The organism is Desulfolutivibrio sp., assembly GCF_036584575.1.
GTDB lineage: Bacteria > Desulfobacterota > Desulfovibrionia > Desulfovibrionales > Desulfovibrionaceae > Desulfolutivibrio.
The window spans coordinates 1-53,797 of record NZ_JAZHDB010000154.1; the positions used below are offsets into that span (position 1 = coordinate 1).

Annotated in this window: 39 protein-coding genes and 2 tRNA genes; 15 read left to right on the forward strand and 26 right to left on the reverse strand. The window is 65.7% G+C overall.

What is annotated here, in order from left to right; all coding sequences use genetic code 11:
- A partial coding sequence (locus V3572_RS11370) for a PDC sensor domain-containing protein (RefSeq protein WP_332111113.1) occupies window positions 1–911 on the reverse strand: 911 nt, incomplete at its 3' end.
- A 279-nt stretch (window positions 912–1,190) separates the two neighbouring features.
- Between V3572_RS11370 and V3572_RS11375 the strand changes: the two genes are divergently transcribed.
- The 7 genes from V3572_RS11375 to V3572_RS11405 all read left to right on the forward strand — a co-directional run bounded on the left by V3572_RS11375 (window position 1,191) and on the right by V3572_RS11405 (window position 10,872).
- Complete coding sequence (locus tag V3572_RS11375; RefSeq protein ID WP_332111114.1) at window positions 1,191–2,006, forward strand: hypothetical protein; 816 nt, start codon at window positions 1,191–1,193, stop codon at window positions 2,004–2,006.
- Between the two features lie 21 nt (window positions 2,007–2,027).
- On the forward strand, window positions 2,028–3,173 hold the full coding sequence (locus V3572_RS11380; protein ID WP_332111115.1) for a glycosyltransferase: 1,146 nt from the start codon (window positions 2,028–2,030) through the stop codon (window positions 3,171–3,173).
- 116 nt (window positions 3,174–3,289) lie between these two features.
- The gene (locus V3572_RS11385; RefSeq protein ID WP_332111116.1) at window positions 3,290–4,462 is read left to right on the forward strand and encodes a glycosyltransferase family 4 protein; all 1,173 of its coding nucleotides are present in this window, start codon (window positions 3,290–3,292) and stop codon (window positions 4,460–4,462) included.
- Window positions 4,463–4,578: 116 nt separating this feature from the next.
- Entirely contained in the window at window positions 4,579–6,015 is a 1,437-nt protein-coding gene (locus V3572_RS11390; protein ID WP_332111117.1) for an exopolysaccharide biosynthesis polyprenyl glycosylphosphotransferase, read from the forward strand.
- Window positions 5,970–6,632, forward strand: a complete 663-nt coding sequence (locus V3572_RS11395) for a hypothetical protein (protein WP_332111118.1) — start codon at window positions 5,970–5,972, stop codon at window positions 6,630–6,632. Before V3572_RS11390 ends, V3572_RS11395 begins: the two co-directional genes overlap by 46 nt.
- Window positions 6,625–8,676 carry a WD40/YVTN/BNR-like repeat-containing protein gene (locus tag V3572_RS11400; RefSeq protein WP_332111119.1) on the forward strand — a complete coding sequence of 684 codons (2,052 nt, stop codon included), beginning with the start codon at window positions 6,625–6,627 and terminating at the stop codon, window positions 8,674–8,676. Before V3572_RS11395 ends, V3572_RS11400 begins: the two co-directional genes overlap by 8 nt.
- A 12-nt stretch (window positions 8,677–8,688) precedes the next feature.
- The gene (locus V3572_RS11405; protein ID WP_332111120.1) at window positions 8,689–10,872 is read left to right on the forward strand and encodes a glycosyltransferase; all 2,184 of its coding nucleotides are present in this window, start codon (window positions 8,689–8,691) and stop codon (window positions 10,870–10,872) included.
- Window positions 10,873–10,894: 22 nt separating this feature from the next.
- Here V3572_RS11405 and V3572_RS11410 read toward each other — a convergent pair whose 3' ends face one another.
- The 7 genes from V3572_RS11410 to asnB all read right to left on the reverse strand — a co-directional run bounded on the left by V3572_RS11410 (window position 10,895) and on the right by asnB (window position 21,621).
- Window positions 10,895–12,013, reverse strand: coding sequence for a radical SAM protein (locus V3572_RS11410; RefSeq protein ID WP_332111121.1), 1,119 nt, complete (start codon window positions 12,011–12,013; stop codon window positions 10,895–10,897).
- 190 nt (window positions 12,014–12,203) lie between these two features.
- Entirely contained in the window at window positions 12,204–13,751 is a 1,548-nt protein-coding gene (locus V3572_RS11415) for a lipid II flippase MurJ (protein ID WP_332111122.1), read from the reverse strand.
- An 88-nt stretch (window positions 13,752–13,839) separates the two neighbouring features.
- Window positions 13,840–15,201, reverse strand: a complete 1,362-nt coding sequence (locus V3572_RS11420; protein WP_332111123.1) for an O-antigen ligase family protein — start codon at window positions 15,199–15,201, stop codon at window positions 13,840–13,842.
- Between the two features lie 3 nt (window positions 15,202–15,204).
- Window positions 15,205–16,623 carry a GumC family protein gene (locus V3572_RS11425; RefSeq protein ID WP_332111124.1) on the reverse strand — a complete coding sequence of 473 codons (1,419 nt, stop codon included), beginning with the start codon at window positions 16,621–16,623 and terminating at the stop codon, window positions 15,205–15,207.
- A 17-nt stretch (window positions 16,624–16,640) separates the two neighbouring features.
- Entirely contained in the window at window positions 16,641–17,678 is a 1,038-nt protein-coding gene (locus V3572_RS11430; RefSeq protein ID WP_332111125.1) for a polysaccharide biosynthesis/export family protein, read from the reverse strand.
- 659 nt (window positions 17,679–18,337) lie between these two features.
- Window positions 18,338–19,600 (reverse strand): glycosyltransferase, encoded by a 1,263-nt coding sequence (locus V3572_RS11435; protein WP_332111126.1) that lies wholly within the window; start codon window positions 19,598–19,600, stop codon window positions 18,338–18,340.
- On the reverse strand, window positions 19,597–21,621 hold the full coding sequence (gene asnB / locus V3572_RS11440; RefSeq protein WP_332111127.1) for an asparagine synthase (glutamine-hydrolyzing): 2,025 nt from the start codon (window positions 21,619–21,621) through the stop codon (window positions 19,597–19,599). The genes V3572_RS11435 and asnB overlap by 4 nt, the downstream gene beginning before the upstream one ends.
- Before the next feature lie 459 nt (window positions 21,622–22,080).
- On the opposite strand from asnB, the gene V3572_RS11445 reads away from it, so the two are divergent.
- Window positions 22,081–22,476: a hypothetical protein gene (locus V3572_RS11445; RefSeq protein WP_332111128.1), complete on the forward strand. Its 396-nt coding sequence runs from the start codon at window positions 22,081–22,083 to the stop codon at window positions 22,474–22,476.
- Between the two features lie 213 nt (window positions 22,477–22,689).
- On the opposite strand, the gene V3572_RS11450 is transcribed toward V3572_RS11445, so the two are convergent.
- The 3 genes from V3572_RS11450 to V3572_RS11460 form a co-directional block, all read right to left on the reverse strand.
- Window positions 22,690–23,523, reverse strand: coding sequence for a M48 family metalloprotease (locus tag V3572_RS11450; RefSeq protein WP_332111129.1), 834 nt, complete (start codon window positions 23,521–23,523; stop codon window positions 22,690–22,692).
- Between the two features lie 490 nt (window positions 23,524–24,013).
- Window positions 24,014–24,089: transfer RNA gene (locus tag V3572_RS11455), tRNA-Glu, on the reverse strand.
- 5 nt (window positions 24,090–24,094) lie between these two features.
- Window positions 24,095–24,170: transfer RNA gene (locus tag V3572_RS11460), tRNA-Lys, on the reverse strand.
- 341 nt (window positions 24,171–24,511) lie between these two features.
- Here V3572_RS11460 and V3572_RS11465 point away from each other — a divergent pair.
- Together V3572_RS11465 and sppA are read left to right on the forward strand one after the other, a co-directional pair.
- A complete protein-coding gene (locus V3572_RS11465) occupies window positions 24,512–25,462 on the forward strand; it encodes a hypothetical protein (protein ID WP_332111130.1) in 951 nt (316 codons plus the stop codon).
- A gap of 122 nt (window positions 25,463–25,584) precedes the next feature.
- Window positions 25,585–26,655, forward strand: a complete 1,071-nt coding sequence (sppA, locus tag V3572_RS11470) for a signal peptide peptidase SppA (RefSeq protein ID WP_332111131.1) — start codon at window positions 25,585–25,587, stop codon at window positions 26,653–26,655.
- 54 nt (window positions 26,656–26,709) lie between these two features.
- Here sppA and V3572_RS11475 read toward each other — a convergent pair whose 3' ends face one another.
- Both V3572_RS11475 and V3572_RS11480 read right to left on the reverse strand, forming a co-directional pair.
- Window positions 26,710–26,949: a hypothetical protein gene (locus V3572_RS11475; RefSeq protein WP_332111132.1), complete on the reverse strand. Its 240-nt coding sequence runs from the start codon at window positions 26,947–26,949 to the stop codon at window positions 26,710–26,712.
- 14 nt (window positions 26,950–26,963) lie between these two features.
- Window positions 26,964–28,322 carry an NAD-dependent succinate-semialdehyde dehydrogenase gene (locus tag V3572_RS11480; protein ID WP_332111133.1) on the reverse strand — a complete coding sequence of 453 codons (1,359 nt, stop codon included), beginning with the start codon at window positions 28,320–28,322 and terminating at the stop codon, window positions 26,964–26,966.
- 261 nt (window positions 28,323–28,583) lie between these two features.
- Here V3572_RS11480 and lepA point away from each other — a divergent pair, with 261 nt between their 5' ends.
- The 3 genes from lepA (at window position 28,584) to V3572_RS11495 (ending at window position 32,656) form a co-directional block, all read left to right on the forward strand.
- Window positions 28,584–30,389: a translation elongation factor 4 gene (gene lepA / locus V3572_RS11485; RefSeq protein ID WP_332111134.1), complete on the forward strand. Its 1,806-nt coding sequence runs from the start codon at window positions 28,584–28,586 to the stop codon at window positions 30,387–30,389.
- A 127-nt stretch (window positions 30,390–30,516) separates the two neighbouring features.
- Window positions 30,517–31,116: a signal peptidase I gene (lepB, locus tag V3572_RS11490; protein ID WP_332111135.1), complete on the forward strand. Its 600-nt coding sequence runs from the start codon at window positions 30,517–30,519 to the stop codon at window positions 31,114–31,116.
- A gap of 4 nt (window positions 31,117–31,120) precedes the next feature.
- Window positions 31,121–32,656, forward strand: a complete 1,536-nt coding sequence (locus V3572_RS11495) for a YifB family Mg chelatase-like AAA ATPase (RefSeq protein WP_332111136.1) — start codon at window positions 31,121–31,123, stop codon at window positions 32,654–32,656.
- Between the two features lie 15 nt (window positions 32,657–32,671).
- On the opposite strand, the gene V3572_RS11500 is transcribed toward V3572_RS11495, so the two are convergent.
- Together V3572_RS11500 and V3572_RS11505 are read right to left on the reverse strand one after the other, a co-directional pair.
- Window positions 32,672–36,301 (reverse strand): GAF domain-containing protein, encoded by a 3,630-nt coding sequence (locus V3572_RS11500; protein WP_332111137.1) that lies wholly within the window; start codon window positions 36,299–36,301, stop codon window positions 32,672–32,674.
- 380 nt (window positions 36,302–36,681) lie between these two features.
- Window positions 36,682–37,851, reverse strand: a complete 1,170-nt coding sequence (locus V3572_RS11505) for an AI-2E family transporter (protein ID WP_332111138.1) — start codon at window positions 37,849–37,851, stop codon at window positions 36,682–36,684.
- Between the two features lie 146 nt (window positions 37,852–37,997).
- Between V3572_RS11505 and V3572_RS11510 the strand changes: the two genes are divergently transcribed.
- Both V3572_RS11510 and rarD read left to right on the forward strand, forming a co-directional pair.
- Entirely contained in the window at window positions 37,998–38,147 is a 150-nt protein-coding gene (locus V3572_RS11510; protein WP_170304572.1) for a hypothetical protein, read from the forward strand.
- A 323-nt stretch (window positions 38,148–38,470) separates the two neighbouring features.
- Window positions 38,471–39,370 carry an EamA family transporter RarD gene (gene rarD / locus V3572_RS11515; RefSeq protein WP_332111139.1) on the forward strand — a complete coding sequence of 300 codons (900 nt, stop codon included), beginning with the start codon at window positions 38,471–38,473 and terminating at the stop codon, window positions 39,368–39,370.
- Window positions 39,371–39,378: 8 nt separating this feature from the next.
- Here the strand turns inward: rarD and V3572_RS11520 are convergent, their stop codons facing one another.
- The 11 genes from V3572_RS11520 to V3572_RS11570 form a co-directional block, all read right to left on the reverse strand.
- Window positions 39,379–41,976, reverse strand: a complete 2,598-nt coding sequence (locus V3572_RS11520) for a WD40/YVTN/BNR-like repeat-containing protein (RefSeq protein ID WP_332111140.1) — start codon at window positions 41,974–41,976, stop codon at window positions 39,379–39,381.
- An 83-nt stretch (window positions 41,977–42,059) separates the two neighbouring features.
- A complete protein-coding gene (mscL, locus tag V3572_RS11525) occupies window positions 42,060–42,497 on the reverse strand; it encodes a large-conductance mechanosensitive channel protein MscL (protein ID WP_332111141.1) in 438 nt (145 codons plus the stop codon).
- A 74-nt stretch (window positions 42,498–42,571) separates the two neighbouring features.
- A complete protein-coding gene (locus tag V3572_RS11530; protein WP_332111142.1) occupies window positions 42,572–43,627 on the reverse strand; it encodes a C1 family peptidase in 1,056 nt (351 codons plus the stop codon).
- 253 nt (window positions 43,628–43,880) lie between these two features.
- Window positions 43,881–44,114, reverse strand: coding sequence for a glycine zipper domain-containing protein (locus V3572_RS11535; RefSeq protein ID WP_332111143.1), 234 nt, complete (start codon window positions 44,112–44,114; stop codon window positions 43,881–43,883).
- On the reverse strand, window positions 44,111–44,503 hold the full coding sequence (locus V3572_RS11540; protein ID WP_332111144.1) for a hypothetical protein: 393 nt from the start codon (window positions 44,501–44,503) through the stop codon (window positions 44,111–44,113). The genes V3572_RS11535 and V3572_RS11540 overlap by 4 nt, the downstream gene beginning before the upstream one ends.
- A 438-nt stretch (window positions 44,504–44,941) precedes the next feature.
- The gene (locus V3572_RS11545; protein ID WP_332111145.1) at window positions 44,942–45,310 is read right to left on the reverse strand and encodes a NifB/NifX family molybdenum-iron cluster-binding protein; all 369 of its coding nucleotides are present in this window, start codon (window positions 45,308–45,310) and stop codon (window positions 44,942–44,944) included.
- Window positions 45,311–45,401: 91 nt separating this feature from the next.
- Window positions 45,402–48,392 (reverse strand): PAS domain S-box protein, encoded by a 2,991-nt coding sequence (locus V3572_RS11550; protein WP_332111146.1) that lies wholly within the window; start codon window positions 48,390–48,392, stop codon window positions 45,402–45,404.
- Between the two features lie 79 nt (window positions 48,393–48,471).
- Window positions 48,472–49,335 carry an ectoine/hydroxyectoine ABC transporter substrate-binding protein EhuB gene (ehuB, locus tag V3572_RS11555; protein WP_332111147.1) on the reverse strand — a complete coding sequence of 288 codons (864 nt, stop codon included), beginning with the start codon at window positions 49,333–49,335 and terminating at the stop codon, window positions 48,472–48,474.
- Window positions 49,336–49,752: 417 nt separating this feature from the next.
- Window positions 49,753–51,843: a methyl-accepting chemotaxis protein gene (locus V3572_RS11560; protein ID WP_332111148.1), complete on the reverse strand. Its 2,091-nt coding sequence runs from the start codon at window positions 51,841–51,843 to the stop codon at window positions 49,753–49,755.
- Between the two features lie 283 nt (window positions 51,844–52,126).
- Window positions 52,127–53,020, reverse strand: a complete 894-nt coding sequence (locus V3572_RS11565) for a sirohydrochlorin cobaltochelatase (RefSeq protein ID WP_332111149.1) — start codon at window positions 53,018–53,020, stop codon at window positions 52,127–52,129.
- Window positions 53,021–53,046: 26 nt separating this feature from the next.
- A partial coding sequence (locus tag V3572_RS11570) for a cell division protein FtsX (RefSeq protein ID WP_332111150.1) occupies window positions 53,047–53,797 on the reverse strand: 751 nt, incomplete at its 5' end.

The window sequence follows — 53,797 nt, forward strand, 5'->3', positions numbered from 1 at the left end:
GGCCGCGATCCGGCGGCGGCCAGCAGTTGCCGTTCGCCCTCCGGGGCGTCGGCGGGCGTGACGGCGGTGACCAGAAACGAGGTCAGTTCGTGGGAGATGTGGCCGCCGGGGGTCAGCCCGGCCAGCAGGTCGTCCAGGGGGGTGGTGATGGCCGTGACCCCGAGGGTGTCGCCCGAGGCATCGCGGATGGCCAGGGCTACGGTCAGGACAATGGTGTCCATGGCCGGGGCCACGTAGGGCAGGGTCCACGCGGGATCGTCCGTGGGCCCGGCGGCCATGGCCGTGCGGTACCAAAAGGAATCGCGGGGATCGGACAGTCCGGGATGCCTGCCATCGGCGGTGGTCACGGCGGTCAGGCCGCTGGCCAGGGTCACCACCCGCCACAGGGGCGGGTCGTCCGGTCGGCCGAGGTGCGCGAAATCGTCCGCCAGGGGACTGAGCCGGATCATTTCCGGGCGCAGGGCGCGTAAGGAGGCTCCGGGCGGGGCGGTATAGAGCACCGGGGCGTCCGCGACCTCGGCCGGGGACAGGGCGCCGTCCGGCCCAAACAGCCGGTAAGCGGGGTCGCCGACCCGGTCGTGTCGCGGCATGCCCGGGCTTCGGACCCGGACCAGGAAGGAGGCGTCTTGAGCCGAGTCCGGGACGGGGCCGAGCAGGCGCCTTCGCACCTCGGTCGCCTGAAGCCGCAGGAGCAGGGCCAGGTTGTCGCGTTTGGCGCGCAGAAGCCGGGTGTGATCCTCCACGAGGTCGGCCATGCGGCCTGTTGCCTCGCGCACCAGAAAGGTCGCCACATGGCCGGACAGTTCCTCCCCCAGCCGCTCCATGCCGCGTACGGCGTTGAGGCGCAAGGCCATGAACGGCGCCAGGGAAAAGGCCAAAAGCAAAAGGAAAAGCTTCCAGCCGAGCTTCATGGCCTGACTCCCGGGGAGGGGCGGCGGGCGGGCGGGTTCATCATGCGGATGGTAGCGCCACATGGGAATAACGGCAATGGGTTAGGCAGCCCTTCACGGTAAAGGCGGCGCGTTTGCAAATGGTTGGCGCCAGGCCCCGAAAAAAGAGTGATGAAATGGAAATATACCGGCGCAGATGCGACTTCCTTGGTGCATTTTTTTCTGATTACGGGTATACTGGAATTACAGGTTGATGCTGCAAGGTTCATCGGACCGCACTTTTTTCGGAAAGGTTGGGGCATGTCGAAAACAAATGGTCTGGGATCGACGGAAAGGCTTTTGGGAATTGTCCGCAACGGCGGCAACGGACAGAATCAGCGTCTGTTTCGTATCGTGCGCAACGAAACCGTGGACCCGGAGGCCACGGAACTTGGTCGAGATAACGAACGTTTCTGCGAGGTTTTGTCCCTTGATCGGATTCTTCCCCGCCTCAAGCAGCAGTTCGACGCCATCTGGAGCAACATCCTGCTCACGCGGGGCAAAGCCCCCTACAGCGTGCTCATGACCTCCGCCTCCAACGGGGAGGGCGTGACCTACGTGTCCGAGCGTTTGAGCCTCTACCTGGCCCAGACCTACGGCCACAAGGTTCTCTACGTGAACGTCGCCGATTCCATGGCCGCCCCGGAGGCCCCGGCCGGGCCGTCTCCCGAGGAGGTCATCGAGCGGCTGACCACGGGCCAGGATCTGGACAGTCTGGTCGTGGCCTCCGGCGTTCCGGGGCTTTTCGTCATGAGCCTTAACCTCTCCGGGGGGCAGCATGCCCTGCCCTGGCTTTTGCCCGAGCGCAACGTCATGGAAACGCTTCTGGCCTACGCCCGGGAACGCTGCGACATCGTGATCATTGACGCCCAATCCGTGCTGACCGCCCCGTGGACGGCCACCATGGCCAAGTCCGTGGACGTGAACCTTTTGGTCTGCCGCTTTGCGATCACCCGGCGCGAGGTATTGAACGCCCTGCTCGAGGCCTTCAAGTCTGCGGGCGTCACGCCGCAAGGGGTCATCCTCAACGCCCGGCGCTACAGCGTTCCCCAGTCGCTCTACAAACTCCTGAAATAGTCCCCTGCGGACAAAGGGAACATGGCCGCGCGCGTGGTGTTGCACGTGATTGACGCCCTCAACGTCGGGGGCGCCCAGGAACTGGTTCTGCTTTTGGCGCGGCAGGCGCCGCCCGGGCAGAAGACCGTCGTGTGCGTCCTGCAACCCGATCTGGCCATGCGGGAGCGGTTTTTGGCGGCGGGAGTCGAGGTTGCGGCCTTGAACCGGAAGCGGCCGTCCATCTTCTCACCCGTGCGTTTTCTGGCCTATTTTATGGGCGGGGTGCGTGACGTGGTGCGCCTGTGCCGACGCCTGAAGGCGGACGTGGTGCAGTGCCACCTGGGAGATGCCGAGATCGTCGGCATTTTGGCCGGGAGGCTGGCCGGGGTTCGAAAAACCCTGGTCACCGTGCATAACCCCATCCTGTTTCATGAGCGTGGGGCGGGCGATCCGCGAAACCTCCTGCACCGTATCTCCCTGGCCGTCCTGTACCGCCTGGCCCGGCGGGTGGTGGCCGTGTCCCGGCAGACCGAGCATGTCCTTCGCCGGGAACTGGGCCTTGCGCCGCCCCGGCTGGCCTGCGTGGTCAACGGCGTGGACGTGGCCCGTTTCGAGGCCATGGCCCCGTCCGCCACGGCCCGCCGCGAGTGCGGGGCCGGGCCGGACGATTTCTTGATTTTGAACATCGGCCGCCTGGAAGACCAGAAGCGCCAGGACATCCTGCTTGCGGCCCTGGCGGAGATGGCCGGAAACCAGCCCCGGGCCCGTCTGTGCATCGCCGGGGCGGGCGGCCGGGAAGGCGATCTGGTCCGCATGGCGCAGGAATTGGGCGTTGCCGACCGGGTCCGTTTCCTGGGGGCGCGCAGCGACATCCCCGAGCTGCTCGGTGCGGCGGACATGGTGGCCGTGGCCTCGGTCTGGGAGGGCACCTCCCTGTCGCTCATGGAATCCATGGCGGCGGCCAAGCCTATTGTGGCCACGGACATCCCGGGGAACCGGGAACTCCTCGACCCCGGGCAGGCCCTGCTGGTTCCGGCTGGCGACGCCCGGGCCATGGCCCGGGCCATGGCCGCGCTGGCCGCCGATCCGGCCATGGCCAAGGCCCTGGGGCAGGCCGCCTGGGAAAAGGCCCGGCGGTTTTTCGACATCCGGACGACGGCGGCGGCCTATCAGGCGATGTGGGCCTAGGCCGTGATGGGAACGAATGGTTTGTGCCGCCAGGCAGGCGGGAATCCGGCGGACAGGGGATGGGCCGCCGCCGCATCCGCCGGGCGAGGGGCTGGAGCGCCTGCGAGGAAAACCGCATGAGCCGGGAAACCGAAGCCAAGCGTCTGATCGCCGTGACCGGAACCCGGGGCATCCCGGCCACCTGGGGGGGCGTGGAGCGTCAATGCGAGGAATTGTATACCCGCCTGGCGGCCATGGGTTTCGACATCCTGGTCTACGCCCGTCGGGGGTACGTGGAGGCCGGGGTGACCAGTTGCCGGGGGGTCGACGTCAAGACCCTGCCTGCGCCGCGCTCCACCCATTTCGAGGCCCTGGTGCATACCCTTTTGTCCGTGCTGCACATGGCCTTTGTCTCCAGGCCGCGCATCGTGCATGTCTATTCCCAGGGGCCGTGCCTGCTGTTGCCCCTGGTGCGCCTTTTATTGCCCCGGGCCACGATCTTTTTCACCTGCGGCGGCCTGGACTGGCGGCGGCGAAAATGGACCGGCCCGGCCGCCCTGGCCCTGCGTTTGGGCGAATGGTTTTCGGCCAGGCTGACCGATGTGCGGATCATGGTTTCAAACGACCTGGCCATGTCCTACGGGGATCGTTTTCATTGCGCCTGCGAGGTCATCCACAACGGCGTCACCCTCCCGGAAAGGCTCGACACCGCGCCCCTGGCGGGAATGGGTCTGAGCCCGGGCGGCTATGCCCTGTCCGTGGGACGGCTGACCCCGGAAAAGCGGGTGGAGGACATGGTGGCCGCCGTGCTGGACATGGCGGACCCTATCGCCCTGGCCGTGGTCGGGGACGACGCCTCGGGGGCGGGCTATGCCCAGCGGCTGCGCCGACAGGCCGACGGACGCCCGGAGGTGGTCTTCACCGGCTACCGGTTCGACGCGGAACTGGCCGCCCTGTTCGCCGGGGCCATGGTCTTCGTCACCGCCTCCGAGTTGGAAGGCCTGCCCCTGACGCTGCTTGAGGCCATGTCCTACGGGCTGCCCTGTGTGGCCAGCGACATTCCGCCGCACAAAGAGGTGCTTGGCCCGGACCATCCCTGGTATTTTCCGGTGGGCGACGTGGCGGCCCAGGCGGCCCTTTTGGAAAAGGCGGCCGCCGATCCGGAACTGCGGGCCGGAATCGGCCGCAGGCTGCGCCAACGGGTGGCCGCCCAATTCAGTTGGGACACGGCGGCCGCCGCCCTGGCCGTCCTCTACGGCCGGGCGTTGGGCCGGACGTCCCCGGAACGCGGCAAAACGGAGCGCCCATGAGCGACAACAGACGACTGGTCAAATCCTATGTGATCCTGGCCGCGGTGCTGGTCATCGTGCTGAACCTGATCCTGCTGTTTCATGTTCCCGACTTCCTTAAAGGGCTTTGGTAATCCATGTCATACTCCCTTCTTGAAGAACGGCGCAGGCTGGTGGAACGACTGTCCACATCGGCGGACATCCTCGGGGTGGCCGGGGCCTACCTGGCGGCCCTGGCCCTGTGCCTTCCGGCGGAGTCCGTGGCCTCCTGGGAGAGCGGTTTTTTCATCTCCCTGCGGGTGCTTCTGGCCAACACCCTGGAGTTGCTCATACTGGTGGCGGCCCACTTGAGCCTTCGGCGCAATGGCCATCACACGCTGGCCGGGGTGCATCCCGGCTGGTTGCGTCGGCTGTGGACCGACCGCCGGGAAACGCTCCTGGCCGACATGGGACTGACCCTGCTTTTCTGGCTGATCCTGCGGGCCCAGTCCTCGCCGCTGGTCTTTATTCCCCTGTATCTCCTGTTGTCGCCCCTTTTCGGCGCGCTCTTCCGTTTCCTTTTATCGCTTTTGCTCAGGTCCGGGTTTGTTCGGCGCACCCGCCTCAACCTGATCGTCGTCGGGGCCAACGACCGGGGCCTGGAACTGTACCAGGAGAGCCAGGACTATCCCTTCCTGGGGTTTTCCATCCTGGGCTTCGTGGACAGCGGCAACTACTGCGGCCAGGACATCCCCCTGCTCGGGGGGCTGACGGACCTGGCCGCCATCCTGCGGGAGAAGGTGGTGGATGTCCTGGTCATCTGCCTGCCCATCCGCAGCCATTACGACGCCATTGTGGCCGCCATGCGCGACGGCGAGGACCAGGGGATCCCCAGCGAATGCCCGGGATCGTTTTTTCCGCCCAATTCCTGCAAAACGGGCGAGGATCCCACGGGCCAGCCCATCCTGTCCATCTGCCCGGTGGCGGCCCCGGTCAGTCCCCTGTACAAGCGGGTTTTCGACGTCGTCGGGGCGCTGGTGCTGCTTGTGGTCTTCGCCCCGGTCATGATCCTGGCCGTCATCCGCATCAAACTGGAGGATGGCGGCCCGCTGCTCTACGTCCAGCCCAGGGTGGGCCTGAACAAGCGCATCTTCAGCCTCTACAAGTTCCGCTCCATGACGGTCGACGCCGAGTCGCGCATGCCTTCCCTGGAGGGCGGCAACGAGATGGACGGACCTGTCTTCAAGATTTCCAGCGACCCCCGGGTGACCCGGGTCGGCCGCTGGCTGCGCAAGTACAACATCGACGAGATGCCGCAACTTTTCAACGTGCTGCACGGCGAGATGAGCATTGTCGGCCCACGGCCCATGTCGCTTCGCGACTACACCCGCCTGACCGACGACTGGACGCGCCGCCGCTTCACGGTCAAGCCCGGCCTGACCTGCTACTGGCAGACCATGCCCAATCGCAACGCCATGCGGTTTTCCGAATGGATGACCCTGGACATGCGCTACATCGAAAACTGCAGCCTGTGGGAGGACGTGGTGATATGCCTACGGACCATTCCGGCCTTGTTGCGCGGCTCGGGCGTCTGACGGCGGCGGCCCTGGCCGCCCTCGTCCTGTGGCTTCCGGCCAGGGCCTGCCTGGGGCAGACCGCCCTGGAAGACGTGAACGAAAATTCCAAATACTATCTGCTGACCCTCTCCGGGCTGGCCGGCAAAAAGTCCTTTCAAGGCGTCCGGGGCATGCTCGTCCTGTCCGCCGCGCCGCCGGACTCGAACAACAACTATGTGGTGACCATCAACGGCTGGCCGGAAGACAACGGGGTAAACACCTTCGTCTGGAACTCCAAGGACTCGCAGATGGAGTCCCTCTCCGGGCGGATGACCTGCCGCATCGCCAACTCCTATTCCGTCTCCCCGAACATTTTCTTTTTTCATCTGAGCCCGGCCCTGTTCAAACGTGAGGGCATGCTCACCCAGCGTGAGGGCGAGCGCATCCGCCGGGTGCTCAAGGAGGCCCTGCCCACCAAGGTGCAGGCCGTGGCCGGGGAGCTCACCCTGGACTTCACCGGGCAGCAGGTCACCGGGCAGGTCTGGATGAATGGATACGACTTTGTGGAAAAGGCCAACGTCCGCTACCGGGCGACATTTCAGGGAGAATTGACTGGTGAGCTCAAGTCCTCGCGGCGCGTCCGCAACAATGAATAGGCTGGTGCTGTTCGTCGCCCTGTTTCTGGCCCATTCCCTGGTGGCCTGGGCCGCAGGCCCGGCCCTGATCCCGTCCGGATACGGCGGCGGCGGGCGGTTCACCGCCCTGGCCGTGGACCCGGGCGACCCGAACCGGGTCGTTGCGGGCTCGGACGTGGCCGGTCTGTTCGTGAGCCGCGACGGCGGGGACACCTTCGCGCCGCGCGGGGCGGGCCTGGGCGGTCTGGCCGTGGCCGGGCTGGCCTTCGATCCCGGGCGGCCGGGAACACTGGCCGTGCTGACCGACGAGGGCCTGTATCTCAGCCGGGACGGCGGCGACACCCTGACCCGGCTGGGAGATATGGGCTACGGCGACCGCTTTTTCGGCTCCCATCTGCTGGTCCCCCTGGGCGACGACCTTCTCGTGGCCACCCGGTCCCGGGGCGTCTTCCGCGTGGCCTGGCGACAGGCCGCCCCGGCCGTCACCCCCGTGCCCGGGCTTGAGGGCCGCAAGGTCAACAGCCTGGCCCGGCGAGGCGACGACCTTTTCGCCGCCACCCCGGCCGGGGCCTTTGTGGTGCGCGACGGTCGGTTCGTGGCGGCCAACGCCGGGCTCGGGGCCGGGAGAAATCTCACGGACATGGCCGCCACGCCCGAGTCCGGCCTGTTCGCCGTGGAGGAAAGAAGCGGGCTGTGGCGCTATGACGCCGAAAAAAGCACCTGGGAGCGGCCCGGTCCCCTGCCCGGGCTGCCCCCGGGGGCCAAATCCCCGGCCCGGTTCAAGGCCCTGGGCCTGGACCCGGCCGCCCCGGGCCGGGTGTTTCTGGCCACGCATCCGGACTACTGGCCTTATCTGTTGTTCGTCTCCGACAATGGGGGCCAGCGTTTTTCGCCGGTCACGGCCTTCACCCTGGCCCCGGACGGCCCGCCCAACTATCCCACGGGCCTGGAATCCGTGGAGGCCCTGGCCTTTGGCCCGGACGGCAAAACCGTCTTTGTGGCCGACTGGTGGAACCTGTGGAAAAGTCGCGACGGCGGCAACCGCTTCGAGCAACGGCACAAGGGCCTGCAAAACACGGTGGTCAACGCCCTGGCCCCCGTTCCCGGCCAGCCGGAAGCCATCCTGGCGGCCACGGCCGACAACGGGCTCATGGTCTCGTCGGACGCCGGAACGACCTGGGCCCGGAGCATGGCCGGGGTGGTCGACGGCCACGTCAAGGACATCCGCATAAGCCCCAAAGACCCGGCCAAACGCTATCTCCTGGCCGAACCCTGGAAGTCCGGCGACGCGGCCGGAACACGTACCCTGCACCTGTACCGCACGCTGGATGGCGGCGCGTCCTGGCAGGCCCTGCCGGTCACGGTCCCGGCCCGGACCCTGCCCGGGGCCTTCGCCAGCGGCCGTCCCACGCTTTTGGTCATTGATCCGGCCGACGACGACGCGGTCATGCTCGGCACGGGCGGGCACGGCCTGTTCCGGGTGGACGTCCCGGCCTTGATCCGGGGCGAGGTCGCCGCCGTGGCGGACATCGGGCGAGGCCTGTCCCGGCCCGTTTTTTTCGGTCCCCAGAGCCTTCTGGCCTTTGCGGAAAAGCCGGGCCTTTTGGTGGCGGGCACCGTGTCCGGGGGGATATGGCGCAGCCTGGACGGCGGCCGTACCTGGACGGCCGCTGCGGCCCCGGGGGGCTTCGTGTTCTGCCTGGCCGCCGATCCCTCCCGGCCCGGGCATCTTCTGGCCGGACTGCCGGAAAAGCGCCTGCTGGAAAGCCAGGACTACGGGGCTTCCTGGAAGGAGCGGGCCCTACCCGGGGCGCGTCCGCCGCACATCCCCGTCCAGGCCATGGCCTTTGATCCGGCCCGGCCGGGGCTTGTGGCCGTGGGCACGTCAGCCTACGACAACAAGGCGGCGGATGGGCTGTACGTCAGCCGCGACGGGGGCGCGACCTTCTCCCGGGTCGCAACGGATACGGCCCCGGTGGGCGTGACGGCCATTTCCCCCGGCCCGGGCGGCCTGTGGGTCGGCTTCAACGGCCTGGGGCTGTGGCGTCTGCCGGACGGGCGGTAGCGTGGGGAGCGCATGAAAAAAAGACCTGTGCTTGGCGTGCTCGTCTCCACCCTGGCCATCGGCGGGGCCGAACAACTCCTTTTGGAACTCCTGCGCCGCCTGGACCGGGACCGCTTCGAGCCGCGCCTGTACTGCCTGGGGGAAAAAGGCCCCGTGGGCCTGGAGATCGAGGCGCTTGGCGTCCCGGTCAGGTCCGGCCTGGGAGGCGGTCCCCTGCGGACCATATTCCGCCTGCACCGGGCCTTTCGCCAGGACCGCCTTGACGCCCTTTTGCTCATCAACCACCGCAACTGCCTGTTTTACGGCGTGCCCGCCGCCCGTCTGGCCGGGGTGCGGGCCATCGTCAACTGGCAAAACGAGACCTTCAAGCGCCACCGCCACCACGAGTTGTACATGTTTGTGCGCCGGGGCGTGGTCTGGGGGCTGGACGCCCTGGCGGCGGCCTCCAAGGGCCATGCCGGATACCTCGTTACGGTGGAGGGCGTGCCGGTGCGCAAGGTGCTGGCCATTCCCAACGGCGTGGATGTGGCGGCCTTTCGCTCGGAGTTGTCGCCGCAGGAGGCCCGCAGTCGTCTGCACCTTTCCGAGGCTGGAAAAACCGTCGGGATCATCGCCGCCCTGCGCCCGGACAAGGCCCATGAGGTCTTTTTGCAGGCCGCCGCCCGGGTGGCCGCCGTGGCCCCCGACGTCCGCTTCCTGGTTGTTGGCGACGGGCCGCAGCGCGCCTTCCTGGAGGGGGAGGCCGCCCGGCTGGGCCTTGGCGGCCAGGTGCGGTTTCTGGGTTTCCGGCGCGATGTGCCCGACATCCTGGCCGCTATGGATCTGGTCGTGCTGTCTTCCGACCCCCGGCAGGAGACCCTGTCCGTGGCCGCCCTGGAGGCCCTGTCCGCCGGAGTTCCCATGGTCGCCACCCGGGTGGGATTTATGGACGAGATCGTCCGGGACGGGGTAACCGGCCGTCTGGTCCCGCCCCGCGACCCCGAGGCCCTGGCCGGGGCCATGCTGGACCTCCTTGGCGACGACGCGGCGCGCCGGGAGATGGGCCGCCGGGCCAGGGCCCTGGTAGGCCAGGGGCACACGCTTTCGGGCATGGCCTGCGGCTTCGAGGGACTTTTCACCGAGCTTTTGGCCGGAAGGCCGCCACGGCGAAACCTGTGCCCCCTGTCCCAGCGCCGGGTGAGCCTTGGGCTGTACTGGGCCGAAACGGGGCAGTGGCGGCTTCTGCACCGGCTGCGTCGGGAACTGGCTGCCGTGGAATACGTCCGGTTGGGCGACCGCGCCCGGCGCGTCCTGTCCCGGCTGGGCGGCCTGTCCGGCTGGGCGTCGGCGGCGTGTCTGGCCGTGAAGCAGGTCGCGCGCGCCTGGCGAAGCGACGCGATCCTTTCCTGGGCCCTGCCGCTTGGGGTCTGCACGGGGCTTGTGTTGCGGCTTGTCCCGACCAGGTTTCGGCCGGTCCATATCGTCCGGGACTTCCACTTAAACCTCTCCCGCACGGATGCGGCCTACCGCCTGCGACTGGCCGTGTTACGCCTGGCCCTGCCCGGCATCGACGCCCTGTGGTGCACCTCCGAGGCGGAGCGCGCGATTTACGCCGAGATGTTCGGGCTGCCCGGGGCGGCCGTGTCGTTTTATCCGGACGAACCGCCCAGCCAGTACCTGGATCTGCCGGACGTCCCGTGCGCGGGCTACGTCTTCGCTTACGGCAACAGCGACCGGGATTTCGAGGGGCTTGTGGCGTCGGCCGGGGCGATCGGCCGGGAGATCGTGATCCTGAGCCAGACCTTCGCCTTTCCCGAGCCCCTGCCGCCAAACGTGCGGGCCGTGCGCACCAGGGTGTCCGAGGCGGAGATGGTGGGGCTTTTGCAGGCGGCCGCCGTGGTGGTGGTGCCCACCAGGGACCGCCGTTTGGCCGCCGGGCAAAACGGGTTTTTGGAGTCCATGGCCCTGGGGCGGCCGGTGGTGGCGGCGGCCAATGTGGCGGTGCTGGAATTCGCCGACCACGGGGAGGAGGCGCTTTTCTATGAGCCGGGGGACCGCGAGGGGCTGGTGCGGGCCGTGCGGGCCGTGCTGGACGACCCGGACGAGGCCCGGGAGATGGGGAGGCGGGGCCGGGAGCGGCGCCGCCGGATGCTGGCCGAGCAGCCATTCCGGTTTCTGGCCTTACTCTCCAAGGCGATCCGGCTGGCCGGGAAGTAGCTCGCGGGGCCGGGAAGGCGGCCTACAGGAGCCGCCCCAGCTTCTCGCCGACCAGGGACGCCGCATACCGGCCCAGGTGTCCGACGTTGCGCAGGGGGCTGCGCAGCACGCTGAACTTGTAGTTGATGCTCATCTGGCAGGAGCAGCGGTTGCAGGCCGGGGGGAACTTTCCGTCCCGGATGGCCTCGCGCACCGGGCGCATCTTCTCTATCAGGGCGGACAGCGGCGCCTCCTGCACGTTTCCGGCCGGGGACAGTAGGGCGCAGGGCAGAACCGATCCGTCGGCGTCCACGAAAAGCTTGGTGGCGATCTCCAGGCAGGAAAAATCGTTCAGGCAGCGCCGCATCCACAGGGACGACCCGTCCAGACAGTGCTCGAAATACTGGCGCATCCACGGCGCGACATGGGGGATGTTGGTGCGCACCCCTTCCTTTCGGGCCAAGCCCGCAAGCTCCTGGAAATAGTCCGGCAGATGCTCGATCTGCTCCCTGGTGGGCAGCATGTCGCTTTTATCGTCCGCCGTCACGTCATGGTAGTTGTTCCAGACGTGCAGCGGCTGGAAGTTGATGTAGTCCACGGCGTGGGTCTTGGCGAAGGCGATGACCCCGGGCAGGTCCGCATAGTTCTGGCGGCAGACGGTGGTGTTGATGTTCACCTTCAGGCCGCTTTTTTTCAGGATGCGGATGCCTTCCGTCGTCCGTTTCAAAAATCCCTTGCCGCCGCGCAGGAAGTCGTGGATTTCCGGGCGGTAGGATTCCAGGGAGATGTCGATCCACTGGGCGTTTTTGAGCAGGTCGAGCTGGGCCGGGAGGAAGTTTTCCACCAACAGGCCGTTGGAGACCACGGAAAACCGCAGATCCAGGGCCAGGATCTTTGCGATGAGCTCCCACACGTCGCGGCGGAAAAACGGCTCGCCCCCGGAGAGGTAGATGTGCGGGATGCCCGCCTGCCTGGCCTCCTCGAACAGGGAGAAAAGCCGCGCCTGATCGAGCTCCCGGGCCGCATCGAGCTTGTAGGCCTCACAGTAGCGACACCGGGAGTTGCACCGGCTGGTGATGTTCACAAACAGGCAGCCGTACCCCAATTCGCCCCGGTCATATTGTCTGACCTGATCGATCATGCCCAACAGTTTGCGTAGCATTGGCGAGCGCCTTGCGGATGTGTGCCGCTGTGTTGTGGTGAGCCGTCGGGGCCTGACGCGGCGGGAACGGATGGCGTTTTCGGGTAAGGCCCAGGCCGGACGTCCCGGCGAAGACGGCTAAAAATCTAGCACGGGGCAGGGGGCGAGGCAATGCCCGGGCGGCGAAGACGGGCTACGTCCGGCATCCCGGTTACGGCCTGTCCCGCCCCCAGGGCAGGACCATGCCCAGGCACCAGCGGATCTCCGTGTCCCGGGAAAGGGACAGGCTCCCGAGGAAGGCCGCCCCGAACATCAGGGCCGCCATCGGGAAGGCCCACAGTGCGGGGATGCCCAGGCGGGCCAGCCCGGCCCGGGCGGCGACGGCCAGTCCGGCCGCCAAAAGGGCGCCCCCGGCCACCTGGAGAAAGGGCCACAGGCGCGGCGGATCATGGAAGACGCCCAGGGCCCGCTGGATGATGGCCACAAAGATGGCGCAGGTCAGGGCCACGGTCACGGTGGTGGACATGGCCACGGCCTCCGGGCCGCCGATGGTCCGGATGAACCAGAGGTTGAAGAAGGCGTTGCAGACCATGGTGATCGCGCCCACGATCATAAGCGTCACGTTTTTGCGCAGCGCCGTGAAAAACACCCCGTTGAGCACGGCGTAGGAAGCGAAAACCATGCCCGCCGCGTACCAGGACAAGGTCAGGGCCGTGGACGCCACGGCCTGATCATCGAAGGCCCCGCGCCGAAGCAAAAGTGTGACGATCTCCGTGGAGAAGATCAGGACGAAGGCCGTCATGCCCGCCGAAACCATGCACAAAAACAACACCCCGCGCCAGAACACCCGGCGCATGCCCAAGGCGTCCCGGGCCTCGGCCTGCTCGCTCACAAAGGGAAAGATGGCCTTGGCCGCCGCCACCACGAACAGTTGCAGCGGCAGGTCGTTGATGCGGTAGGCATAGCGCAGGGCGGACACCGACCCGGAGGGCAGCTCGGTGCTCATGACCTGGTCCACCAGGATGTTGGAGTTGACCACCAGGCCGCCGAGCACCAGGGGCCAGGCCAAAAGAAAGAACTCGCGCAGGCAGGGCGTGACCGGGGGCCGGGGCGGGCGCAGGGGAAAACGGGCCCCGCGCAGGACCACGGCCATGACCAGCACTTTGACGCCCGTGCCGATGAGAAACCCCATGGCCAGGGCATGCACGCCCATGTCCCCGAAAAAGGTCAGGGCCGCGATGATGGCCAGATTGATGCAAAGCTGCGCCCCGTACAGGGCGGCAAAGGACTTGTCGGCCTGCAACACCCCGGCCAGCACGGCCGCCCCGCCTTCCAGGAAGATGAGCCAGACCAAAAGGCGCACCAGGGATTCCCCCAGAGCCTTTTCCTCCTCGGGAAACCCGTAGCCGATCACGGCCATGATCGGTTCGGACCAAAAGGCGCAGGCCACGGTCAGGACCAGGAAAAACAGGATCGCCGCCGAGCCCAGATTGGCCAGATTGCGCGTAAGCTCCCCCGGCCCCCGCTCCCGCCAGGTCATGTACAGGGGGACCAGGGCCGATATGACGGCCTGTCCCAGGAGCATGGCCAGGATGGCCGGGAAGGCGTAGGCCACGTTGAAGACGTCCAAGTCCCGGGAGACGCCGAAGCGGTAGGCGAAAAGCATCTCCTTGCCCAGAGCCAGGATCTTGTCCAAAAGCGTCAGCCCAACGATGATCAGGGTGGAGCGGCGGATGCCGTCCATGACCTCCTGGCTCATGGGGTGGCGCTCCCGGCCAGGGGGACGACGGAGGGCCTGCCCGGTGCTGCTGCCGCAGATGCCGCGCGGGGGCAGGACCACGGCCGCATCAGATGACCGCGTCCAGGGTTTCGGGATGCTCCAGCAGGCGGCAGGCCAGCCCGGCGAAGGTGAAGGTGGCCACATTGATGAACGGGCACAGGGAGGCCTCGACAAAGACGTTGTTCACCAGGGTCACCGTGATCCCCAGGGTGAACAGGATGACGGTGTTGGCCCAGGCGTCCCGGTCCACCCGGGGATTTTGGGCCAGGGCGTACAGCCTGCGGAAGATGAGGACGAGCAGGCCAAGGTAGACGGACACCCCGATGACGCCCAGTTCCACGGCCATGCCGATAAGATGGTTGTGCTGGTTGTCCTGGTAGGTCTCGGGCGAATCGGACACGGAAAAATGGGCCAGGCCCACCCCGAGGACGGGATGCTCCCGGATCAGACGCAGGGACTTGGCGATGAGTTGGAAGCGGATGTCCACCTCCTCCATCTGGGCGATGCCCCCGCGCTCGCGGCTGGAGGAGAAAAGCCGCTCGGTATTGGCCACGACGGCAATCAGGCACAGGGTCAGAATCAGGGGGGTCAGCTTCCATCTTTCCCCCCGGTTGCGGAGGAAAAACAGCACGGTCCCAAGGGCCAGCAGGAAGACGAGATAGGCCGACCGGGTGGACGTGAAAAACACCCCGACGAAGAAAAGGGGCAGAAGGATCAGGATCAGGAACCGGCGTCCAGGCGAGACCATGGGCCGCAGGATGAGTCCGGCCACAAAGCAGATGGTCATGGCCAGACCGTTGAAGGCGGCGTTGAGCAGCGGCCCCCGGGAGCGGTCCAGATGCAGCAGGATGGTTTTATCTGTTATGTAGGACGGATAGATCAATGCATCGAGGTGGAATCTTTCCAGGATGGCAATGAGGCAAAGAAGAATTCCAAGGGAAAATAGCGTTCCAAGTAATATTTTTATGCTTCTGTCATCTTGAAAAAAGTATTTTACATAAAAATAGGCAAGAAATGGGGAAAGGTAGCCTGTAAAGAAAATGTACCATGGTTTTGGGGCGTATTGATATAATGAGGTGAATCCATTGATCAACATGGATACAATACAGATAATGAGGAAAAGGATCATTACAAATTCAATGCGCCGGTCACCATGAATATTTACTGTCTTGAAAAGAATTTTTGTGATTGCCGCGACGCCAAGCAGCACGAAGAGGATGCGTTCCACGGAGAGGTCGAAAAGACCGGGTATTTTATACGACCAGAAGTAGGTGTTCCACATGACCACCGAGACGATCCACAGACTGAATAAAATCGGGAAGAGGGTATAGTGCGACGTGCCCGGGGACGCACCCCAGGCGCGACGCAGGATAAGGAGCCCCGTCAGGCCCGCCAGGGCCAGGATGGCGACGCCAAGGGCCGGGAGCATGGATTACGCCCCCGAGTGGGGGAGAGAGCCCAGAAGCGGCACGTCGCTCCAGCGTTCGATATCCTCCGGGGTTTTGATGGTGTGGTCGAAGAAATCCAGGGTGAAGGCTGCGGAAAGGCCCAGAAAAAGCCCCAGGAAAAGGCCCAGGACGGCCAGGCCGATGCGGTTGGGCTTGTACGGCGTCATGGGCTCCACGGCCGGATCGACCAGGGTCACGATCAGGTCGGGCCGGGACAGGGAGTTGGCCTGCCGGGCCTGTTCCAGCTTGGCGCTGGCCTCGGCGTAGGCGGTTTTCGCCAGTTCATAATCGTTTCTGAGGAAGGCGTAGGTGGAGCGCAACTGGGCCGTGGCGCGAAGGGAATCCTCCAACTGGGCAATGGCCAGATCCAGTTCCCCGATCATGCTGGTGATGCTTTCCGCCTGGATCCGTCTCCCCTCCAGATAGCGCCCTGTCTCGTTGCGCAGCAGTTCGACGTTGGCCTCAAGCTCCTGTTTCAGGCGGCGCAGGGGCTCGTACTGGGGGGTGAACTGGGTGTCCATTTCCTGGATCTGCATGCGCAGTTGGGCCACCTTGTACCGGTAGGCGGTGATGGTCTTGCCGCTGCCTTCCATGTCCGGCAGGATGGCCGGTCCCTGGTCGCCGGCCATGCTGGACTCCAGGTCGGCGATGGTCCGCTCCAGCCCCACAAATTCCTCGCGCAGGGCCTGACGCTTGGTCTGGACCGCATTGAGCTGGGTCTTGGCCCCTGTCTCGGCGTTGGCCTTGTTGCCTTCGAGATTGAGGATGTCCACCAGGGCCAGGGCGTTTTCGCTCTCGTAGGCCTTGAGCAGATCCGCCTTCTCGCGCATGGTCACGTAGAGGCTGTCCACCTGCTGCTTGAAGAAATCATAGGAATATTCCGTGCGCTGTTTGGCGATCTCCTCGAAGACCGCCAGATAGGCCTGGGAAACCTCTTTGACCATGTTGTAGGCCATGCGGGGATCGCTGTCGTCGTAGCCCAGGATGAAGTCGCTGGTGGCCTCGAAGCTCTCGCCCTTGGGCGGGCCCACCTCGATGTCCTTGCCCAGTTTCGCCACCAGCTTCTGGTACTCGGCCTCGGTCTTCCCGGGATACAACGCCTGGGCCGCGCGCATGAGCACCCGGTTGGACAGGATGATCTCCTTTTGTCCCGAGAGCACCCGCATATATTGGTTCTTGGAGTCGGTGTAGACGTCCTTTTGCAGGGGGTCGATCTGCTGGCTCATGCTCACCGAGAACTTGGCCCGGCACAGGTACTTCGAGGGCAAAAGGACCGCCAGGGCCAGAAAGAGCAGAAACGTCGCCCCGGCGATCTTGAGGATCAATCTTTTATGGTAAAAGACAATAAAGATGATTTCACGCAGGATGTTGCCCGCTTCGCGGTTGGTGTACTTGTCGGTCATGGTGGTCGCCTTTCCTGCTAATTATTATTATTGACGTTGAGCGACGGGGTGATGTCGTAATTGACGCTGAAGTTGCTGGTGAACGGCACCACGGCGTACAGGCCCTTGGTGAAGATCTTGGCGATGATGTCGTTCATGTCGTCCAGCGTCCCCTTGGGCACATAGACGATGTCTGCGGGCTGCACGTACAGGTCGTCATACATTTTCCCGGTGTCCAGCAGGCGTTGCAGGTCCACCCGGTAGGCCATGGGCTTGAGCAGGCCGTTGTTGCGGAAGACCAGCACGTCGCGCAGGTTGGCGGACTCCTTGAAGCCCCCGGCCTGGCCCAGGGCCTGGGCCAGATTGAGCCGTCCCTGCAATTCGTAGACGCCCGGGGAGTTGACCTCGCCGTAGACGTAGAGCTTGTTGTTGTGGATCTCCAAAAGGATCAGGGTCACCTGGAGGTCGTCGACATATTTGGCGTAGCGTTCGTTGATGATCTTTTCCAACTGGGACACGGTCAGGCCCGAGGCGTCGATGTTGCCGATGATGGGGAACCCCACATGGCCGTCCGGGGTGATGGGCGCGATCTTGCTTTGGCCGCGCGGGGCGGTGGTGATGGCCTTTTTGAGTTCGTCGATGCGCACGTTGAACTCCTCCAGGCTAACATTCACGGAGGGCTGTTTGATGAAGGCCGCGTAGCGCCTGTTTATGTCCGCCGTCACCTCGCTCATGCTCATCCCCGCCACCTTGATTTCGCCGATAAGGGGCAGGGAGACCTTGCCGTCGGCCCGGATCAGGGCGCTGACGTTGAACTGGGGATGGTAGGGGAAGGAAACGCTGATGCGGTCCTGGACATCGAGGCGGTAGTCCTTCACCGTGATCTCGTGCCGGATGTGGTAGACCACCTCCAGCACGTCCCCGGAACCCAGGCGGTAGGTGGGAATGTCCGGGATGGCCTCGCCGTCCAGCACCTTGAATCCGGGGTTGTCCGCAACGCTTTGCGGGGTCAGTTCCAGACTTTTTTGCTGGTCCAAGACCTCCTGCACCCCGGCCTGGTCCTTGACGGTGACCACCGGATCGGAGGAATCCTTGTTCGATCTGACGCACCCCCAGGCAAAGAGGAGACATGCGGCGAGGACCAGAGCCAGCCTTCCCGCGGACGTACGGTCGGCAGGGCGTGAGGAAGGGCCTTTGTGTTGCGCCATCAAGGTGGTCATACGGATGTCTCCTGGGGTCGGCATTCCCTGAACATGGCCGAAGTGTGTTTTGTTTCGTCCGGGCAAGTCGGTGTGGGCAGGCGTGCGAAGCTGGTATCTCCAGGCGGCGATGCAGCACCCGGACCTTCGCCCCCAAGCCCTCCCGGCACACGCGTATCACTTCGCGAAATCAACCTGTTTCACTCGATGAAACTGTGAGCATCCCCCTCGGTTTCCCCTGTCCATCCATCCCGGGGGGAGGGGATGTTCTCACGCGTTTCAACTCGTTGTTTCCGTTACCATCTTTGCAGCCAGTCCGTGTCGGACCCAGGTTTGCGGCCCGTTGTCGCGAGGCCCTTGCCTGGAACTCCATATGGTTCAACTCAAAAATCGTGCCATTGGGAACACCACGAGGGATGCGCCTGCCCACAGGGCCGGGCGGGCAGAACGGGCGAATGGCCGGACGGGCCGGACGGACGGGCCGGGCGAATGGACGAACAGGCAGGTCAGCGGGCGGGGCGATGCCCGGGACGGGTTCAGCAGGGGCCAAGCGAGCGGAACAAGGCGGTGAGTTTCGTTATGTGGTCGTCCAGGGAGCCCTGTCCCAGGGCCCGTTCCCGGGCCGCCTGGCCCATGGCCGCCAGGGCCGACCGGTCGGCCAGCATGCGGCAAAGCTTGTCCGCCAGGTCGGCCGCCGAGGCAGGCGCAAACAGCAGGCCCGTGACCCCGTCCTCGACCAGTTCGGGGATGCCGCCGATGCGCGCGGCCAGGACCGGGACGCCGTGCATGGCGCTTTCCAGCACGGACAGGGGGGCGTTGTCGTACCACAGGCTGGGGGTGACGCTGAGCAGGGCCTTGTCGATCAACCCGGACAGGGCCGGACCCTGCACGAACCCGGCGAAATGGATGCGCTGCGTAAAGCCGGGCCGGACCAGACGCTGCAACTGGTCCTGGTAGCCGCCGACGCCCCGGCCGGCCAGGATCAGGTCCACGTCCGGGGCCAGGTTCTGGTAGGCCTCAAGGAGCAGGTCCAGCCCCTTTTCCGGGCTCAGGCGTCCGAAATACAGGATGAAGTTCCCCTTTTCGCCCGAGGCAGGAGGGACATCGGTCGTGACGCCCTGGCGGATGACATGGATTTTTTTCTCCGGGAAGCCGCCCTGGATCAGTTTTTCGCGCATGAACCCGCAGGGGGCCACGAAGGCGTCCACCATGTCGTAGACGCCAAGCAGGCGGTGGACATACATGGCCGCGCCGCGCACCAGGGAGGCCGGGAGGCTGCCCTTGACGCAGCGCCGGATCACGCCGTTGAAATAGGCCCCGGCCACGCACCGTTCGCAGGGCTGGTTTTTGTAGAGCAGTTGATAGTTCAGGCACAACAAGTGGTAGTCCCCCAGGCGCATGGCCACGGGGATGCCGCGTTCCTTGAAGGCGGCGATGACGCTTGGGGACATGTAGTTGTAGATGTTGAGGATGTAGCCGACATCCACCTCGCCCAGGGCGTCCAGCAGGCGGTGCAGGGCGCGTTTGGCCTCAAAGGACCACACGGCCCGGCCCACCAGCCGGGGCAGTCTGGCCACGGCCCCCACCCCCCGGGACAGGGTGTTGAAGTGGGTCTGGCCGGGGTCGCCCGGCGGCGGCAGGAAATACGGGGCATAGGGCGAGGGGCGGCTTCCGGCGTAGGCCACGGAAAACGGCACGGCCTGGCAGCCGAACTGCGGCAGGCGCTCCAGGATGCGAAACAGGTAGTGCTCGGTTCCGCCATTGAGGAAAAAATATTTGTTGCAACACACGATCCTCATGCCGCTTCCGTCCCGCCACGTGCCGCGTCCTGAAGCCTCCGGCCGACCGGGGGCGACGTTCCGTCCGCCTCACCCCGGCCCAGCCAGCGGGCGGCCCACATCTGGAAATTGAGCAGCAGCCAGACCGGCTGGGTATAGAGCCCCTCCCCGGCGAAAAAGCGGTCCCTGATCCGCCCCGCCTCGTCCGGGTCCAGGACGCCTACGCGCGTGAGGTTCTCCCGGCCAAGGACGTCCCGGACCAGGGGGGCGTGGGGGCCGCGCAGCCAGGCGGCCAGGGGGATCTCGAAACCCTGCTTGGGCTGGTCGGCCAGCCCCCCCGGGACGCGGCGGCGCAGGAGGTCGCGCAGGATGCGCTTGTCCTGCCCGCCCTTGACGAGAAACTCCATGGGCAGGCTGAAGGCCATCTCGGCGATGCGGTGGTCCAAAAGCGGATCGCGGCATTCCAGGGAGGCGGCCATGGAGGCCCGGTCCACCTTGAGCAGGATGTCCTCGGGCAGCCAGAAGGCGAAGTCCCGGCGCATGAGCCAGTCGGCGAGCCCGGCGGCGTCCGTGGGGTCCGGGGGGGCCGCGGGGTCCGGGACATCAAGCGGCGGGAAGGGATCGGCCGCTGGCGGCGGCATGCCGAGCAGGCGGCTCACGGTCTGTTCCGGAAGGCCCCGGGCGGCGTAGAGATCGACCAGGCCCCGGGGATCGCGGATCTCAAGCAGGTCGAGGAACCGCCCCAACCGGGCGGCCCGATCCGGGGACAGGGCCGTGCGGCTGGCCCCCAGCAGGCGGGCGTCGGCCAGGCGTTCCCAGGGCAGGGCGCGCAGGCCCCGGGCCAGGGCCCGGCGCACCAGCCCGGGGATGGGCTGCAAGGCCTGGAAAAGCCGGGGATAGCGCCCGTAGCCGGTATAGCCGCAGAACTGCTCGTCCCCGCCGTCCGCCGACAGCGCCACCTTGACGTGCTCCCGGGCGAAGCGGGACAGGATGGCCGTGGGGATGCCCGAGGCGTCGCCGAAGGGCTCGTCGTAGATCTCGCAGAAGTCGAGCATGGCCTCCCGGGCCGCCTCCGGGGTCAAAACGAGCACCTTGTGGGGCACCCCCAGGCTTTTGGCCAGGGCCTCGGCCTTGGCCGTCTCGTTGTGGCGGCGTTCGGCAAAACCGATGGTGAAGTGGGTGATGTCCGCGCCCACGTCCTTTTTGAGCACGGCCGAGACCAGGGAGGAGTCCACCCCGCCCGAGAGGAACATGCCCACGGGCACGTCGGACACCAGGCGCAGGGCAAAGGCGTCCCGGCACAATTCGGCCAGTTCCTCCCCGGCCTGGGCGTAGCTTCCCCGGTAGGAGCCCCGGACGGCGGCGCCGATGTCGAAATACCGGGTCTCCCGGTAGGATCCGTCGGCCCGGATCGTGGCCAGCACGCCGGGGGGAAGCTTTTTCACGCCGCCAAACACCGTGTCCGGCCCTTCGAAATAGCCGGTGCGGAAATAGCGGAACAGGGCCCGGCGGTCGATGTTCGGGGTGAAATCCCGGCGGGCCATGAAGGCGCGCATTTCCGAGCCGAACAGGCAGGCCCCGGGGCGGCGGCTGACGTACAGGGGTTTGACCCCCACCCGGTCCCGGCAAAGAAAAAGCGTCTTCTCCTGGAAATCCCACAGGGCCAGGGCGAACATGCCCAGAAAGCGGGGCACGGCCAAAAGCGGCCCGAAGACCGCGGCGGCGTTGACCGCCACCTCCGTATCCGAGCCGCCCCGGAAGGCCACGCCCCTGGATTCCAACTCGCGCCGGATGTCCCGGTGATTGTAGATCTCGCCGTTGAAGACGATGGCGAACCGGCCGTCGGCGCTGACCATGGGCTGATGGCCCAGGGGCGAAAGGTCGATGATGGACAGGCGGCGATGCCCCAGGCCGATAGGGCCGTCGATCAGGATTCCGGCGTCGTCCGGGCCGCGATGGCGCAGGGCGTCGCGCATGGCCAGGATGTCGGTTTCCCGGACGTCACGCCCGTCCAGGCGCAGTTCTCCGCAAATGCCGCACATGGCTTTTCCCCTCCGTATGGGCGTCATTGTGTCCTGAATCGGGCCCGAAGCAAATGCCCTGGCGTGAGGAAATCATCCGTCGCCACGAGATTGTCCGCATGCGAAAAACGGCGGGGGAACGCGCCCGCCGCCCCAGGGATCGGCGCGGGGCACGCGCATGAGGCTGCGGCCTCGACGCCGCCCGGGCGGGTCACGGGCCGACCTGTCCGGGAGGCGGTTTTTGGAAGGGCTGGCGTGCGTGTGGGGAACCGTGTCGGGAATGAAAAGGGCCTACAGCCGTTTTTGCTGTAAGCCCTTGAATTTTTATGGCGTCCCCAACCGGGTTTGAACCGGTGTTCCCGGCGTGGGAGCGGGATGCCCCGGTCGAGGTCACCCCAGCATATAGCTTGGTCGAGCGCGCGCCAGAGGGGCTGCCGGGGCGACGGCCGCTCCGTTTTGTGTCCGGACTCATGTCCGGCTTTGCCCGCATCCCCGCGTTCGCCAGTAAGGGGTCGCTCATCGGCGCGCAGCGAGTTCATCGATTGGTTCCTGGAAGTCTGCATCGACCAGATCACCTCTATAACCGGGATGTTCGAACTCGACACCTTCCAGGAAAGGCTTGACGCGTACGTGCGTTTGAAGGGGGTTCGGCCCGAGGCCTTCCGGGTTCTGGCGCAGGTGGCGATGCTCGGCCAGGTCGCCAGGGGAGAAGTCTCGGCGATCACCGGCCTCAGGGAGCGTACTGCGCGTGACCTTCTGGCCGCCTTGCTGGCCGACGGCATTCTGGCCTCAGACACTCCCAACGGGCCGGTATGCCTGCGGGTGTCTCTCTCCTCAGCGGAAACGCGTTTCCCTGCTCTTTTTGCGACGCTTTAGCCGAATAAGGACGCTTCGTACCGAACAGATTTTGGGGAATGGTCAGATGCCTCGCCCGCCAGGGATTGCAGCAAGAGAGCCGTGCGCCGGGGCATATCCGGATGCGTGGCGCGCGATATCCGCCGGGCTCTCCGCCCGAAGGTTGAAGAGGCGGTCGATGCGGGGTGTTCCGACAGTCCGTTTAGCCGCAGGGGATCCCGCCATCCGGTTCTTTTATTCGAAGTGCTGCAGCACGGCGAGAACTTGGCTCCAAAGCGACGTCAGGATGGCCATGGTTTTGTCGAAGAGGGAGGCGTCCGGGTTGTCGCCGGTCGGCATTTCTTCCGGTTCGGCTGATTTCGCGGCGAGCAACCGTCTGGCCCGCGCCTCCGGGTGGGGATGGCTGGAAAGAAACGTATGCTGCCCGGCGAGGGCGGCCAGCTTGTTCAGCGATGACACTGCGGCGGACTTGTCGAGCCCGATGTCTTCGAGAAAGGCCACCCCGTAGCTGTCGGCCTGGCGTTCCTCATGCTGGGAAAACTGGGCGTTGGCCAACTGCTCGGAAAAAGCGCCGATCATGGACGCGGCGACTTGGCCGACCTCATTGTCCTGGGCGGCGAGGCCCTTGCGCAAGGCGCTCGTGGACAAGGCCAGCATCAGCTTTTTCCGCGAATGGTTTTTCACCACATGCCCCATTTCATGGCCGAGGATAAAGAGCAGCTCCTCGTCGGTCATGAGGTCCATCAGGGCGCTGTTGATCCTGATGCTGCCGTCGGCCAGGGCGAAGGCGTTGGGAACCTCGGTCAGGTAGGCCTTGAAGTTGAAATCCCGCCCGTCCCGTGTCGCGTGCCCGGCGACAAGGCGCCGAAGCCGCTGGTCGTAACCGTTTTCGGCCGGTGCGACGCGGTGTTCTCCATCTGCGGCCAGCGCGGCGCGGCGGGATATCTGGTTGACTTGCTCATTGGTCAGGGTGGCGGCTTTGACCGTGTCCAGGGCCGCGTCCGCCATCAATCCGATGTCGGTGTTGTCGCAGCCGAAAAGAAAGAGCGCCAAGAGAAGTGGAAGCATGCGCGCCATGAACACCTCTGCAATCGTGATATGGGGAAGACGAGGATATCAAATAGGCAGCCCGGCCCCCTGCGTCAACACTGCCCGATGGGCGGATGGACCAGGGCTCAATGCGCACGTCGTTCCCACGATCATGCCCCCCGGGGCGCCACGTTTCCCCTGCCGGGGCGTGTCCCATGCCCGTAGCGTCGCGTAACCCGCAGCCCGGGTCGCGGCCCGGGCTGCTTGCCGAGCCAATCCTGCGCTTCGCCGTGAGGCCATGACCCGGCTTGCGGCGTCGGTCACAGGCCTGGATTGCGGGCCGTGCTGTTTTTCGGAGGTTTGTCCGGGTCTTCCGTTGGGAGGCCTGGCCTTTCTTTCGCGGTTTCGCACACGCAACGGTCGCCGCGTGGCGGGCGCTTTTCTGTGCGGAGTGTTCGCGGGGGTGGAAAGGGCGTTGGGAACGAAAAAGGGCCTACAGCCGTTTTTGCTGTAAGCCCTTGAATTTCTATGGCGTCCCCAACCGGGTTTGAACCGGTGTTCCCGGCGTGAGAGGCCGGTGTCCTAGGCCACTAGACGATGGGGACGCATATGGTGGGCCGTGCTGGGATCGAACCAGCGACTCTCTGCTTAAAAGGCAGATACTCTACCGCCTGAGTTAACGGCCCACGCGGAAACAGGCTTCCTAATCCCATGCCCGCCCTCTGTCAAGGGCTCGTTCCGCGCGGCCATCCATCCCGTGCCCGGCCGAGGTGAATGCTTAATCAAATCCATTCTCCACGTCCATTGGAAAATGTGCGGCCGCGCCCGACGCCTCCCGGCCGCCGTCCGCCTCCAGGGCCGAGCACCTGCCCCGGACGCGAACCCGTGGCCGCCGGGAAAAGGGCGCAACCGCCTCAATCTCCGCGATTTTTGCAAACGCGAGGGAGCGTCCGGGGGAAGGGCCTGCCCAACGGCCCCGGCAGATTCCCCTGGCGCGCCGGACGCCGCCGGTATATGAGCCCAGGTCATGGATATGGCCGAACTGTGGCGCACGTTGGTGTGGCCCCTGACCCGTCTGCTGCTGTCGTTGTCCGTGGGCCTTTTGGTGGCCAACCTCATCGAGGCCCTCAACTGGACCCGCTTCATGGCCCGTTTCGCCGCCCCGCTCATCCGCGTGGGGCACATGAAGGACGTGGTGGGGGCCAGCTTCTCCATGGGCTTTTTTTCCGGCATGGCCGCCAACACCATGCTCGCCGAGGCCTATGCCGAAAAGCGCCTCACCCCGCGCGAGCTGGTCCTGGCCAATCTGTTCAACAGCCTGCCCACCTATTTCCTGCACCTGCCCAACATGTTTTTCATCACCGTGCCCTTTCTGGGCTCGGCCGCCTTTCTCTACGTGGGGTTGACCCTTCTGGCCGCCATCCTGCGCACCATCGGCATCCTTTTCGTGGGCCGCCTGCTCCTGCCGCCCCTGCCCGAGGGCTGCCTGGTCTGCCATCTGGGCGAGGACCGGGTGACGCTGCAAAGCGCCCTGAAAAAAAGCTGGGCCCGCTTCAAGCGCCGCATCAAAACCATCGCGCTGTTCACCATCCCCACCTATGTGGGCATTCACTTTTTGAGCACCCACGGCTTTTTCGGCTATCTGGAAAAATTCGTGTCCGAACACCTGGGGGGCATGCCCTGGCTGTCGCCCCAGGCCATAAGCATCGTCATCTTCCACATGGCCGCCGAATTCACGGCCGGGCTGGCCGCCGCCGGGGCCCTGCTCGGCGCGGGCGACCTGGACGTCAAGCAGGTGGTCATGGCCCTTCTCGTGGGCAACGTGCTGTCCACGCCCATGCGCGCCTTCCGCCACCAGTTCCCCTACTATGCGGGCATCTTCAAACCGGCCATGGCCGTCCGGCTCATCGCCTGGAACCAGGCCTTCCGGGCCGCCACCATCATCATCGTGGCCGTGGGCTATTATTATCTGGGATAGGGCCGCCCGACGCCGCGTTTGCCCCGCAGCGCGACACAGGGCGCATTCCGGACGTCTTCATCCTGTAACCGCCAACATGGCCGGGCCTTTCTGGCGCGTCCGGCCCGACAACGAGGTATGCCATGATTCCCGGTTCCCCCGCCCCCGCCCCCCGCACCGTCAAGGTCCGGCTGGTCAGCGGCCCCCTGGACTATCTGCGTCTGGCCCTGCGCGTGCTGTTCTGGGGCCTTGTGCTCTTTGCGGCTTTTGCGGCCTTCGAGACCGACAGCTTCACGGACAAGGGGCATGTGGCTTATCTTGACGCCGACTTCGAGGAGGTGGCCTGGGAGGACATCGGGGCGGACGATTCGGTGGTGGGGCTGGTGGACCTTTCCGGGACCATCGCCAGCTTCGCCGACGCCGACGTGTTGTCGGGCCCGGGCTCGGTGGTGACCCCGGACGTGGTGCGCGACGCCCTGTCGGTCATGCGCGCGGAAGGGGGCCTGTCCGGGCTGGTGATCCGCTTCGAGACCCCGGGCGGCGAGGTGGCGGCCTCGGACGAGATCCGCAACATCCTGGCCACGTTTAAGACCCGGGAAGAGATCCCCCTGTATTTCTATTCCAGCTTCGTCCTGGCCTCTGGCGGCTATTACGCGGCCTGTGCCGCAGACAAGGTGTTCGCGGCCAAAAACGCCGAGGTGGGCAGCATCGGGGTGATCATCGAGCTGCTCAATTTCCGCAAGCTGGCCACGGACACCCTGGGCGTGAACATGAAGGTCTATAAAAGCGGCGAATTCAAGGATATGGGCAACCCCTTTCGGGAGCCCACCCCGGCCGAGGAGACCCTTCTGGCCCGGGACGTCCGGGAGAGCATGGAGGCGTTCGTGGCCGAGGTGGCCCAGAGCCGGAAGATCCCGGTTGCGCAGGTGCGTGAAAAGCTGGGCACGGGCGAGGTCTGGAGCGGCAGGCGGGCTAAGGAGCTGGGGCTGGTGGACGACGTGTTGTATCCCGAGGAGTTGGCCGCCCGGCTCAAGGCCGAGATCGACAGCAAGGGCGAGGTGTTTTACGCCGCCTACCAGCCGCCCAAGGGGCTGTGGCATACCCTGGAGACCGGGGTCCATGCCGCCCTGTCCGCCGCCGTGCCCAAACTGCCCCTGCCGGTCGCCCGCAAGGGGTTCCATACGCCCAGGCTTTACTATCTGTTGCAGCGATAGCGTGGTGTGAAAGGGGCCAGGCCGCGAAGGCGCCGGGCGTTTTTTGGCGCGCCCCTAGCCGTCCACGCCCAGGCGCAGGCGTTTGACGGCGTTTTGGCGCAAAAGCATCTCCGTCTCCAGGCGCAGCTTGTCCTGCTGGGCCTCGAAGATCTCCTTGGGAAAATAGATCCCGTTTTTGAGATCCTCCCGGGCCCTAAGCTCCCGGATGCGTTCCTCCACGGCCTTTTTCTCGGCCGCAAACCCGGCCAGCTCCGCCTCGGCGGCGGCGATGGCCTTTCCCGTGTCCTCGTTCATGCGTCCCCATTCCTTTAAAAGACCCGCAGGGTCTTGATGTTCACGAATTCACGGATGCCGAATTCCGACAACTCCCGGCCGTAGCCGGAATTTTTCACCCCGCCGAACGGCAGGGCCGGTTCCGACTTGGTCATGCCGTTGATGGTCACGGTTCCGGCCTCGATATGCCGGGCCATGGCCCGGGCCCGCTCCACATCCGCCGTCCAGACGCCCGCGCCCAGGCCGTAGGGCGTGTCGTTGGCCAGAAACAGGGCGTGCTGCGCATCATCGGCCACGAACAGGGCCGCGGCCGGGCCGAACAGCTCCTCGGCGTAGGCGGGCATGCCCGGTGTCACGTCGGCGAGAAGCGTGGGTTCATGATAGAATCCCGGCCCTTCCACGGCATGGCCGCCCAGGAGCAGCCGGGCGCCCATGTCCAGGCATGTCCCGATCTGGGCCGTAAGGGACTGCCGCAGATCCTCCCGGGCCATGGGGCCAAGCGTCGTGGCCGGATCAAAAGGGTCGCCGGGCGTGTAGCGGGACATGGCCGCGACCAGGAGTTCGGTGAACTGCTCGGCCGCCGGACGCTCCACGATGAACCGCTTGGAGGCGATGCACACCTGGCCGCAGCCCTGGAGCCTGGCGGCGGCCCCGGTGCGGGCGGCGGCGGAAAGATCCGCGTCGGCCAACACGATGCACGGGTCCGAGCCGCCAAGCTCCAGCACGCTTTTTTTCAGGTGCCTGCCCGCCAGGGCGGCCACGGATCGTCCGGCCCGGACGCTGCCCGTCAGGCTCACCCCGCGCACCCCCGGATGGGCGATGACCGATTCCACGAGGTCAAGCGGGATGAAAAGCGCCCGGAAGACATTTTCCGGGAACCCGGCCCGGCGGAACAAATCCTCCACGGCCAGGGCGCAGCCGCAGACATTGGGGGCGTGCTTGAGGACCACGGCGTTGCCGGCCATGACGGCCGGGGCCGCGAAGCGGATGGCCTGCCAGAAGGGGAAGTTCCAGGGCATGATGCCAAGGATCGTCCCCAGAGGCTCGAAGCTGACGCAGGACTCAGCCACGGCTGATCGTACCGGCGTGGGGGATAGGATGGCCTCGGCGTGTTGCGCGTAGTAGAGGCAGACCTGGGCGCATTTTTTGACCTCGGCCTCGGCCTCGCGCAAAAGTTTGCCCATTTCCAGGGTGATGAGCCGGGCGTGCCCCGGGGCCTCGGCGATGAGCAGTTCGGCTAAGGCGGTCATGCACCGGGCGCGCCCGGCGAAGGTGGTCCGGGAAAAATCCCTGGCGGCGGTTACGACGTCGTCCAGGATGGCCGCACACTCGGCCGGGCCGTGTTCGGGGTAGTCCCGGATGAGCTGCCCCGTGGCCGGATTGACGCTTTGCACCGTACATCCTCCCTGGCATGAAAACTGAGGCGGGGAGGGCGCTGGCGCGCCGTTTCCCCTGCTAAAGGACCGCGTTGTACCCCTTTCGGCCGCGCATGGCGAGTCCAGGGAAGGGGCCGGGCCGCCCGGCGCGAGATGGCCCGGACCTAGCCGGGCGTCCCTCGGCGCATTGACGCCGCGCCGCGCTTCCATTATGTGCCAGACCGACCTTTCACGCCACGCCAACAACGCGGTCTGGCCGCCACCACCCCCCGGAGTCAGATGGATACGTCGGTCATTCGCAATTTCAGCATCATCGCCCACATCGATCACGGCAAGTCCACCCTTGCCGACCGCATCCTTGAAGTCACCGGACTTTTGACCTCCCGGGACATGCGCGATCAATACCTGGACCGCATGGACCTGGAACGGGAACGCGGCATCACCATCAAGGCCCAGACCGTACGCATCCCCTACAAGGCTGCCGACGGCAAAAACTACATCCTAAACCTCATCGACACCCCCGGCCACGTGGACTTCAGCTACGAGGTCTCGCGCAGCCTGTCGGCCTGCGAGGGCGCGCTGTTGGTGGTGGACGCCACCCAGGGCGTGGAGGCCCAGACCCTGGCCAACGTCTATCTGGCGCTGGACCACGACCTGGAAGTGGTCCCGGTCTTAAACAAGATCGACCTGCAAAGCGCCGATGTCGAGGGGGTCAAGGCCCAGATCGAGGAGGGCATCGGGCTCGACTGCCACGACGCCCTGGCCGTGAGCGCCAAGACCGGCATGGGCGTGCCCGAGGTGCTGGAACGCATCATCGCCCAGGTGCCGCCGCCCAAGGGCGACGCCGACGCCCCCCTTCAGGCGCTCATCTTCGATTCCTGGTACGACTCTTACCAGGGCGTGGTGGTGCTGTTTCGGATCATGCACGGCGGCATCGCCATGGGCCAGAAGATCCGCATCTTTTCCACGAACGCGGTCTATGAGGTCACCCGGCTGGGGGCCTTTTCCCCCGGGCCGTTGGACATCCCCTCCATGGGGCCGGGCGAGGTGGGATATCTGTGCGCCAACATGAAGAACCTGCGCGACGCGCGGGTGGGCGACACCATCACCGGAGCCCAGAATCCGGCCCCCGCCCCGCTGCCTGGCTTCAAGGAAGTCAAGCCCATGGTCTTTTGCGGGCTGTATCCCGTGGAGGCGGCGGAATACGAGATCTTGAAGTCCGCCCTGGAAAAGCTCCAGTTAAACGACGCGGCCTTCAGCTACGAACCCGAGACCTCCCAGGCCCTGGGCTTCGGTTTTCGGTGCGGGTTTTTGGGCCTTTTGCACATGGAGATCATCCAGGAGCGCCTGGAGCGGGAATTCGGGGCCATCCTCATCGCCACCGCGCCCTCGGTCATCTACAAGGTGGACAAGACCGACGGCACGGTCCTTTTCATCGACAACCCGAGCAGGCTGCCCAAGTCCCAGGAGATCGCCACCCTGTCCGAGCCCTTCGTGCGCATGGAGATCCACACCCCCAACGACTACGTGGGCGGCGTGTTCAAGCTGTGCGAGGAAAAGCGCGGCATCCAGAAGGACATCAAGTACCTGACCTCCACCCGGGTGATCATCACCTACGAGATGCCCTTCGCCGAGATCGTCTACGACTTCTTCGATCGCTTAAAATCCGCCACCAAGGGCTATGCGTCGCTCGACTACGAGATCATCGACCACCGGGCCTCGGATTTGGTGCGCCTGGACATCATGATCAACGGCGACCCCGTGGACGCCCTGGCCACCATCGTACACCGGGACAAGTCCTACCATTACGGGCGGGCGTTGGCCCTGCGGCTCAAGCGGAGCATCCCCCGGCAGCTCTTCGAGGTCATCATCCAGGCCGCCATCGGCACCAAGATCATCGCCCGGGAGCGCAATTCGCCGCTACGCAAAAACGTCATCGCCAAGTGCTACGGCGGCGACATCACGCGCAAGCGCAAGCTTTTGGAAAAACAGAAGGAAGGCAAGCGCCGCATGAAGCGGATGGGCAACGTGGAGATTCCCCAGGAGGCCTTTTTGGCCGCCCTCAAGGCCGGGGACGACTCCTGACCCAGCCCGTCGCCATGCCGCATGGGCGGCGCGGCCCGGCCAGTCGTTTCGACACGTCCCGGAAACGGCCCAGTCTCCACCCTGCGGGATACGGGGGCGACGCCCGGCGCAAGCAAAAGGAAAACGCATGAACCCCAGATGGCAGAAAACGCTTCTCGAATACATTGAGGCCCTGGCCGTGGCCCTGGTCCTGGCCCTGGTCATCCGCACCTTCGTGGTCCAGGCCTTCAAGATCCCCTCGGGGTCCATGCTGGAGACCCTGCAGATCGGCGACCACCTTCTGGTCAACAAGTTCCTTTACGGCGTGAAGATGCCGTTCACCGGGACCACGCTCTTCGATGTGGAGGAGCCCAAGCACGGCGACATCATCGTCTTCGAATTCCCCGAAGACCCGGACAAGGACTTCATCAAGCGCATCATCGGCGCCCCCGGCGATGTCATCGAGATCAAGGACAAAGAGGTCTATCGCAACGGCGAAAAGCTCACCGAGCCCTACGTCCGCCACACCGACCCACGCATCACCCCCCGTCGGGATAATTTCGGACCGGTCACCGTGCCCGAGAACAAGTATTTCTGCATGGGCGACAACCGCGACGAATCCTACGACTCCCGCTTCTGGGGCTTCGTGGACCGGGACAAGATCAAGGGCAAGGCCTGGATCATCTACTGGTCCTGGAACGGCATCCCCAATGTGCGCTTCGACCGGATAGGCATGTTGGTGAAGTGACGCCATGCCGGTCCACGTCGCCACCGCCGCGCTTTTGGGCATCGACGCCTTTCCGGTCGAGTTGGAGGTGGACCTGGCCCGGCAGGGACTTCCGTCCTTCGCCATGGTCGGACTGGCCGAGGGCGCGGTGCGCGAGAGCAAGGAACGGGTGCTGGCGGCGCTCAAAAACAGCGGCTTCAAGCTCCCGGCGGCGCGCATCACCGTCAATCTGGCCCCGGCCGACATGCGCAAGGAGGGCAGCGCCTACGACCTGCCCCTGGCTGCAGCCCTTCTGGCCGCGGCCGGAATCCTGCCCCCCGAGGGGGCCGAGAACCTTTTTCTGGCCGGTGAGCTGTCCCTGTCCGGCGAGCTCAAACCCGTGCCCGGCATCCTGTCCATGGCCGTCCGGGCCCGGGAGATGGGGGCCAGGGGCATCCTGGTGCCCCGGGACAACGCCCGGGAGGCCGCCGTGGTCCGCGACCTGCCGGTCTACGGCCTGTCGACCCTGCGTGAGGCCGTGGAGTTTTTAAGCGGCCAGACGACCCTTTCCCCCGAACCCCTGCCCGAAACCGATCCCGGCCCCGCGCCCGGGGACTTCCAGGTGGACTTCTCCGAGGTCAAGGGCCAGCAGCATGCCAAGCGGGCCGTGGAGATCGCCGCCGCAGGCGGCCACAACCTGCTTTTCGTGGGACCGCCGGGCAGCGGCAAGACCATGCTGGCCAAGCGCATCCCCACGGTTTTGCCCCCCTTGCGTTTCGACGAGGCCCTGGAGGTCACCAAGATCTACAGCGTGGCCGGGCAGCTTCCCCGCCAGGCCGCCTTGGTCGAGGCCCGGCCCTTCCGCTCGCCGCACCACACCATCTCCGACGCGGGGCTCATCGGCGGCGGCAGCCACCCCCGGCCGGGCGAGGTGTCCATGGCCCACAAGGGCGTGCTGTTTCTGGACGAACTGCCGGAATTCAAGAAATCCGTACTGGAGGTGCTGCGCCAGCCCCTCGAGGACGGCAAGGTGACCATCGCCCGGGCGGCCATGTCCCTGACCTATCCCGCCGACTTCATGCTGGTGGCCGCTCTCAACCCCTGCCCCTGCGGCTACCTGGGCGACCCGCGCCACGAATGCACCTGTTCGCCGCCGCAGATCCAGCGCTACCGCTCACGCCTGTCCGGGCCGCTTCTGGACCGCATCGACCTGCAGGTGGAGGTTCCGGCCGTGCCGTACAAGGAGCTGCGCCAGGAGGCCTCGACCGTGGATTCGACGGTCATGCGGGGGCGGGTCTTGGCGGCCCGGGAGCGGCAGGCGGCGCGCTATGCCGATGCGGCCATCCACGTCAACGCCGAACTGGTGGGGAGCCGCCTGTCGGCCTGCTGCAAGATCGACGACGAGGGGCATCGGTTTTTGGAAGGCGCGGTGCGGCGGCTGGGGCTTTCGGCCCGGTCGCATACCCGGATCTTGCGCATCGCCCGGACCATCGCCGACCTGGATGGCGACGAGGGCATCAGAGTGGAGCATCTGGCCGAGGCGGTGAATTTGCGGGGGCTGGATCGGCAAAGGGAGGCGTGAAGGGTGGGGCGCGTTTTACGCCATTTCCCGGGGCCGATCCCCGGGTTTTTTTTGTCCCATCGCCCGCCCCATGGCCGCAAGCAGGGTTGCGATCTCGAAGGGCTTGGGCACGTAGCCGTCCATGCCGACGGCCAGGAACCGCTCCCGGTCGCTCTCCATGGCGTAGGCCGTGAGCGCGACGACCGGGATGTTCCGGTCTATCCCCGGCACCTCGCCGTTGCGGATGTGCCGGGTGGCCGCCAGGCCGTCCATCACCGGCATCTGGATATCCATGAGCACCAGGTCGAAGGGGGCCTGCCCCAGGGCCTTGAGCGCCTCCAGGCCATTTTCGGCCTCCACGGGCGTATGCCCCCGGCGCGAAAGGGACTTGACCAGGGCCATCCGGTTGACCGGCTCGTCTTCCACGACCAGCACGCGAAGCGGCGGCAGTTCCGGGGCTTCGGACGCAGGCGCGGCCGGGGCCGGTTGCGCCGGGACCGTCTCGCCCCCCGACGGCCAGAACACGCTAGTGAAAAAAAACGTGCTGCCCTCCCCGGGCGTGCTCTCCACCCGGATGGTCCCCCCTAGGAGCTCCACCACGCTTTTGGCGATGGACAGGCCCAGCCCCGAGCCGCTGTATTTCTTCGTCAGGTATTCCTCGGCCAGGGTGAAGCTGTCGAAGATGGCCTTGTGCTTGTCCGCCGGGATGCCGACTCCGGTGTCGGTCACGGAAAAAAGCAGGCAGGCGCCGGAAAAGTCCCCGGCTACCCGCACCAGCCCATCGGACAGGGCCTGTCCCGTCTCCAGGGGGGCCACGGCGACCCGCACCGATCCGGACTGGGTATGGCGCAGGGCGTTGCCCACCAGGATGTTGATCACCTGGCGCAGACGAAAATCGTCGCCCACCAGTTGGTCGGGCACGTTCGGCGCGATGTCGAAGTGCAGGGGCAACCCTTTGAAAGCTGCGGCCACGCCGTGGGTACGTTCCAGGGAGTCCATGAGGCCGCGCAGGGAAAAGCCGCGCAGCACCGGTTCCAGGGCCCCGGCCTCGATGCTGGCCAGCTCCAGCAGGTTGTTGACGATCTGGATCAGCCTGTCCGAGGATTCGCGGGCGATTTCCCAGAATTCCCGCTGCTCGTCAGGCAGCTCCTCGGCCAGGGCCAGTTGCACCATGCCCATGATGCCGTTGATGGGCGTGCGCAGTTCGTGGCTCATGTTGGCCAGAAACTGGGTCTTGGCCTCGTTGGCCGCGTCGGCCAGCCGTTTGGCCCGGTGCAGTTCGTTTTCGTCGCGTTTGCGCACGATGGCCAGGCCGAGCAGCACGGCCATGCGGGATACGGTGCGCACCTCGTGTTCGCCATAGCCTCCCGGGGCGTTGGCCAGGGCGATCTGTCCCAGGATATGGCCTTCGGTCACCACCGGGACGCTCATGAAATTTTCAAGAGGGACATGTCCGCCGGGCAACCCCCGGAAGGCGGGATGCCGGGCCGGATCATCCACGACCAGGGGCTTGCCGGTGTTGAGGGTCACCCCCCACAGGCAGGGATAGCTGCCGTCGGGGTTGGGCGAAAATTCGGTCTTCACCTTGTCGGCGGCCAGATTGCATTGGCCTTCGAGCATCTCCGTCAGGGTCAGGCTGGCCAGGTTGCCGGTTTTTTCGTCGATGACGCCCACGTAGCCGTGCTGGCTGCCGGTCACCTGTCGGGCCGCGCCAAGCACGATTTTCGAGAGATCCGTAAAGGAGGCCCCGACGTTTAAAAGCGCCCGGGAGATGGCGGCCACGGCCACGTTGGCCGACAGTTCGCGGTGCAGCCGGTCCTCGGCGGCCTTGCGTTCGGTGATGTCCTCCCCCGAGGACAAAAGGCCCGTAATACCCCCGGCCTCGTCGGAAAGGGCCGTGTTGTGGCAGGAGAGGACGCGGCGGCCACCGTCGCGGCGCAACACCTGATTCTCATACACGTCCAGGAACCCGCTTGACCCGTGCAGCATCCCGGCCATCACTTCGCGCAGGTGTTGGCGGGCCTCGTCCGGGATGCAGGTCTCGATCCAATCCTTCCCGAGAAGCTCTCGCTCGTCAGAATAGCCGAGTATTTCCAGTCCCTTGCGATTGATGAGGGTGATCCGGCCGGAGACGTCCAGGCCGACCATGAGCACCCCGGCGATGTCCAGATAGCGCCGGGCCTGCTCCCGTTCCCGGGCCAGATCCACCCTGGCCCGCTCCCGTTCGCCCAGGGCCCGCAGATAGCTTACGCCATGGGCCATGTCCCCGGCCAGTTCCTCCAGAAGCGGGATCTCGTCGTCCCCGAAGGCTCCCACTCCCCGGGCGTCGATGCACAGCACCCCGAACACCCCGGCATCGTCGCGAAGCGGCAGGGACACGATGGACAGCGGACCATTCTGCCCGATGTCCTCCCTCCAGGACGCCATGCCAGGATCGGCGGCGGCGTCCGCCACGACCACGGTTCGGTTCTCCCGGATGGCCCGGCCCACAGGCCCCCGGCCGTGCGGGCGCTCGCCATCCCACACGACGGCGAGGCTTCGTACCGCCTCAAGATCGATTCCGGCGCTGGCCAGGGGCAGGACCGTTTTTGCCGCATCGTCTTCAGCCTGACCCACCCAGGCCGCATGATAGCCGCCGACCTCCACGATGGCCCGGCACATGTCGCCTAAAAGTTCCTGCTCGCTTGTGGCCCGAAGCAGCACATGGTTGCAGGCGCTTAAGGTCTTTAAGGCCCGGTTGCTGCGAAATAGCGCCCTGTTGGCGGCGTTGGTCTCCCGTGTTTTGACCGCCACGGCCGCGCTCAGGCGTTCCTGGCGGTTGACCACGAAGTAGGTCAAAAGGCTCAGCAAAAAGACGATGATCAGACTGCCGATCTGAAAGACCGAAAGGCGGAAGGAGACAGCCGTGTCCCACCCGCCGTGCAAAACGGCCGCCAGTTCCCAATGTCCCTCGGGGAGATCCACGCGCATGACCACCGGATCCTCGGAAAAGATCCGGTCGTCGCCGAAAAAGACCCGGCCGTCCTCGTCGCGCAGGGCCAGGGACACCCCATCCATGTCCCGGGATAATCCGGCTTCAGCCAGGATGTCCGGCACGTCCAGGGCGATGTTGACTACGCCCCAGTAGACCCCGTGCAGGTACACGGCCTTGCGGGCCACCAGCCCGAGCCCGCCGCGCAGCAACTCGAAGGGGCCGCTGATCACGATGTTCCGGGATTCCACGGCCAGGTAATAATCCTCGCGGCCCTTGGGGCGCGGGTCGTTGGACAGGTCGTGACCGATGAGCACCCGGTGCTGTTCGGGTGGGAAGGCCATGTCCACGATGCCGTTCGGGGCTATGGCCAGGGAGCGGATGCTCGTATCGCCGCCGATCAGACCCGAGGCGAAGACAGGAAATTCATCAAGGGTGTGCCCCGTGAGCAGTTGGGTCTCCACATAGGCGGCCAGGCCGCCCAGGCGGGTCAGGCGGCGGGTGAGCAGGGATTCCAGGGCGACATGCTGGATGTCGCACCGGGCTTTGATTTCGTCGCGTTTTTCGGCCACCACCCGGGCTTTGAAGGCGTCAACGGCAAAGAACCAGACGGTGCAAAGCGCCAAGGCTACCGAAAAAGCGGCTAGAAGCGATTTCCGCCGGGGCTTGGAGATATGGGGGAGGGCCCTATTCATGTTGTCTGCACCAGTACAGGAAATCAGGAAAGGTTATGGCATTATATCCTGTCCGTTGAATAAATAGCAGAATCGTCCTGCAAGAACAAGCCGAGGCATTGTCCGGAGAGCGATTCTCCGGAAGACCCGGATAGCTGGGGCTTCGGGTTCGCAGCGTCTCTTTACATTCGTGATGGGGAAGGACGGAATGTGTTTTTAAAATGCGCCGTTGCGAAGTGCAGCGGAACAGGTGCGCGTCTCTAAAAAACAGGCCGGTATTATCAAGGAAAAAACGAGTATATCCTTATGGCTTGCCGCACATCACGGATGTCCGTCCGGGCGGTTGCGACCCTCGTTTTGCACCGCCTCACCATAACGCCAGTATTGTTAAAGGAAAATAATCATTTCAAGTTGTTGTTTTCAGGATTCGCAGCCCCCGATGGCCGGGACACGTCCCCGCCAGGGCGGGCGGCCGTCATCGGCCCGGGCGGTGGAACCGCCCGCCGGTACCAGGCCAGGCACAGGCAGGTCATGGGCAGGGCGATGAGCAGGCCCAGAAAGCCTAAAAGTTTGCCCCAGACCGACAGGGACAGAAGCATGAGCACCGGCGACAGCCCCATGGCCTTGCCCATGATGCGCGGCATGAGGATCCAGTCCTGGAGGATCTGGGCCACGATGAAGACCAGGGCGATGAGGGCCAGGACGGTGGGAAACCCCATGTCGGTTTCCAGAGAATGTAGAAGCCCGAGCAGAACCGCGACGGGCACGGCCAGAAGCTGGAGATAGGGCACCATGTTGAGGGCCCCGGCAAAGAGCCCCAGCGGTATGGCCAGGGGCAGCCCGATGAGCGAAAACCCCACGGCGCACACCACCCCCACGGCCGAGGCCAGAAGGGCCTGGGCCCGGAAGTAGCGGTTCATGTAGGCCGTGAAATCCGACACGAAATCCACGGCGGTCTCGCGGTGGCGTTCGGGCACGTAGTCGGGCCAGTGCCGCACCTTGCCGTAGTCAAAGAGCAGAAAAACCAGATACAGGCCGATGAGGAACACCCCGACAAGCCCCAAAATCACATCGGCCGTGCCGCTGATGACCCCCCACACCCCGGGCAGGATGCGGCTTGCGGCCTCGCGCAAAAGGCCCATCACGTCGTTTTGGGCGAACCACCCCCGAACGTCGTCCCGGGCGGCGAACTCCTTGATGGCCTTCCAGATGTCCGGGGGCAGGCGTTCGGCGGCGCGCCGGGCCAGGTCGGAATTGTCCATGAATTCGGACAAAAGCCGCCCCATGCGGCCCATCTCGCCAAGGATCATGGGGGTCACGAGCAAAAGCAGGCCCGCGGCGGCCAGGATCACCCCTGTCAGGGCGGCAATCACCGCCACCGTGCGGTTTTTGAGCCGCCGCTCCAGGAGGTTCACCAGGGGACTCATGAGATAGGCCAGGACCAGGGCCACGGCAAACGGGGCCAGCACGTCGCTGAGATATCCCAGGAGGCTGATGACCGCCCACGCTAGGCCGGCCGTCAGGGCCAGGCGCACCACGCGGTCGAAGGTGAAGGGTTTGTCGTCAAACACGGCGGGCATCTCCTCGTATTTCCCGGCGGCAGGCCGCCCGGGGCGTTGGTCGCGTCTGGAGAAGGGCTTGACTTTTTCGGCGTTTCGAAGGAATTTTACCGGACTTTGAGCGAAACTTCACATCCTGGCCACAAGGAGACCGGACCATGAGCGTCATACGCGAACTGATCACCAACATGGGGCATTCCAGCGAACAGGCTTTCTACGGCGTTCCGGCCATCTACATCTACATGGCGATCATTGTGGCCGTGGCCTTCTACCGCATCCGCCAGTTCAGCCAGGAAGACCACCACTAGTCGCAACGCCCCGCACCGTGCTTTTTCGACCGGCCCGGGGGGGATGGCCCCTCCGGGACGGTTTTTTGCTGCGTCCTTTTGGCCTGCGGCCCTTGCCCGGGGCATCCCCTTTCTTCCTCCCCGACGTTGGCATGGCCGGACATTCCCTACCTGATGACGCGACCGGACGCCAGCCCGCAAAGAGACAGGCCCGTCCGGAGGCCTCCGGGTGAAGCAGGCGGTCCTCCCGGCCCCACGTCCCCGCGCTTCACAACCGTCCCCGGCTTTGGCATGATCCGCGCCCGGCCAGGACCGCTTCCGGCCCCGCCGCAAAGGATCCAGCCATGCCCGCTCCCCATTCCCTGTCCGGCGTCGTCGCCGCCCTTTTCGCCTTCGTCTCCTGGGGGCTTTTGCCCATCTACTGGAAGTCCCTGGCCGACGTGGCGCCGGTGGAGATCCTGTGCCACCGCCTGGTGTGGTCCCTGGTGGCGGCCGGGGCGGCCCTGGTGGCCATGGGGCGTCTTGGCGAGGCGCGCCGGGTGTTGTCCCGGCGCCGGGACGTGCTGCTCATGGCCTCCTGCGGCCTGCTTTTGGGCGTCAACTGGTTGCTTTTCATCCAGGCGGTCAATTCCGGACATGTGGTGGAGGCCAGCCTGGGCTATTTCATCAACCCCCTGGTGAACATGGTGCTGGGGGCGCTTTTTTTCCGGGAGCGCCTAAGCCGCCTCCAGGCCATGGCCGTGGCCCTGGCCGTGATCGGGGTGGGCATAAGCGTGGCGGCCCATGGCCGCCTGCCCTGGATCGCCCTGGCCCTGGCCGGGACGTTCGGGGTCTACGGGCTTTTACGCAAACTGATGCGGGTGGAGTCCCTGCCCGGGCTTTTTTTTGAGACGGCGGTGCTGGGCGTTCCGGCCGGGTTCTACCTGTGGGGGCTTTGGCAGGAAGGGCGCGGGGCGTTTCTGCACCTGGGGCAGGCCACGGATGCGCTTTTGCTGTGCGCGGGCGTGGTCACGGCGGCCCCGCTTCTGGCCTTCGCCTTCGCGGCCCGGCGGCTGCGCCTGACTAGCCTGGGCATTTTGCAATACATCGCGCCCACCTGCATGTTTCTGCTCGGGGTTCTGGCCTACGGCGAGCCCTTCGATTCGGCCCGGGCGGCGACTTTCGGCTGCATCTGGGCCGGGGTCGCGGTCTACACCGTGGATGCGGTCCTCACCCTGCGCCGGATTCCGGGTGGCCGGGCCTAGGCCCTGGGTTATTGGTCGCCCAACAGAAGCGGCGCCACCGCCGGGACGGACGCCGCAGAGCCCGGCAGGGGCACATTCCAGACGCCCCGGCCATGGGTGAAGGCGAAAAGCCGTCCGCTTTGGGCGTCGCGCACCAGGGATTCCGTAATCACGTTGGCGAAGCCGGTGTTCTCCACCGCCCAGGACGCGCCGCCATTGGTGGTCACGAACACGCCCAGGTCCGTGCCCACATACAGCCGCGAAGGTGCGTTCGGGTCCACGATGAGGGCAAAGGTCGGCACGTCGGGCAGTCCCAACGTCCCGGAACCGGAGATGTCGGCCCAGGTCGCGCCGCCATTGACGGATTTGACGACATGATGCTGCCCGAAGTTGGAGCAGGTGGCGTAGAGGGTCTGGGTGTTGGTCGGGTCGAAGGCCACGGACGAGATGTTTCCGCTGACGGGTTTGGTGTGCGTCCAGACGGTGGCCGATGTGGCCGACAGGGCGTTGGTGGTGATCAGGATGTGGCCCTTGCTCGTGCCGATGGCCGCCAGGTTCGAATTGCCCGGGGCCACGGTCATGGCGCTGATGGAGGACTCGTCCGGGAGCTTCGTCCCGGCCTTGGTCCAAAGTGTCGCGCCGTTTTCGGTTCGCCAGGGGTGCTTGTTGCCGGTCCACAGGATGTCCGGGTTTCCCGGGTCCATGGCGAACACGGTGATGAAGGGGAAATCCGAGGCCTTTTCGGTGATGCCGCTTACGCAATCTTCGAAGTTGGCCCCGCCGTCCGTGGAGCGGACCATGGAGAGGTTGGTGTATTCGCCGTAGAGGATGTTCGTGTCGTCGGGGTTGACGGCCACGGCCCCGCCGTCGCCTCCCAAAAGCGTGGTCCAGGCGTTGGGACCGGCGGCCGTGGTTCCCCGGGTGGTGCCGTTGTCCTGGGCGCCGCCGAAAAACGTGCCGCCGCCGGGATAGACCGCGCCGTAGTAGTACTGGGTCACGGACAGGCCGTTGTTGAGGCTGGTCCAGGCCACCTGGGGGGGGCTTGTGGTGTCGCAGACCGTCTGGGTGACGCCTGCCCGGGCGTTGGCGGTCACGGCCAGGCCGCCGTCGTTGCCGCTGTAGAGGGTCTGGTTGGCGGCGCCGTCGTAGGCGGGATGGAAAACCAGGACGTGATGGTCGGCGTGGTTGTAATAGGGGCGGGTGGTCTTGGTCCACCAGTAGGAGGCCATGCCCCAGGTCTGGCCGCCGTTGTCCGAGCGAAAGAGGTCGATGCCGCCCGCCCAGACGATGTTCGGATTTTTGGGGTCCACGGCGATGACGTTGTCGTACCAGCCTTGGTTGGCGAAATTGTTCGGGTTGGTGGTGCAGGGGCACATGGCGCTTTGCGGGTTGGTCAGGAGCATGTCGGCCGGGACGGTGCAGTCGTTGGTGTTGGTGTAGACCGCATTCCAGGTCGTGCCGCCGTCGATGGACTTGAGCACGGCCAGAAGGCCGTTGGTGTAAAGGTAACCCGTGGTGGTGTTGTTGTTCGAGGCCAGGGCGTAAATGATGTCCGGATTGGACGGGGCGATGGCCAGGGAGGTGCGGTCCATGTAGGCCTGGGTGTAGACCTGGGACCAGTTCTGGCCGTTGTTCGTGCTGCGCAGGATGTACGCCGTGGGCGAGGTGGTCCACATGCCACAGGCGGCGAACACCCGGTCGGTCCCGGCGTTGTCGCTTACGGCCAGGTCGGTGCAGCCGCTGATGGCCGAGGCGTCGTGGACCTGGGTCCAGCTTGTCCCGGCGTCGGCGGACAGGTAGAGGCCCTGCCGGGTGGCGGCGTAGACCCGGTTCGAGTCGTTGGGGCTGGTCACGATGTCGTTGACGTAATAAAACGCCTCCGTGGCCGTTGCGGGCAACAGCGCCCAACTGGCCCCGGCGCTTGTGGTCTTGAAGATGCCCGCGCCGCGCACGGCGTCGGAGTTGCCGAAGCCCTCGCCGGTCCCGGCGTAGAGGATGGCGGAATTTTTCGGGTCCATGGCCAGGGAGCATACGGCCAGGTTCGGCAAAAGATCGGTCAGGGGCGTCCAGGTGGTCCCCGAGTCGACGGTCTTCCAGACGCCGCCAGCCACGCCGCCGGCGTACATGGTGGCGGGCGTGCCCGGGTCGATGACCAGGGAGCGGATCCGGCCGCCCACGTTGCCGGGCCCCACCGCAGTCCACCGGCCCAGCACCCCCTCGCGGGAATTCAGGAAGTCGCCCTTTCTGGCCGCCGGGATGCGCCGGTTTAGCTTGGTGGAATAGACGTCCATGCCCTTCATGTGTTCCAGGGCGGCGACGTACCGCTCGACGGGGATGGCCGTTTCTCCTACAGGGGCGCGCCGTTCGGCAAAAAAGACCATGGCTTCCTTGGGTTTGTCGAAACGCTTCGGCGGCTTGGCGCGTTTTTTCTGCAAGAGCCTGGCGAGCCTTTCCGTGTCGCTTTCCGCATCGTTTTTCGCGAGCTGCGGGCCGTTCTGCAGGGCGGTCGAAGGGGCTTGGTCGCTGCCGCACCCGAAGAGGGGGACGGACAGAAGGAGTATCACAAGCACGCCGACGGGCAGCGGCGTGATACGCGACACGTTGCGCACAAGAAACGACATGGGCATAACGGGGGCTCCGGGAGATATTTTTCACAGCAAGCGGACGCAACGCGGCGACGGGTGGTGGGGGCGGCCTGCGCCCCTGCCGGTCACTGCGGCAGATCCGAGGTGCAGTGGCCGCACTTGATGGCCGCCAGGGGAATGGCCGAGCGACAGAAGGGGCATTCCTTGGTGGTCGGCGCGGCCTTTGGCGCGGCGCGCAGGCGGTTGACCACCTTGACCAGGAAGAACACGGCCAGGGAGACGATGAGGAAGTCGATGACGGTGTTGAGGAACATGCCGTAGTTGACGGTGGCCAGACCCAGGTTTTTGGCCTCGGCCAGGGACGCGGCGGGCGTATCCGAGAGGTTCACGAACAGGTTGCTGAAATCGATGTTGCCCATGATCCGGCCGATGGGCGGCATGAGCATGTCGGACACCAAAGACGAAACCACCTTGCCGAAGGCCGCGCCCATGATCAGGCCCACGGCCAGATCCACCACATTGCCCCGGGCCGCGAACTCCTTGAACTCCTGGATGATGCGCATGATCCCCCCCGCGTCGTTTTTCGGTACGTGCGCCGCTACGGGCCGCCCTGCCGCCGCGACGACATCCTGCGGCGTTATTCCCCCAGAAGCAGGCTGTTGACGGCCGGGACCGCGCCCGGCGTGTCGGCTGGAGCAGTATAGGTCAGATAGGCCACGGAACAGGCCACCCGGGCCGAGGTGTACTTGATGCGCATGTAGCCGCCCTCGCCCCAGTTGGTGGAGCCCCAACTGTTGCGCAGGATCCAGTAGCCGTTATTTTCCGCATCCCCGTTGTCGTTCCAGCCCACCAGGGCCACGGCGTGGTTGGTGGTGGTGTAGGCGCAGGGGGAGCCGGGGCAGGTGGTCAGGGTGTCTTCATAGATGCCGCCGGCATAGGCGTCGAAGGCGGAGTCGGCGTAGACGGCCACATCCACCACGCCATAGGTCATGATGGCGGTCTTGATGGCGTCGATGTCGTTGCAGCCGCACCGGCCCCAGCTGTCGAACTTGACAACGGGGTCGCTCATATGGGTGCAACTGCCCGGATCGGTCGGCGTATACGGGAAGGTGGCCTCCCAGGCGACGCCCTCCACGGTCAGGGCCAAAAGCTCCGCATAGTCGTAGTCCGCTCCGTCGCATCCGGAGAAGTGATCGTAATACGGGCCGTATTGTCCCAGGCACCAGGCGATGAAGGATTCGGAGAAGTCGGCGGCGTTGGCGTCATAGCGGCCCATGGCCACGTTGTAGACGCCTTCGGCTGCGGCCACGGCCCCGAAGGCGTAGCAGGAGCCGCAACTGCCCTGGTTCTTGATCGGCCCGATGTAGGAATGCCCGTTGTAGCTGCGCCAGTCAAAGGACGACGGCAGGGCCTTCTTGGGCAGGGCGCTGACGGCGCTTGCCGCCAGGCGGGAGTTTTCGGCGGGGGGGAGGGAGGCCCGGCGGCTGCGGTATGTGCGCCGCTCGGCCGGGGGGAGGTTGAAGATCGGGTTGGGGGCCACGGTGAAGGCGTAGCCGTTATGGCGGATTTTTTCCCTGATCTCGTCGATGGTGTCATCGGCGTCGAACGGGATCGGCTCCGCCTGCACATTCCGGTGGACGGCCAGAAACACAAGACACGCCATGGCGGCATAAACAAGCAATCGCCGGGTCACGATCCCCTCCCAACCGTTTTTGCGAGGGAGATTTCCCCGCCTCGCTGCGGAAAAACAAAACCCGGGCTTCCAGACGGATGACAAAGCCCCGGTGTCGAAAACCGGGGCTTTGCGCCGCCGCCAGCGGCGGCCTCTTCGCCGGGCAAAAAGGCACGAAAATCCCTTGCTTACGGTGCGGGCTTGGCCGCGACCGGCTCGTGATTTTCGAAGCGTATGGCGTAGTCGGCAGCCTCAAGGCCCGGGTTTTTGTTCGTTAATACCGGCGTTCCTGCTGGCTGCCGACGACGGTCCCGGCCACGGCCCCAAGTCCGCCGCCCAGAAGCGCCCCCACCCCGGCGTTGCCGCCGGCGATGGCGCTGATTCCGGCCCCGGCCGCCGCGCCAATCGCCGCGCCGCTTAAGGCCCCCTGCTGGGTGGGCGTCATTCTGGTGCAGGCGACAAATCCCAACGTCAGCACCAATACGGTGACAATGATGGTTTTTTTCACGGCTTCGCTCCCTTGGCCACCATGGTTGGCAGGATCAGTTCTTTCCACACGACATCCATGACCAGCTTGTCGCCCTTGTCAGGATTGGCGGCGAAATAGGCGTCGATCTTGTCGACGATTTCGGCCCATTTTTTGTCCTTGAAGGCCGCCACCCATCCCTCGGTGAACTTCGAGGGATCATCGGCCTCCTTGAGGTCGATGTGGTGCTCGATGGCCACCACGCTGCTGGCGCCGACCAAAAAGGCTAGTTTTTCCTGCTGGGAGGATTTCATCCACACGGCGCCGGTGATTTCCGGCATGACCGGATCGGCGGCCAAAAGCCCCCCGGCCGTGAGCACAAAAAGTCCGACGGCGACGATAAGCGCCGTGGCGCTGCGACGTCCATTCATGGCGCCTCCTGTGTTTTTTTGTCCCCCGGCCGTGCTTCGCCGATGGGCGAGGGGCTGGGAACACGGACAACCCGTCCGGGCTGCCCGCACGTCAGAGAACATGCAAGAAAGTAGCATCGCTGCGGGGGAATGACAACGGTTCTCGTGTCGTTGCGTCGCGAGCACATGATCTGACCGAATGAGGGAGCACATGATCTGCCCGATGCCGAAGGTTCTCCGAGAAAAGGACTGGGCATGAGGCGATTCGCCCCAAACGGGGGCATTCGTCTGCGCGTTGATGAGGTCTGCCTCCGTTATCCGGGCAGACAGCCGGGCTCGGCGGGGCCATGTCGCCACCCGCACGCCACGGCAGCCATGAAAAAACGGCCGGGACACGGCGGACGCCGGTTCCCGGCCGGGCGACGGCGAATTGCGGCCGTATTTGGAAGAGCCGCCGGGTTACAACCCGTGGCCGCACTCGTGGCCGTGGTGCTGGCACAGTTCGTCGCGGTCGGCGAGAGTTCCCGCCAGATAGGCGGCCAGGGCCTCTTCCACCGGGCCGGACGCTCCGCGAAAGACCTGGATGCCGCTTTGCCGCAGACGCATGACCGCGCCCTCGCCCATGTTTCCGGCCACCAGCACGGATACGCCCATGGACAACAGCGTGGGGATCAGGTCGGATTTGCAGCCGCACTGGGGCGGCGGGGTGAAGGACTCGCGGGAGACAATGGTCTTGGCTTCATCCACGGTGGCGATGGTAAAGGACTCGCAGTGGCCGAAATGTTCGTCCACCAGGCCGCCCTTGGTCGGAACAGCGATTTTTGTCATAAAAGACCTCCAACAAATGATGTGCCGGGGGTGTAGCCCATTGCCGGAAAAACCGCCAGCGGCGGCAGGGGAATTCCTCCGGTGGGCGCGTTCAGGTCTTCCCCGTCCCCTCCACCGAGGCCATCACCGCCCGCAGGTCTTCCATCTCGAAGGGCTTGGCCAGATAGGCGTTCATCCCGGCGGCCAGAAACGTCTCCCGGTCGCCGGTCATGGCGTAGGCCGTCAGCGCCACGATGGGGATGTCCGCCATGGCCGCGAATCCCGGTTCGGTGCGGATGCGCCGGGTGGCGTCCACCCCGTCCAGAACCGGCATCTGCACGTCCATGAGGATGAGATCGAAATCCTCCCGGGTCAAGGCCTCCAGGGCCTCTTGGCCGTTTTGCGCGCCAAGGGCCCGGTAGCCCATTTTCTCCACCATGCGCACCAGCCCGGCCCGGCTGACCGGGTCGTCCTCGGCCACCAGGACGCGGCGTTTCCCTGAAGGGGCGGGCTGAGGCAAGGCGGCCTTTCCAGGCCGCTGCGCCACCTTGGCGGCGGGGACCGTCCGGCATTCCACGGTGCAGAAAAACGCCGTGCCTGCCCCGGGCTCGCTTTGCACGCAGACCGAACCGTTCATGGCCAGGGCCAGGCGGCGCACGATGGACAGCCCGAGCCCCGCGCCCTGATGCCTGCGGGTGTAGGCGCCTTCGACCTGGGTAAATGTTTCGAAAATGCGTTCCATCTGGTCGTCGGCGATGCCCGCCCCCGTGTCTTCGACCATAAAAAGCAGGGTGGCCAGCTCCGGCGCCCGCCCGGGCAGCACCGACGTCTCGACCCGGATGTGTCCGGTCTCGGTGTATTTCACGGCGTTTCCGGCCAGGTTGACGAGGATCTGCCGGATGCGCAGTTCGTCGCCGCGCAGACGGCTGTCGTCCGGGTCGACGTGCATCTCCAGGCCCAGTCCCCGTTCCCGGCAGGCCGGGGCTATGGCCTCGCGCACCCCGGCCAGCAGGTCGTCCAGGGCGAATTCGGTCTGGGCCATGGTCAGCTTCCCGGCCTCGATGCGCGACAGATCCAGGATGTCGGACAAAAGGGCCGTGAGGCGCTGTCCGGACTTGACGGCCATGGCGATGTACTCGTTTTGCTCCCCGGTCGGCTTGGTCAGGGTGAGCAACTGGAGCATGCCCAGGATGCCGTTTAACGGCGTGCGGATCTCGTGGCTCATGTTGGCCAGGAATTCGCTTTTGGAGCGGTTGGCGGCGTCGGCCTGGCGTTTGGCCGCCACCAGGGACTCTTCTGCGGCATTGCGGGTGGTGACGTCCATGGCCATGGTGATGCTCCCGGCCTGGCCGTCGGGCATGGCCCCCAGTGGGGCGCAGGCCACCTCCCACACCCGCTGGGCGCCGTCCTTGCATACGATGCGACACGGCGCCGTGCGTCCGGGTTCCGAAGGGCAGGGGGGAAAACCGGAAAGGCCCGTCACGGAAGGCTCGGCGCAGGACACCCTGGGGGCGAAGGCGTCCAGGTGCGGCAGGTCGGCCAGGGAGTAGCCGCTTTGTTCGGTAAAGGCCCGGTTGACGCTGTATACCCGGCCGGACCCGGCGTGGATCATGATGGGAAAGGGGGCCTCGCGCACGGCCGTGCGAAAGCGTTCCTCGCTGTGGCGCATCTCCTCCCGGGCGGCGTATTGGGCGGTGACGTCGGAAAAAACCAGCACCACCCCGATCACGGCCCCGGTGTTGTCGTGAATGGGCGCGGCGCTGTCGGCGATCTGGTATTCCCGGCCGTCCCGGGACAGAAGCGAGGTGTGGTTGGCCAGGCCGACCACCTCGCCCGAGCGCATGACCCGGGCCACGATGTCGGGGCAGGGCTTGCGGGAGAGGGTGTCCACGATGGCGAACACCTCCTCCAGGGACTTCCCTGCGGCCTGGGCCGCAGCCCATCCCGTGAGCCGTTCGGCCGTGGGGTTCATGCGGGTGATGCGTCCGTGCGCGTCCGTGGCCATGACCCCGTCCCCGATGGAGCGCAGGGTCACGGCCAGGTCTTCCCGGCTTTCCCGCAGGGCCTCCTGGGCGGCCTTGAGGCTTGAGATGTCGGCATGGGTGCCGATCATACGCAGGCCCTGGCCCGTGTCGTCCCGGGCCACGATCCTGCCCCGGTCGAGTATCCACTTGTAGGAGCCGTCCTTGCAGCGCATGCGAAATTCCGCCGCATAGTCTGGCGTCTCCCCCTGGATGTACCCGGCAAGCCGCCCCTCGGCCATGTCCAGGTCGTCGGGATGCACCAGGTTTCGCCACGTCTCGTAGCTGTCGGGCAGTTCGTCCGGGGCAAAGCCCAGCATCTCCTTCCAGCGCCGGGACAGGGCGACGGCCCCGGTCTGCACGTCCCAGTCCCAAACCCCGTCGCCGGCGCCCTCCAGGGCATATTGCCAGCGGGCTTCGCTTTCCCGCAAAAGCGCCTCGTTTTTGCGGCGAATCGCCCCCGTGGCCCCGATAAAGGCCGCCAAAAGCAAAAGGAAACAGATCCAGGCGACAAGCAGCGAGGTGGTGAAGGTGTCCTGCCTGGCGGCCAGTTCCGTGAAACGCGCCCGGGCCCCACGCTCCAACTCGTCGCCCAGGCCCTCCAGGGCGGCATAGATGCTGCGCAGTTCCAGGGCCAGGGCTGGTTCGGCGCGGCCTTCCGGCGTGGTGCGCCTGGCCGAGAGCCGCCCCATGTCCGTGATCAGGGATTCGAAGCGGTGGAGCTCGTCGTTCAGAACCGTCTGTTCTCCCGCCATGCCGTCCCCGGCCGCGTTCAGGCTGGCCGCCACCTCCCGGATGCGCCGGGCGGCCTGTTCGAAAAAGGCGTCCCGGGCGGCCAGGGACACGCCCTCCTCTCCGGCCAGGAACCGCTGGGTGGCCAGGGCGCCCTTGAGGGCCTCGATCCGGGCCCGTTGCAGATTTTCAATGACCGGCAGGGAATTGCGTTGGCTTTCCCGCCTGGCGTCGCTGGCGAACCAGAACAGCGCGCCGGACAGGGCGGTGACCGCAATGATGGCGTAGAAGGAGACGTCGCCGGACAGCAGGGCGCCGCGAAGGGCGGATGCGATTTTTTTGAGGCTCACCAGTTCTTTCTCCTGCGCCCGGGCGCCGGATCAGACGGCCGGGTCTGGCGTTGCTGACGCGCCTGTGCGGGATGAAAGGCTACGGCGTCGTGTCGCCAGGCATGTCCCGTGCGGTGAACCCGAAGGGGCCGACCAATTCCAGGTGTTCGGGGGCGCCGATAAAATCGGCCAGTACGCCGTTTACGCATTCGCGCAGCGCGGTGTCGGCCTTGCGGAATCCAAAAGCCGCCTGCCCCTTGTCCTCCCGGCCGTCCGTGAGGGGGCCGACGAACGGGGCGGCGGCCTGGCATGCGCCGTTCGTGCCCCGGGCCAGGAGGTTCACCGTGGGCGAGCTCAGGGCCAGTCCGTCGACCCGCCCGGCCGTGACGGCGGCCACCCCGGTGGCTACGTCCGGAACCGTAAAGAGCTGCGCCTCGGGAATGCCCAGGCCCCCCAGATAGGCCTCTTCCACGGACCCGGCCAAAACGGCCAGGACCACGTCCGGGCGGCGGGCCGCTTCGTCGTAGGAGGAAAGCCCCTTGGGATTGCCCGCCCGCACCAGAAGCCCTTGGCCCACCCGGACGGTGGGCAGGGAGAATGCGATGCGCTTGGCGCGCTCCGGGGTGGCGAACATCCCGGCCGCGATCATGTCGATGTCGCCCTCCTCAAGCCTGGGAATGAGACTGGAAAATTCCGCCAACACCCACTGTATGTCCGTAACGCCAAGCTGCGTCAGCACGGCCCGGGCCGTTTCCGGCCCTTCGCCCGTGACCCGGCCCGAGGCGTCGCGAAAGGCGAAGGGATACTCCTCGGCGTAGCCCACGCGCAGGGTCTCGCCGGTCCAGGTCTTTTGTTCCTGCCCCGGGGCCATGAAGAGGAGCGCCAGGACGACGAGCAGTCCGGCCACGGCCAGGGCGGCCAGGGTGGCCAGGGTGGCCGGATTGGTGGAGACGGGGCGTCGCATAGGCCAGGTTCCATGTCTTTCGAACAGCGAAAGGTCGCGTTCGCCCCAGGGCGGATGCCGTTTGCGAAGAGATCGATTCGTTATACGATACCACAGAACGAATCATGGGGATAGTTTTTTCGGAACGGAACGTGGCGACTCGGGCGGCCCGGCCCGGGGAATTTTGAAAGCCAGGGGGCAGGCCTTGCGGCCCGGCCCCCGGGACAATGTCGTGCGTGCTGCGTGCCTGGAAAAGGCGGCGTGTGTTACATAACAAGCATCATTTCAGCCTGTCGCCTGCCCGGGCAGGCCCAACCCCGCCGGGGGCGGCCCTCGTGTTGCGTTCGGAAATCGCCGTTACGGTTTGGCAGGCAGCAACACATTGGACTTATGGTTTTTATTCATAGTAAACATAACTGTTTGTTTGTGGACGCCACGCTAGCGGAGCGCCTTGGGCCGCCCGGCTTTGGGCAGGGGCCGGGCCGTCCCGGCATTGCCGCCCTCGGTCTGCATTTCTTCGATGAGCTGGGTGAGCTCCCTGGCCTGCCCGGCCATGTCGGTCACGGCCCCGGAGGCCTCGCGCATAGCCTGGGAGGTGTCCGAGGAGATGGCGTTGATTTGCTCGATGGACCGGTTGATCTCCTCGCTGGCCGAGGACTGTTGCTCCGAGGCCGTGGCGATGGAGCGCACCTGGTCGGCGGCCAAGTCCACCAGATGCACGATCTCCTTCAGGGATTCCCCGGCCCGGGTGGCCAGTTCCGTGGCCTCCTCGATGGTGCGCACGGCCTGCTCCACGTTTTTGACGTTGGTCGTGGTGCCGGTCTGGATGCCCTGGATGGCCTCGCCCACTTCCTTGGTGGCGGTCATGGTCTTTTCGGCCAGCTTGCGGACCTCGTCGGCCACCACGGCGAAGCCGCGTCCCGCATCCCCGGCCCGGGCGGCCTCAATGGCCGCGTTTAAGGCCAGAAGGTTGGTCTGGTCGGCGATGTCGGAGATGACGTTCATGATCCGGCCGATGCCCTCGGCCTGACGGCCAAGCGTGTCCATGTCCTGCTTGAGGCCGAAGGCCTGGGTCCGGACCATGCCCACGCCGGAGACCACCTGGTCCACGACGATGGCCCCCTCCTCGGCCTTTTTCTTGGCCGCATCGGAGGTTTCGGCGGCCTGGGATGCGTTTTTGGCCACCTCGAGCACCGTGGCGTTCATCTCCTCCATGGCCGTGGCCGTCTCCCCCACCCGTTGGGCCTGGTTCTCGGCCCCCCGGCTGGACTGGTCGATGCGTGAGGTCAGTTCCTCCGAGGCGGTGTTGACCACGCGGACCACGCCTTCCAGCTTCCCGGCAGCGTGCAACATGCCCTCGGCCTTGGCCTGTTCGGCCGCTTCCTTGGCGGCCTTGGCCTCGTCCATGGCCTGCTGCGCCTTTTCCGTCTCCTCGGCGGCCTTGTGCAGGGCCTTTTCCACCTCGTCGATCTTTTCCTTGAGGGCGGTGACCATGTTGCCCATGGAGATGGCCAGATCCCCGATCTCGTCGTCGACCTTGAGGTCCAAAGTGCTGGAATAGTCGCCGCTCTCGACCTTGCGGGCAAATGCCGCCAGCAACAACACCGGCTTCGTGAACTTTTTGGAGGCCAAATAGCCCACCACGGCCAAAAGGGCCATGGCTGCAAGGCAGACCCAGAGGATGTGCAAAAAGACGTCGCGTTGGGAGGCCGCGACCACGGACATGTTCTTGCCGAGAAAGAACATGCCTACGGCCTTGCCCTCGGCGTCGAAAAATGGCCAGTACACGGCCATGTACGGCTTGCCGAAAAGCGGCAGCTTCAGCACATACACTTCCTTGCGGCCGAGCACGGCATCGGTGACCGCCTTGTTGTCCATGGTGGTGCCCACGACCCGCTTGCCGTCGGCCATGATGGTGGTGGATACGCGCACGTTGCCGTAAAAGATGGTGGTTTCCACGTCGAGGATCTTTTTCACCGAATCCACGAAGGCGTCGTCCTTGGAGACGTTCATGCCCACCACGACGGCGCCGACGATCTTGCCGTCTTTTTTCACCGGGGCCGTGGCTCGAAGCGAGATCTTGACCACCTTGCCGGGCTCGAAGGTGTTGCACGTGGAGCCGGCCAGGGCCTTTTGCACGCACTGCTGGTTGGCGATGCTGTCCCCGGCGGCGTCGTCGTGGCCCCGGGACAACACGGTTCCCTTGTCGTCCACGAAGACGATGAAGTCCGTCTGTCCGGTCTGCATCAGATCCTGGCCCAGCTTTTTGAGCAGGGCCGCATCCGCCGTGGCCACGCCGTTTATGACATTTGGCCGCACGGCCTGGGATTGGGCCAGCCCGGTGTAGTCTGCAAGCATGCGGTCCACCCGGTCCTGGACCACTTTTTGGTCTGAGCCGATGGCCTCTATGAAAGATTTCTCGAAACCTTGGCCCACGGAATAGTACGACGCCACCAGGGCCGAAGCGCCGCTGACCAGCACCGAGGCCATGACCAAAAAGACCAGTTTGAAGGAAATATTGATGCGCACGTCGGTTCTCCCGCGCTCTTAGAGGTTATGGGCCTGCGCCACGCGTTTGCCGCGACGCGGGATTCAGCCCGGCCATTACAGAAATGTTGCATGAACGTGGCGATTTGGCAACAAAAAAGGAATATTGTTACAAAAAGCGCGCTGTTGGAACGAAAAGAAGAAGAAAATTTGTTGTCGTGGCGGGCGAAACGGCGTCCCCCGCAGAGAGGACGTCTGGCAGGGCGGATTTTAGCTGATATTGAGACATGTTTTCATTTGTTCCGGCGTCAGACCCCGGCGGGGGTCACGTAATGATCCCGCCGGATGTCCCGCCCGCCGCGTCGAGGCTGGCCAGGGATGCGTGCAGGCGGTCCAGAAAGATGCGGGCGAAGAGCTCGATTTCCAAAAGACCCAAAAGGACCGGCACGCAGTCGATCCCGGCCCGGGTCAGCACGCCGCGCCAGGACAGCGCCTCGTCTCCGGCCAGGTCGCGCCGGGCGTGGGCCCCGGCCACGCTGAAAAAGGGCACAAGCCAGGCCCGCCCGGCCCCGCTGTCCAGGATGGCCCGGCGCAGGCGGCCGATATGGGAGTCCTCCCGGGCGGCGTCGGCCTTGGTGCGGTCAAGGGTGGCGAAAAAAACCAGCGGATCGCGCCGGGCAAGCTCCGCCGCCAGGGCGGCATAGGTCTCCCGGGCCGGTCCCCGGGCTCCGTGCCCCATGACCGCCACGGCCTCGTGTGGCGCGCGGCCTGGCGGCAGGCTGGCCAGAAGCGTCTCGGCGGCCAGGACGATCCCAGCCTGTGGTGCGCGCACGGGGTCATCCCCGGCCGGGGGCAAAAGCGGCCCGCCCACGCGCACGGCGGCAAATCCTCCACCCCGTCGGGCGCGGTCCGCCGCCGCCAAAACCTCGGCGAACTCCCCCCCGGCCACCACATGCAGGGATTGCACGGCCACCCGGGCCACCCCGAGTCCGGCCATCTCCAGAAACGCCGCATCCACCGACCTGGCTCCGAAAAGCGGGCGCAGATGGCGGCCATGGTGCAGTTCGCCCATGGTCCGGGCCAGCCGCACGGGACAGCGGGGGTAGCTGTCCGCCACCCGGGCCGTAAAGGCTTCCAGGGTGGCCCGGGCCTCGGGGAGGCGCGAGCCGTGGGCGGCCAGGATGATGCCGGTATGCGGCGTGGGAGGGGAGGCAGGCATGGGTGGTTGGGCGGCCCTGTGCGGGGTCAGCCCCGGTCTCCGGCCGCGACCCAGCTGGCGGCGGCGGCCACCAGGGCCATGGCCCCGGCCAGGGCCGCCGCATGGGGCAGGGGCAGGAAATCGATTTTGATCCAAAGCGGCGGGACGTTCAGCATCTCGGCCAGGGAGCGCTGCAACACCCACAAAAGTCCCAGGGCCAGCCCCGCGCCGCACAGCCCCAGGGTGACGCCGCCGACCAGAAGCGGCAGCCGGATGTACCAGTTCCGGGCCCCGACAAGGCGCAGGATGGCCACCTCGTCGGCCCGGGCCAGAAGCGACAGCTTGACCGTGTTGCCCACCACCAGGGCCACCAAAAGCAGCAGAAACACCCCCGTGGGCCACAAAAGCGTGCGCCCGATCTCCACCACCGAGCGCGACAGGTCCATTTGCAAAGGGTTGACGTGGACCGCCGCCACGCCCTCCAGGGTCTTCAACTCCTCGAAGGCCCGTTTGGGCCAGTCCGGGTCGTCCGGGGGGATGCGGAAGGTGGCCAGGGCCGTGTAGGGCAGGGGGCTTTTGCCGCGCAGCCAGGACAGGTCGGCCCCGGCCCCCAGGGTCTCCTGCATGACCGAAAGGGCTTGGTCCGGGGAAAACGTGGTCAACTCGAACAGTTCGGGACGGGCCCGTAACTGTTCCCACTGGGCCGCGACCGCCTGTTCGGCGGCGTCCTTTTTCCAGAAGATCTGGTATTGGGCCTTGCCCTGGTGGCGCGTCAGTTCGGTCTCCAGGTTGTGCAGG

Bases quoted from the DNA above. Each gene is read 5' to 3' on its own strand.
- V3572_RS11415 (WP_332111122.1), bottom strand. From the start codon at position 13,751: ATGAGCCAGGAGGTCATGGACGGCATCCGCCGCTCCACCCTGATCATC.
- V3572_RS11475 (WP_332111132.1), bottom strand. From the start codon at position 26,949: ATGAACGAGGACACGGGAAAGGCCATCGCCGCCGCCGAGGCGGAGCTG.
- V3572_RS11420 (WP_332111123.1), bottom strand. From the start codon at position 15,201: ATGCTCCCGGCCCTTGGCGTCGCCATCCTGGCCCTGGCGGGCCTGACG.
- V3572_RS11405 (WP_332111120.1), top strand. From the start codon at position 8,689: ATGAAAAAAAGACCTGTGCTTGGCGTGCTCGTCTCCACCCTGGCCATC.
- mscL (WP_332111141.1), bottom strand. From the start codon at position 42,497: ATGCGCATCATCCAGGAGTTCAAGGAGTTCGCGGCCCGGGGCAATGTG.
- V3572_RS11540 (WP_332111144.1), bottom strand. From the start codon at position 44,503: ATGAATGGACGTCGCAGCGCCACGGCGCTTATCGTCGCCGTCGGACTT.
- sppA (WP_332111131.1), top strand. From the start codon at position 25,585: ATGATTCCCGGTTCCCCCGCCCCCGCCCCCCGCACCGTCAAGGTCCGG.
- V3572_RS11400 (WP_332111119.1), top strand. From the start codon at position 6,625: ATGAATAGGCTGGTGCTGTTCGTCGCCCTGTTTCTGGCCCATTCCCTG.
- V3572_RS11385 (WP_332111116.1), top strand. From the start codon at position 3,290: ATGAGCCGGGAAACCGAAGCCAAGCGTCTGATCGCCGTGACCGGAACC.
- V3572_RS11450 (WP_332111129.1), bottom strand. From the start codon at position 23,523: ATGCTTCCACTTCTCTTGGCGCTCTTTCTTTTCGGCTGCGACAACACC.
- asnB (WP_332111127.1), bottom strand. From the start codon at position 21,621: ATGTGCGGCATTTGCGGAGAACTGCGCCTGGACGGGCGTGACGTCCGG.
- V3572_RS11395 (WP_332111118.1), top strand. From the start codon at position 5,970: ATGCCTACGGACCATTCCGGCCTTGTTGCGCGGCTCGGGCGTCTGACG.
- rarD (WP_332111139.1), top strand. From the start codon at position 38,471: ATGCCCGCTCCCCATTCCCTGTCCGGCGTCGTCGCCGCCCTTTTCGCC.
- V3572_RS11520 (WP_332111140.1), bottom strand. From the start codon at position 41,976: ATGCCCATGTCGTTTCTTGTGCGCAACGTGTCGCGTATCACGCCGCTG.
- V3572_RS11465 (WP_332111130.1), top strand. From the start codon at position 24,512: ATGGATATGGCCGAACTGTGGCGCACGTTGGTGTGGCCCCTGACCCGT.
- V3572_RS11425 (WP_332111124.1), bottom strand. From the start codon at position 16,623: ATGACCGACAAGTACACCAACCGCGAAGCGGGCAACATCCTGCGTGAA.
- V3572_RS11495 (WP_332111136.1), top strand. From the start codon at position 31,121: ATGCCGGTCCACGTCGCCACCGCCGCGCTTTTGGGCATCGACGCCTTT.
- V3572_RS11545 (WP_332111145.1), bottom strand. From the start codon at position 45,310: ATGACAAAAATCGCTGTTCCGACCAAGGGCGGCCTGGTGGACGAACAT.
- V3572_RS11380 (WP_332111115.1), top strand. From the start codon at position 2,028: ATGGCCGCGCGCGTGGTGTTGCACGTGATTGACGCCCTCAACGTCGGG.
- V3572_RS11410 (WP_332111121.1), bottom strand. From the start codon at position 12,013: ATGCTACGCAAACTGTTGGGCATGATCGATCAGGTCAGACAATATGAC.
- V3572_RS11510 (WP_170304572.1), top strand. From the start codon at position 37,998: ATGAGCGTCATACGCGAACTGATCACCAACATGGGGCATTCCAGCGAA.
- V3572_RS11500 (WP_332111137.1), bottom strand. From the start codon at position 36,301: ATGAATAGGGCCCTCCCCCATATCTCCAAGCCCCGGCGGAAATCGCTT.
- V3572_RS11565 (WP_332111149.1), bottom strand. From the start codon at position 53,020: ATGCCTGCCTCCCCTCCCACGCCGCATACCGGCATCATCCTGGCCGCC.
- ehuB (WP_332111147.1), bottom strand. From the start codon at position 49,335: ATGCGACGCCCCGTCTCCACCAATCCGGCCACCCTGGCCACCCTGGCC.
- V3572_RS11435 (WP_332111126.1), bottom strand. From the start codon at position 19,600: ATGAGGATCGTGTGTTGCAACAAATATTTTTTCCTCAATGGCGGAACC.
- V3572_RS11390 (WP_332111117.1), top strand. From the start codon at position 4,579: ATGTCATACTCCCTTCTTGAAGAACGGCGCAGGCTGGTGGAACGACTG.
- lepA (WP_332111134.1), top strand. From the start codon at position 28,584: ATGGATACGTCGGTCATTCGCAATTTCAGCATCATCGCCCACATCGAT.
- V3572_RS11375 (WP_332111114.1), top strand. From the start codon at position 1,191: ATGTCGAAAACAAATGGTCTGGGATCGACGGAAAGGCTTTTGGGAATT.
- lepB (WP_332111135.1), top strand. From the start codon at position 30,517: ATGAACCCCAGATGGCAGAAAACGCTTCTCGAATACATTGAGGCCCTG.